This is a genomic window from Croceicoccus sp. Ery5, from assembly GCF_020985325.1.
Taxonomy (GTDB): Bacteria; Pseudomonadota; Alphaproteobacteria; order Sphingomonadales; family Sphingomonadaceae; genus Croceicoccus.
This window is the reverse complement of record NZ_CP087587.1, coordinates 2,599,321-2,654,685: the sequence shown is the minus strand read 5'-3', so window position 1 is coordinate 2,654,685 and position 55,365 is coordinate 2,599,321. Positions and strand designations below refer to the sequence as shown.

Here is a 55,365-nt window from a genome sequence, read left to right as displayed (position 1 = left end):
GCATAGGAATGTGCAACCAGGATCACGTCCGACAGATCTTCATACTTCAAGACGTTCACAATGTCGGTCACATGGACCGCATTGCCGACGTCGCGACCGATCAGATGTTCCCGTTCGCCAAATCCGGTGAAGGTGGGGGTGAACACCGTGTGCCCCTTGGACTCAAGCGCCTCACGCATGAATTTCCACGTCCAGCCGCCCATGCCGCCGCCGTGCATCAGAAGAAAAACAGCCATTATTCGGGCGCTCCGGGTTCAAGGTTGAGGACGAGTTCGGGGGGCACGTCAGGGCCCCACAGGTAAAAGCTGTCATCCGGCGAGTGCTGGGCCGCAGGCCATTCGCAGTCTGCCGGGATGAAATCGATATCGGCCGAAAATTCGGCATAGCTGCCCCACGGGTCGCGGGCGTAATAGAAGTAATTGCCGCCAAGAACGTGGCGGCCCACACCCCAGCCTTCCTTGTAACCGGCGCGCATCATCTGCGCCGATCCAAGGCCCACTTCCTGGAACGAACCGACATCCCAGCTGCTGTGGTGCATGCCGCGATGCGTTGATCCGACCAGCGCAAGCAGGTGATGATCGCTGCCATGCGGGCCGTGCAGGAACGCGACAACCGGGCCGCTGCCGTCGGACAGGCGCAGGCCGAGATTTTCCTCGTACCATTGGGTCGCCGCCATCACGTCGGTGGTGAAGATCGCAAAATGGGAGAGATTGCGCGGCTTGGTCTTGGGCGCTTTGGAATTGAAGATGGCACCCGACTCGCCAGCGGCAGACGAAATCGTCTGAAACTGCGTCTTGGCATCGGGCGAACATTTTTCGGCGACCGCGAGGTGAATTGGCATGTCGTCGAAGCCAAGGATCCAAGTACCGCAGTTAGGCGCCTTTGCGGGCGCTTCGATGCGCTTCACGCCGTTCTCATCCAACCGGGCGAGCAGCGGCGCTTCGTCTTCTTCGTACACCCCGAAGCTGATGTAGCGCAGCTGCTTCACTGGACCTTCCACGATCCGCGCCCAGCACTGGTCGTGGCCAAAGGTATAGAGTTCCAACCCGGCATCGGTCTCGCGCACGTCAAGCCCGAATGCGGTGTAGAAGTCCTTTGCCTCAGCCAGATCGGGCACCTGGAGGCCGAAATGGTCGATCGAATGCACGCCAAGCGCGCCTGCACGTTTATGTGCCATGTTTCTCTCCCATAACAGTCGAGCTTCAGCTCATTCTGCGACGACAGGATTACTCAGCAATCCGATGCCCTCAATTTCCACTTCGCAAATGTCTCCGTCCTTCATCCAGACCTTTGGATTGCGTGCCACTCCAACACCGCCGGGGGTGCCCATCACAAGCACATCGCCTGCTTCGAGGGTCATGAATGTGGAAAGCAATTCGATCGTGCTGGCAACGGTGAAGATCAGATTGCCGGTGTTGGACGATTGCATGACATTGCCATTCAACCGGCATTCGATCTTCAGTCCCGAAGCGCCTGCCGGGACTTCATCGGGCGTGACCAGCCACGGGCCAAAAGCGCCGGTGTCGTCAAAGTTCTTGCCCGCGGTCCATTGCGGCGTTCGCAGCTGGTAATCACGTAAGGAGGCATCGTTGAAAACCGAGTATCCGGCCACGTGATCGAGGGCATTTGCCTCGGAAATGTTTTTTCCTCCCTTGGCCAGGACAACCGCCAGTTCGGCCTCCCAGTCAAGCTGGCTGGAGATTTTCGGTAGGATAATGGGCGCGCCATGACCTATAAGGCTGGATGGGAAGCGGCTAAACAGGACGGGAAAATCAGGAATGTCAAAGCCAGATTCTTCCGCGTGGTCGCGATAGTTCAGGCCCATGCAGACGATCTTCGAAGGTCGTGTGACCGGGGGAAGGAAGGTCAGCGAAGCCTCATCGACGACCTCGCCACCTGCCGCGACCTTGCCGGCAGATGCCAGTGCTCCCTCGAAGATCTTTGCGTCAAGGTCGGCTAGGCCACTGTCCCAGACAACTCTGATTTCACCATTAATGCTCGCGGCGAGGCCGATCTGGCCTCCCTTGGTTACCCGTGCAATGCGCATTTCAATCTCCTATCGTGAATTTAGTTGCTGGCTCTCTGGCCGGTTCCGCCACCCGTGGCAGGCATAAGGTTATTGCTCATTCCGCCATCGACCAGAATATCGATGCCGGAGATGTGACTGGCTTGCGGTCCCAGCAGGAAGATGATCGCATTCGCCACGTCGTCGGCCATCCCCAGCTTGCCAAGCGGGATCATCGATTCGCGCTGGGCCCTGCGCTGCGGGTCGTCATAACCGGCCTGCGTCATCGGCGTGTAGGTAGGACCCGGCGAAACGGTGTTGCAGCGAATGCCATCCGGCCCCCATTCAAGCGCGCATTGCCGCATCAGCATCAGCAGCGCCGCCTTGCTCGACGAATAAAAGCCGAGTCCCGGGGTCGGCTGCGTCGCCGACATGGAGGCGGTGGCGACAAAGGCCCCGCGGGAACGGGCGAGATAGGGATAAGCCGCCTGGCCCAGCAGCCATGTGGCGCGCGTGTTGATCGCGAACACGCGATCGAACTGCTCGATCGTCTGATCGACCAGCGGCGCGCCGGAGATAATGCCCGCATTGCTGACGACCCCGTCGATTCCGCCCATGAAAGCGGCGGCAGCGGCGATGATGTCCTTTCCACAGTCGGGAGAAGAGAGATCGGAGGCAAAAGCGCGTGCCGCAGGTCCAATGGTGGCGGCCACGGCCTTGACGCCGTCGCCGTCCCTGTCGGTCAGCAGCATCTGGTGCGCTTCATCCTGCCTCGCCAGCAGTTCCGCAACGGCCTTGCCAATGCCGCTGGCTGCCCCAGTAATCACGACTTGCATCACAAATTCCTCATTCGCTGATCCCGAGTTCTTCCATCAGCCTCTGCCGCAGCTTGAACTTTTGGATCTTGGATGCCGACATGGGCCATTCGTCTACATAGCGGATGTGGCGGGGAACCTTGAAGGATGCGATCCTTTCCTTGGCAAAGGCGATCAGCTCGGCTTCGCTTGGCCGGAAACCGTTCGCCAGCTTGACGAAGGCGGCAGGCACCTCGGCCAGTCTCTGGTCGGGGATGCCGATGACCTGCGAAAGTTCCACAGCCTCGTGCGATTCCAGAACGGTCTCGACTTCGGCGGCTGCGACGTTTTCCCCGCCCACCTTCAGCATGTCCTTGAACCGGCCATGGAAACGCATGTGGCGGTTGCAGTCGAGCGAACCGATATCCCCGCTGTGATACCAGCCATCGGCATCAATGGCCTCGGCCGTCTTGACCGGATCGCGGTGATAGCCGTCAAGCATGTTGTAGCCCTTGATAAGGACTTCGCCCCGCTCTCCCGAGGGCAGATCCTTGCCGGTTTCGGTGTCGACGATGCGAACGGAAATCCCCTTGAGTGGATAGCCCAAAGTCTCAAAGCCCAGTTCGGGATCCATGTCATAGCCGCCTGTGCTGACAATCCCGCTGGCCTCTGACATGCCGAACGTGCCGACCTGAAGCGCATTCGGCATTTTTTCGCGATAGGCATCGCCGATCGCCTTGGGCATCTGGCTGAAACAGCTGTTCATCAGGCGCACGCTGCCCATGTCGGTCCTGTCCCAATCGGGATGTGCGATCATCGACTGGTGAAATGTGACGAACGGCAGGAAGATCATCGTCGCCTTTTCAGCCTCGATCTGGCGCAGGCTTTCGCCCGGATCGAAATGGGGCTGGCCGATGAATGTGCCGCCCACCTCTATCGCGCCCAGCATCGCCAGCATGGCCGCGATATGGAACAGGGGCATGGGCGACCAGACACGCTCGTCATCCTGAAAAGCCCACCGGTTACGCGCAAGATTGCTGGCTTCGCGGCAGATCGCTTCATTCGATAGCAGGCAGCCCTTCGGGTTTGCGGAGGTCCCTGAGGTATAAAGGACCATGCATGTATCGCGCAGCCGGACCGAAAGCCGTGCTTCGTGAACGGCTTCCTCCTCAACGGTGGCTGCTGCGGCATCGAAGGCGGACTGGTCAACAAAGCCTGCTGCCTGCTTCCCTCCGTTCAGGATAAGGCGGCGCAATCGCGGGGCTTGCGCAATGTCGAGCGCCATGGGGTCGGCACATTGGCCAATTTCCGGAAAAGCCTCTGTCAGGCGGGTCGTGAAATCGACGAAATCATCGGCCTCGCTATTCGTTATGACAGCGCACAGTTCGGCATTCTCGACGACATAGGCGATTTCGGGAGCGCGATAGCGAGCATTCATGAGGACCGATACGCCGCCCACCATGGAGACGGCGAACAGGGTTTCTACGAAGTCTATACCGGATGGCAGCAGGATGCCGACATGGTCGCCCTGCTTGATGCCAAGGCCAAGCAGCCCGCGGGCCCGATGCAGTACCGATTGCACGACATCGTCATAGCTGCGCCGTCCCGACGGGAAGACGAGCGCTTCCTTGTCGGGATGTGCGTCCCATGACTTTAGCAACATGTCGGCAAGCGGACTTACACTGACCCGAATACTGGACGCATCTTCGCCGTTAGCGGACACGCAGGCCTCCTCCATTTTCTGGCTTACTTCGCGCATCTCTGTTCCGCCTCATGGCACTCTCGTGCCCTTCCCAAGGATAGGCCTCCACGCATTGCGCGACCTAACCGCAACCGGCGACGCCGCCGTCGACAGGCAGGGCGACACCGGTGATATAGGCGCCCGCACGCGACGCCAGGAACACGACCGATCCGGCAATCTCGTCCGGCCGTCCCAGTCGGGCCATCGGAATTTGCGACAACACCGCAGGGTCCACTTCGTCATCGTCGCGCAGATGTGCCGTCATTTTCGTGGGGAAGAAGCCGGGAACGAGCGCGTTGACGTTGATGTTGCGAGACGCCAGATCGCCGGCCAGATCGCGGCTCAACATATGAATGGCCGCCTTGCTGGCCGAATAGGAATAGGCGCTGAGGCGTGCCGTCTTCAGCCCCGCGATGGAGCCTATGTTTATTACCCTTGCCGGATCGTCGGGAGTCCCGGCGGCTTCCAGCGCACCAAGCAATTCGCGGACCAGCGTAAAGGGCGCCTGCACATTGACCATCATCACGCCCGGCCATGCCTGGTCGGGATAATCGTCGATCGGGCCGCCCCACGTCTTGCCGGCATTATTGACAAGAATATGGAGCTTGTCGCCGCAAGCGGTGCGCAGCCGCGCGGCAAGGTCTACCGCAGCTTCGGGGCTGGAAAGATCGCAGGGCAGGGGGATGCAGTTCCCGAGCGACGACATTTCCATTGCTGCCGCGTTGCAGACGTCTTCCTTCCGCGACGTGATCGCGACCGTGGCGCCTGCCTTCAGCAGACCCTCGGCAATCATGCGTCCAAGGCCTTGCGCGCCGCCGGTGACCAACGCGACTTTTCCGCTCAGATCGAAAAGCCCGGTCATACGGTAATCGCCACCTTGCCGAACTTGTGATCTTTTTCGAGGTAGGCCAAAGCCTTGTCAGCTTCGGCCAACGAAAACGTCTTCTCGATCACGGGCCGGATGTTATGCTTGTCGATGAATTCCAGCATGTTGCGGAAGTCTTCGGGATCGCCGACCTGGCTGCCGACAATGCTGGCGCTCTTCAGGAAAACGCCGGTTGCAGTAATCTCGAACTTGTCGCCTGCCGTCGATCCATAGATGACGATGCGGGCGCCCGGTTTTATGGCGCGGATGTAATTGGCATAGCTTGGTCCGGGCGCGCCATCGAGCACGACGTCGATGCCGCCGGTCATCGGGCCGACCTTCTTGCGCCATTCGGGATCGGTGTAGAGCAGGCCGTCGGTCGCGCCCATGCTCTTGGCGCGTTCGATGACTTCTTCGCTTTCGCCCGTGACATAGACCTTGCAGCCAAGCGCCACCGCATAGGCGAGACCAAAGGTCGCTACGCCGCCGCCGACGCCGCTGATCAGGACGGTGTCGGTCGGCTGGAGCTGCCCCTTGAACATCAGCGCGCGCCATGCCGTCAGGCCGGTCAGAATCGATGCGGCGGCCTCTTCCCAGCTCATGCCCGCGGGCTTGGGGGCCAGATTTTCGGCCGGAACGCAGACATATTCAGCGATGGTGCCGGGGAGCGGCATGCCCAGAAGTCCGAATTCGGCCTGCGGGGCATGACGGTTTGGTCCCCAATCGCGGCCGGGATACAACACGACTTCGTCGCCAATTTCTACGCCAGTGACGCCTTCGCCGATCATATCGACGACGCCGGCTCCATCGCAGCCCATCGTGCAAGGTGTGACCATCCCGGGGTACAGCCCGCGCGAGATCCACATTTCCCGGTGGTTCATCGACGCCGCCTTGATCGCGACTCGCACTTGTCCGGCAGCAGGTTCCGGCGTGTCGACATCCGCTACGCGAACGGCTTCTGGACCATCCGTGGATTCGAGCAATAGAGCTTTCATAGGTCGGAAATCCTCTTTCTATAATCAATTATTGGCGCGGATGGCCAAAGAGCGGCAGCGCCATTTCTGACCGTTACGGTGGTAATGGATGCGACCGGGCGGATGCGTGTGTCATGCGCGGATTCTTGCATTCGTCCGCTGCCGGACGAATCCCCGCGAGGAATGGCGCACTCGCGGCGATTTGAAATTCATGCCCCCACTCCCCCTGGCTGCAAGATCATCGTCCTGCGCGCCGATAGCTTTATCGGATTGTGGGGTTATCGTCGCGCAAGCTCGTCACAACCTATCTGCGGATAGGAAATCGGGCTTGCCATGACGGATGCGCTGCACGATAACAGCCGCATCGTCGGCATACGACCGGCAGGGAGAGGTGAAGAGGTTAGCCACATGGGCTTAGTGCAAACCACGATCGTGCCGCCGCGTTCGGCGCACGCGTATGTGAAACGGGCCAGGATCGAAGGCCTGGCGGAAAAGATCGCAGGCTATCGCGCAGTCACGGTTATCGCTCCGGCCGGTTTCGGGAAGACAACCGCCATGCTGCGATGGGCCGATCTGCTGGCCGAACGAGGGCGTTCCGTTCTTTGGATCGCGGCGCGCGCCGGTGTCGACAGTCTCGACACCTTTCTCGAGGCGCTATCACAGGCCTGTGTCGTGTCGGGTCTTGGCATCGCTTCCAGCGACCCGCGTGCATGGTTCGTCGAGCTTGCCAAGCGATCGGGCGCAGCGCCGATCCTGTTCATAGACGATGCCCAGTTGCTACCCCGCGAGGTGCATGATTTCGTCGAGCAGCTGATTTTCAGTTCACGCGACGGATTGACGAGCGTCATGGCCTCGCGCGGTGAAAATGACATCAATCTCGCTCGCCTGCGATCGCTGGGATACCTGATGGAAGTCAGGATGGCGGACCTGTGTTTCGATGCAGAGGAAGCAAGCAGCCTGCTGCGGCAGGAAATCGGGGCAGAGCCCACTGCGGCGCAGATCCAGCGCATGATATTGGATACACAGGGCTGGGCCGCCGGCCTGATTCTGGCTTCCCAGACGTGGCACAAGGATAGTTTGCACGCGGAAATGCCTGAGCGGGCGGCCAGTCGGCTGCGTTACGAATATGCCAGCTATTTTCACGAGGAAGTGATCGAGGGCCTTCCGCAGGAATTGCGGAACTTCATCATCGACACCTCGATCCTGAAAGAACTGTCACCGTCTGCCTGCGCTGCGGTGATCGGCCAGAGCGAAGCGCGCAAATATCTCGACGAGGCTTTCGAGCGCGGCCTCTTCCTGATCGAACTGGACCGCGAGCAGGGCGAATATCGCCACTACAAGCTGTTCCGCGATATGGTTCTGGGGCGGCTCATGAAGCTGGCACCTGAACGCGCAGCCGAATTGCATCGGCGCGCCAGCCGCTTCTACGCTGAGGCCGGCAATTACCACCTTGCGCTGGAGCATGCCGAGCAAAGTACCGACCAGGAATTCCTTGCGTCGCAGATCGAAACCCTTGCCGAACAGATGATCTACGCGGGACTGATGCAGCGGCTTGACGAACTGGCTAGCCGGTTGCCGTGGCAGGTGGTCGAGGACAAGCCAGCGATCCTGCTGGCCATGTCATGGCGACGCAGCAGGCGACTGGCATTCACGTCCGCCGAACGCCTGATCGAATCGGCTGAAAAAGCCATCGAAAGTAAGATGGATGCCGGCGAGCTGGATGACTACGCAGCGCGCCAGCTGGATTTCCATGTGCGCCACCGCAAGGTTATGCTGCATGCCGCACGCGACGACATGGTCGCGGTTGAGGAGGAATGCGGCCCGCTGCTGGCCGATCTGGGTGACGATCACCCATATCTCAGCTGCACCCTGCTGGCCCAGCTGCTTTCCGCCCGCCGCGAACTTTTTCACTTCCACGACATGCTTCGGCTGGAAGGTGAATTGCGCAAGGCATTGGCGCGACCGGGTTCGGCCTTCGCATCGATTGCGCTCAAGTCGTCGGTCGCGCCAACGCTGGTCGCACAGGGCAAGACGGAAACCGCAAAGCAGTTCCTGCATGAAGCCCAGGAAATCGCGCGCCAGCGTGAAAGCGAGGTTGCGGGGCTGGGCGCGCTGCCGGCACTTCCGCTGGCCGAGATATTATACGAATGCGGCGAACTGGACGAGGCAGCCAGGTTGGTCGACCAGTATATGCCTTCTATTCGCCAATGGGGCTTCGTCGATCAGGTCGCGTCGGGATATCTCGTGCGCGCCCGGCTGGCGGCCGCCGATGGCGACCTCGCCTCGGCGCTTTCGGTGCTGGAAGAAGCGCATCTTGTCGCGATCGAATGCGGGCTTGACCGTTTGCGGGCCATGGTCGTGTCGGAACAGGTGCGCATTTTGATCAAGAACGGGCAGCTGGAACAGGCCGAAACGCTGTTCTATTCCTGCGACCTGGTGGGCGAAGGAGAACCTGTCCCCACGCTCAATCCGTCGCGGCTCAACGAATGGCTGGCGATTGCCTGGCTGCGGATCGAGATGCACCGGTTCCGGCTGGTGCGCTCGCGCAAGGTGGCGAAGCGCTGGCTGGAACTGGTACGCCGCCGCGGCGCCATCCGTTCCGCCCTGTCGTTCGAACTGCTTCTGGCCGAAATTGCGGTGCTGGCCGGCAACCGGTCCGAGGCGCGCCGCTCGGTGCGCGCTGCCGTGGAACTGGCCGAGACAGGTGGCTGGCTTCGTCCGTTTCTCGACGAAGGGGAAGCGATCGCAGCGCTGATCGTCGACGCCTATGGGAAGGGGCCGATCCTCGACGATCCGGTCGACAGGTTTGCCCATGGTTTGGTGAAGCTGCTCAAGGGAAATCCGCAGATTGATCAGGACGAAGAGGACGATGACGAGTTCGGCCCCAGCGGCGGCCTGTCGCTGCGCGAGATCGAGATTCTCACCCAGGTGAGCGGCGGCTTGCGCAACAGGGAAATCGGCGACCGCCTCGGCCTGACGGAAGGCACCGTCAAATGGTACATGCAGCAGATATACGACAAGCTGGGCGTTCGCCGCCGTCCGCAAGCCGTCTTGCGGGCAAGGCAGCTGGGAGTTTTGTCGTGACACCCTATCGAAGGTTAGATTGCGCCTGGTGCCGGAGGTTCTAGCGAAGGAGAAACTATAGCATTCGTGGCGGGAGAATATTGTGGCCAAGGGCAAGGTAATCATCAGCTGCGCGGTGACCGGCGCGATCCATACGCCGAGCATGTCGCCGCATTTGCCGGTGACCGCTGACGAGATTGCGGAAGCGGCCATCGGCGCGGCGGAAGCGGGCGCGGCCATCATTCATTTGCACGCCCGCAATCCCAAGAACGGGCGACCGGACCAGAATCCCGATCTCTACGAACCCTTCCTCAAGGTCATCAAGCAGCGGACCGATGCGGTGCTGAACATCACCACCGGCGGCCATCCCTCAATGACGCTGGAGGAAAGGTTGAGACCGGCAACGCGTTTCGCACCGGAAGTCGCCAGCCTCAACATGGGTTCGATGGGGTTCGGCCTGTTCCCGATGCTGAACCGCTACAAGGACTGGAAATACGACTGGGAGCCGGCCACGCTTGAGGCATCGCGCGACCTTGTATTCAAGAACACCTACAAGGATATCGAAGGGCTGCTGGAACTGCTTTCCCCGCTGGGCACGCGGTTCGAGTTCGAATGCTATGATACCAGCCATCTGTACAATCTGGCGCATTTCCTCGATCGCGGGCTGGTGAAGGCTCCGCTGTTCGTTCAGACCTGCTTCGGCATCCTTGGGGGCATCGGCAGCCACCCTGATGATATCCAGCACATGAAGCGCACGGCGGACAGGCTCTTCGGCGACCAGTATGAATGGTCGGTGCTGGGGGCCGGCGCACGCCAGATGAGCATTGTCGCCATGGCGGCATCGATGGGCGGCAATGTTCGTGTGGGTCTTGAAGATTCGCTTTGGGCCGGACCGGGCCGTCTGGCCGAAACGAATGCCGAACAGGTCGCAACCGCCAAGGCCATCGTGGAAGGCATGGGCCTGTCCGTGGCAACGCCTGACGAAGCGCGCCAGATCCTTGATCTCAAGGGCGGCGACCGGACCAGTATCTGAGCAGGAAATGATCCACGCAAGACCAGGACGCTACTGGGGACGCGGCGATAGTCAGCGCAATCACCTTGCGGCGCCGTTCCGTTGCGTTTGCTGGGAACGCGATCGATGAAGCTGGGTATTTGTTCGATGTGGGGAACCTCGCTGGACTTGTTCCGCAGCGAGGTGAGGCTGGCGGCAGAGCTGGACTATGATCTGGTCACGGTCGGGGATTCGCCGTCCGGCTGGCATGAAATGGTCACCTCCATGACATTGGCGGCACTGGAAGCGCCCAAGGCGCTGATCGGCTCGCTTGTGACATCTCCGTTCATGCGCCACCCGCTCGTCGCGGCCAGTGCCTTTGCCACCATCAACGATTTGACGGGCGGGCGGGCGGTCATGGGATTTGCGACAGGGGGCAGCACGGTCCTGGCCGTGGGGCGCGCACCGGCCACGCAAAAGGAAGTGCGCGCCGAACTGGTCGCCCTGCGCCAGCTTTTCGCCGGCGAAGAGATCGAGTGGGAAGGGCGGCCCGTCAAATCGCTTCGCTTCGCGCGCAAGGTTCCGATCTATTATTCCGCTTTCGGCCCTAAGGCGCTCGCGCTTGCAGGAGAGCTTGCCGATGGAGCGATCCTGTTTGCAGGCGATCAGAGCCTCGATGCGCTGGAGCATAGGATTGACGCGCTGCGCGATGCCGCCACCAGGGCGGGCCGCGATGCCGATGCGCTCGACATCTGGGTGACCAGCTATATTTCGGTGCGCGAGCAGCGGCAGCAGGCCATCGACGACCTGAAGGCTTTTATTGCCGTCAATGCGATGGCCTTTCGTACGCCCGAGACGTTGGCGATGCTGCCCGATAATGTCCGCCCGCTCGTCCAGGCTTTTCAGGCACGTTATGATCCATCGGAACATGTCGTGGTCGGCGGACGCAACGTTCGGCTGATGGACGAGATGGGGCTCACCGAATTCCTGCAGGATTTCGATACGATCGCGGGACCTGAAGACCACGTGGCAGGGGTCATGGCCAGGATGGAAGCGATGGGTGTTTCCACGCTTATCGCCGCACTTCCCGGGCATGCCGATCCGCTCACGACGATCCGCGGCCTCGCAGCCGCAAGAAAGAGAATGTAACGCGATATGGCACAATGGTGGAACAGGACCGAAGCGCGCGATTGGCTGGACAGGCTGGAGCGTTTCTCGCTGGACGAACTGGCCGCAGAGGCCGAGGCCAAGACGATTGCGGCGCATGGCGCGGTGGTCACCTATTCGCGCAAGGTTTTCATACCGCTGACGAAATTGTGCCGCGATGTTTGCCATTACTGCACGTTCGCTCACCGCCCGTCGCAACTGACGGCGCCGTTCCTCGAACCGGAAGAAGTGCTTGAGATCGCCCGCGCAGGCGAACAGCGCGGTTGCCGCGAAGCATTGTTCACTCTGGGCGACCAGCCCGAGGCCCGCTATTCCGCCGCCCGCCGGTGGCTGGACGAGCGCGGCTTCGCCAGCACGCTGGACTATCTGGCGCATGTCGCCGCGCTTGTCCTCGAAGAAACGAGCCTTCTGCCGCATCTCAACCCCGGGATCATGACGGCTGCCGATTACGAAAAGCTGCGCCCAGTTTCGGCTTCGATGGGATTGATGCTGGAAAGCACGTCGGACCGGTTGTGCGCCAAGGGCATGCCGCATTACGGGTCGCCCGACAAGATACCGGAAGTCCGCCTGAAATCCCTGCGCGATGCTGGCGAGGCAAAGGTGCCCTTTACCACCGGCCTGCTGATCGGGATCGGCGAAACGCGGCTGGAACGGGTGGAGGCACTGCTTGCAATCCGCGATCTGCATGCGCGCCATGGCCATATCCAGGAAGTCATCATCCAGAACTTCCGCGCCAAGACCGGGACGCTGATGGCAGCAACGCCCGATATCGGGCTCGACGAACATCTCTGGACGACCGCCGCTGCCCGCTTGATCCTTCAGGCGGAAATGGTGGTGCAGGCACCGCCCAACCTGCAGCCGGGACAGCTGGGCAAGCTTATCCGTGCGGGCGTCAACGACTGGGGCGGGGTTTCGCCGGTCACGCTCGACCATGTGAACCCCGAAGCGCCCTGGCCACATCTTGAGCAGCTGGAGACCCAGACCGAGGAGGCCGGTCGGCACCTGCGCCAGCGGCTTGCCATCGGCCCGGCATTCGCTCGTGCACCCGGATTGTGGACGGACGAGGCGCTTCAGCCGCGCATTCGAAGGGCCATCGATGCGCGCGGACTACCGCGAGACAGCGACTGGCATCCCGGCACCGGCGGGGCGATACCTGAAGGGCCGATGTCCATCGGTATCGGAGGGGACAAGGAAATCCGCATAGCCCTGGGCCGGGTTGAGCACGGCGAGGAGCTTGGCGCGTTCCACATCGAAAGAATGTTCGGGGCCGAAGGCCGCGATTTCGAGCGGATCTGCCGCGTTGCCGACGAATTGCGGCATGACAGGGTGGGCGATACCGTCACCCATGTGATCAATCGCAACATCAACTATACCAATATCTGCCTCTATCGCTGCGGATTCTGTGCCTTTTCCAAGGGCAGCACCAAGAGCGAGCGCGGCCCGGCGTACAATATCGACCATGCCGAAATCGCCCGCCGCACGGTCGAAGCGCGCGAACGCGGCGCGAGCGAGGTGTGCCTGCAAGGGGGCATCCACCCCAGCTATGACGGCAACACTTATCGCGGGATCGTGCAAGCGGTGAAAGATGCGGTGCCGGACATGCATGTCCACGCGTTCTCGCCGCTGGAGGTGCATCACGGCGCCACCACGCTGGGGCTGGATTACGAAGATTACCTCGCTTCGCTGAAGGAATGCGGGCTGGCGACATTGCCGGGAACCGCGGCGGAAATCCTGTCGGACGATATCCGCGACATCATTTGCCCCGACAAGCTCTCGACCGGCGAATGGCTAGCGGTGATGCAGGCTGCGCACAAGGTGGGGCTGAAGACCACATCCACCATCATGTTCGGCCATGTCGAAACCTATGCTCACTGGGCCACGCATCTGCTGCGCCTGCGCGAATTGCAGATGGAAACGGGTGGATTCACCGAATTCGTGCCCTTGCCGTTCGTCCATATGGAGGCGCCGAACTGGCGGCGCGGGCAGACCCGCTCTGGCCCGACATGGCGCGAAACAGTACTGATGCATGCCGTTTCCCGTATTGCGCTCGACGGTGCCATTCCGAATATTCAGGTCAGTTGGGTAAAGCTGGGTCCGGAGGGCGCGGCCCGCATCCTTCAGGCAGGGGCAAATGATCTGGGCGGGACGCTGATGGACGAATCGATCACGCGCGCTGCGGGCGGCGTCAACGGACAGGAATTCGGTGTTCCCGAAATGCGCGCGCTGGCCCATGGCATCGGTCGCCGTCTGCAGGAACGCACCACGGTTTACGGTCTGGCTACAGGCGAGACCGTCGCATAATTTGACAGGATTGGAATAGTTTATGAGCCAGACGATCGCAGTAGTCGGCGGCACGGGCAATCTGGGCAGTGCGATAGCATGGCGGATTGCCAAGGCAGGGCATCAGGTGATCATCGGATCGCGCTCTGCCGAAGCGGCCATTGCCCGGGCAGAGGAACTCGGCCACGGGCTGACCGGCATGGCCAATGCCGATGCGGCGCGAGCGGGTGACATCGTGCTAGTCACCGTGCCCTTTTCCGCCCAAGCGGCGACGCTGGCCGATATCAAGCCGCATGTCGCCGGCAAAATCGTCGTCGATACGACGGTCCCGCTCGTTCCGCCCAAGGTGATGCGCGTCCAATTGCCCGACGAAGGTTCGGCGGCAGTCTGCGCTAGCAATCTGCTGGGCGACGATGTCCGGTTGGTCGCGGCGTTCCACAATGTCGCGGCGCATCGCCTGGCAGAGGATGGCTTCGTCGATTGCGACATTCTGGTGTTCGGTGACGACAAGGCGGCACGTGCCGAAATCGTCGCACTGGCAGAAGCCATCGGGCAACGCGGAATCCATGCCGGCCCGCTGGTCAACGCGGCGGCTGCCGAGGCGATGACCTCGCTGCTCATCTTCATCAACAAGAACTACAAGGTGGACGGCGCCGGAATTCGCATCACGGGCGAATTGAACGCCCCCGATTGACGATGTTCAGCGTACATCCCGTCGGCGATTTGCCCGAATTCCTTGGTGGCGATGACCTGCCTTCCATTTTGGCGGATCGACTCGCCCAAGGCGATCCCGGCCTTGCGCCCGGCGATATCCTTGTCGTCACGCAGAAAATCGTATCGAAGTCGGAAGGCAGGATGGTCGCGCTCTCGTCGGTCGAATTTAGCGACAGCGCGCGCGATCTTGCCCGCCAGACCTGTAAAGACCCCGCGCTGGTCGAGCTGGTGCTGCGCGAATCCAGCGACCTGGTGAGAGCGGTGCCCAATGTGCTGATAACGCGGCACAGGCTGGGCCATGTGATGGCGAATGCCGGCATCGATGCCTCCAATCTGGGTACCAGTGGCGAGGAAAAGGTGCTTTTACTGCCCGAAGATCCCGATGCTAGCGCGGCCCGCATCGCCCATGCATGCCACGCCCGAACCGGCATCAGGCCCGGTGTTATCATCTCCGACAGCTTTGGCCGTCCATGGCGGATCGGGACGACCAATGTGGCGATCGGCGTGGCTGGTCCTCCCGCCGTGATCGATGAGCGTGGCAAGCCCGACAGGGACGGGCGGATCATGCAGGTGACGCAAATCGCCTTCGCCGATGCCGCAGCGGGAGCGGCCGGGCTTGTGATGGGCGAGGGCCCCGAGGGCTTGCCGGCCTGCGTGCTGCGCGGCCTGCCATGGCAGCACGGCGACCAGACCAGCCGGAACCTGCTGCGTCCGGCGGGCGAGGATTTGTTCCGATGAGCGCACGAGTCACTGTCCTGACCGGAGGCGTGGGCGGCGCCAAGCTGGTCGAGGGCTTGCAGCAGATCGTGCCCGGCACTCACCTGACGGCGATCGTGAACACTGGCGATGATTTCGAGCATTTCGGCCTGCCGATTTCGCCCGATATCGACACCTTGCTCTACACGCTGGCCGGGCTGTCCAATGCCCGTCTCGGCTGGGGCCGCGAAGGTGAAACATGGTCATTCATGGATGCGGTAAAGAGCCTTGGCGGCGAGGACTGGTTCAACCTCGGCGATGGCGACCTCGCGCTGCATGTCTTGCGCCGCATGGCCAGGGACGCGGGCCAGCCTCTGTCTGAAATCGTGCGGGGTTTTGCCCTCCAATGGGGTCTAGGCCTGACCATCCTGCCGATGAGCGACGATCCCGTCGCGACTTGGCTGCAAACGGACGAGGGATTGTTGCCCTTCCAGCGCTATTTCGTGGCGCGGCGGTGCGAACCGCGCGTCAATGCGATCCGCTTCGAAGGTGCCGATGCCGCCTTGCCGGCACCGGGCGTGGTGGCGGCCATCGAAGCCGCCGATATGATCCTGATCGCGCCATCCAACCCGTGGCTCAGCATCGATCCCATATTGGCGGTTCCCGGCCTGCGCCAGGCGCTGGAACGCAGGAATGCGCCGCTGGTCGCGGTGTCGCCGCTGGTGGGCGGAAAAGCGGTCAAGGGGCCGACGGCCAAGCTGATGGACGAAATGGGCCTTTCGGTGACGAACCAGACGATTGCCGAACATTACGGCGATTTGCTGGATGCGATGCTTGTGCACCAGGGCGACCCTCACCCTTCCGACCCTCCTTGTGCCGAAACCGACACGCTCATGAACTCGGCGCAGGACAGGCACCTTGTCGCGGTTGCCGCTATGGATCTGGCCGAACGATCGTCGCGCTGATGGCATGGACGGCGCTAGTCCCGATCCGCACCGGCCCTGCGGGCAAGTCCCGGCTGAAAGGAGTGCTGGATGCCGACGCACGCGGGCGTCTGGCATTAGACATGGCATGGCACGTGATCGACGTTCTGGCGCAATGTCCGGCGATCGACCGGAGAGTCGTGCTTTCGAATGAGGCCTTCGACCATCCGGCGACCGATTGGGCCAAAGACGGCGGGCTGGGGCTTAATGCCGAGATTTCGGCGTTTCGGCACGGGTTCGGTGCGTCGCCGCTGCTTGTGATCCACGCAGACCTGCCCTTGTTGGCGCGGGACGATGTCGACGCTCTACTTGACGCGGCAGCTCTCCATGGCGCGGCCCTTGCGACGGATCGATTGGGGCAGGGCACCAATGCATTGGCACTGGCTGACGGTCGGTCGTTCTCGTTCCAATTCGGGCAGGGCAGTCGCATTCTTCACTGCGCCTTGGATGTTGCCATGCCCGTATTTCAGCGGACGGGCCTGTCGGCCGATCTCGATACACCTGCCGACTTGGAGTTCCTGCAGGAACGCGGACTGCGTGTCTAAACCGCCTTTCTTCCGGCAGGTAGTTTGACCGCGCCGGACTGTTATCCGCCCGGCACACCAGCGCAGGAGAGGCAGTCATGAAACTGAGTATCGGTATCCCCAAGAGTATGAAGGTTGCCGCCATGGTCCAGCCATGGGAGGATCCGCTGACCGGAGCCGATGTCGGGGAACTGATGGCGGTCGCGGACCAGCTCGGCTTCTACAAATGCATGCTGGGTGAACATTTCGTCATTCCGAAGGAACATATCGAGCTGTCGGGCGACTGGTATTTCCACACTGCCGTGGCGCTCGGGTTTTATGGAGGGCAGACGAAAAACCTGCGCCTTGCGTCCTCGATCTCCATCCTGCCGCTGCAAAGCCCCATCGTGCAGGCCAAGGCATGGTCGACGCTCGACTGGCTGACGGGTGGTCGGGCAGAGCCGATATTCGGCGTCGGCTGGCTGAAGGAAGAATTCGACATGCTGGGCGTGCCGTTCGAAAAACGCGGCGCGATGGCGGATGAATATATTGCGGCGATGATTGAACTCTGGACGAAGCACGATCCGGAATTCGAGGGCGAATTCGTCAGCTTCAAAAATTGCGGTTTCGCGCCCAAGCCGCTTCAGAAACCGCACATGCCGATCTGGTTTGGCGGCGATGCGCCTGCAGTTCAGCGGCGGGTGGCGAAGTTCGGCAATGGCTGGTCCCCGTTCCGCACACCGCCCGAAAGCTTTCCCGACTGCATCGACTACATCAAGTCACAACCGGAATATGACGGTAGGCGGCTGGAGATGTTCTTTGCCCTCGAAATGCTGAACGTCGGTGCGCATCACGAAATCCTGGATGATGCCCGCGCGCCGGGGACAGAGGACAAGCAGAAGATCATCGACCAGATCGGCTGGCTGAAGGAATTGGGCATTACCGAAACCATCGTGCCCTTGCCGCCGGGCCTGTCGGGAAAGCAGGCATGGATTGACCGCCAGCACTGGGTCGCCGAGGAAATCATGCCGGCTATCTGACCGATAAGGTTTCTTCCCGTTACCCCGGCATTGCTGCGAACATGTCCAGCATGTCGGCGTAATGGGGCTGGTGGTGAGCGATGCCGCCGTCGGCCGAGATGATCTGGCCGGTGACAAAGCCCGAAAGATCCGACGCCAGCCACAGCACGGCGCCCGCGATATCATCCGCGACGCTTTCGCGGGGCAGAAGCACGTGGCGCTGGATCATGGCGAGTTGATGGTCGGTCATTTGCGCGCGCGCCACGGGGCTGAGTACGAGGCCGGGCAGCACGGCATTGCAGCGGATATTGGCCCGCCCGAACTGCGTGGCCGTATTGCGCGTCAGCGCATTCACCGCGGCCTTGGACGCGCTATAGGCAGGATTGAGCACGTCGCCGAGCAGCGAAACGCCCGAGCTGGTATTGATGATAGAACCGCCGCCCGCTGCGATCATGTGCGGAACGACATGCTTGGTCACGAACATCGTGCCGCGCACATTGATGTCGAAGGCCGCGTCCCACACTTCGGACTCCATTTCGGCCAGCGAGCGGTCACGTGTCATCTGCTGGGCGCCGGTATTGGCCGCATTGTTGTGGAGGACGTCGATTCTGCCGAATTCGTCGACCGCCGCGGCCACCATTGCAGCGACGCTGGCTTCGTCGCCCAGGTCGACCTTCAGGGCGATGGCATTGCCGCCGGTCGCAACAATCGCGGATGCCACCCGCCGGGCGCCTTCGTCGTCGATATCGGCAATTGCGACCGACGCGCCGTTCGCGGCCAGCATGCGGGCGCAGGCTTCCCCGATATTGGCGGCGCCGCCGGTAACGATGGCGATCTTGCCCTCGACCAGACCCATTCCTATTCCCCCAGAAGCTGCCATGTGCCGTAATCCTCGGCGGCCGTGAAAAAGCGTTCGTTCATGGGAAGGCCGTTCTGTCCCCACTCATCGAGATTGGCGACCCAGGCTTGCAATCCGTACATCACGAAAAGCCGCGTCTGTTCCCATGCCTCATCAAAATCGGGAACGCCCTGCGCACCGGTCGCGATCAGATATTCGCGATATTGCTTCACTATGTCCTTGTGATGCTTGCGACGCTCCTCGATACTGAGCGCGCCGATCACGAAATAGGTCAGGTCGCGCCATGGGCGGCCGCGACGGACCAGCTGCCAGTCCAGCCAGAGCCGGTCGCCGTCGGGCAGGATATAGGTATTGCCCTGATGGCAGTCGCCCAGCACGATGCAATGCGGCGCATCATAGGCCCGCTCAAGTTCGCCCAGACGGTCGAATGCGCGCTCCACCTTGCGCGGATCGTCAAGGTAATGCTGCGGCGCGATGGCGCGAAAAGCGGGATCCTCCAGATTGGCTTCGATCCATTGCCACATGATCCGCACCTGATCGCTGTCGACAGGCGTGTCCATCTGGGTCTGGAGCCATGGGGCATTGGCGGTGCTGATTTTCTCGCTCCCCCAAAGGCTGCCATGCAGCCTGGCGAGGCCTTCGAGGTTGTCGATGATCATATCGACGCCATTGGCATCGGTGCTGTGGCCGAACTTGCCGCCGCGCTGCACCAGGTCTTCCAGCACCACGAAGCCGTGCGCACTGCCGTCATCGTCCCAATCGGCGTAATAGCATTTGGCCGTCGGCACTTTCATCTCGCCGATCAGGAAGTGGTAAAAGCGCGCTTCGACGGCGTGAATATCGACATTGTCGAACGATCCCGACCAGTTCGCCTTCATGCAGACATGCTCGGGCAGTCCCGCGGCCTTGCCCGCATCGTTCCAGTCGACTTTCACGCGCCATTTGGTCGTGTGGCTGTTAAGCAGTTGGACGGTTTCCATGCTGCGCGCCGCGACGCCCGGATATTTATAGCTCATCATCCGGCCCAGCCACTCGGCGTCGACATCCTCCAGCCTTGTCGGCAGCTTGTCGGTGCGCGCGGGATAGGGACGCGGCACGCAATTCGTGTCGACGACGGCGCTTTTATATTGGGCGGGGGCGTGCGGATCCAACGGTCAGCTCCTTGCGATCTGTCTGTTTTCGAACCGGCGTCGCGATGTGCGGCATGGTCCTCTCTTGTCGCCATGCTTCGCAGAGTGCCTGATGGAGCAACCTGTCCAAGGAAAGGGGCGGGACGGGACGGGCAGGGGGATGAAGCGGCGACGGGGAGAGACCGAAATGACTCAGAACGAACAGAACAAGGATATCGTGCGCCGCTTCCTCGGCGCGGTCGAAACCGGCGAGCTTGAAGTAATCGAGCAATTGCAGGCGCCAGAATGCACGTGGTGGATGATCGGATCGGGCGAAATATCGCGGGAAGCCTATACCGACGCGGTCAAGGGCATGCTGCTGACCGCTTCGTACCGCAAGGTTCGCATCGTGGGCATGGTCGCGGAAGGCGACACGGTTGCGGCAGAGGTGCGGTCGGAAATGCATTTCGGCGACCGAGTCTATGCCAATGAATATCACGATCTATTCGTGATCAAGGATGGTTTGATCGTCCACGGACGCGAGTATTTCGATACCGGCAAGGTCGCCGCCTTTTTCGGCGCGCAGGAAGGTGCAGCATGAACGCCGAAACCGTCGTCCGGCAATTCCTGTCCTTGTTCCACACCCGCAAGCTGGATGTGGGGGCAGTACGCTCGATGCTGGCTGACGATGCCCGGTATCAGCCGGTCGTGCCGATCGCTCCGCTAAGGCATGGCGCGGACGCCATTTGCGAAGAGCTGGAGCGACAATACGAACTGTATGACGAATGCGCCTGCGATATTCGCAATGTCGCCGCTGCGGGATCGACCGTTTTTACGGAACGGGTCGACACGTGCCGGCAGCTGAAGGACGGACGGGAAACCACAACCCATGTCGTCGGCGTGTTCGATCTGGATGATGCCGGCCGGATCGTCTGGTGGCGGGAATATTGGGACGGGCTCGATTGCGCGGGCCAGTTGGGGATCGACGACAAGGCCATGCGATCGATCATGTGTGCGTGAAGGGAAATTCGATGCAGTACGACGTCGTGGTGATGGGTTCCGGCGGTGCGGGGCTGACGGCAGCGCTGGTCGCCGCAAAAGCGGGTTGCAAGGTGGCCGTGCTGGAAAAGGCGCCGCATTTCGGCGGGACAACGGCCATTTCCGGTGGCGGGGTCTGGATACCCGAAAGCCCGCAGGCCGTTGCGGCGGGGGTGGACGACAGCAGGCAGAAGGCGCTGGATTACTCGCTTGCCGTCGTCGGCAACCGGGCAGAGCGCGAGCTGATCGAGGCCTATATCGAAACCGGTCCGGAAATGGTGAAATGGCTTGAGGCCAATAGTTCGGTCCATTTCCTCCTCTCGCCCCCGTCAAGCGACTGGTACCCCGAGGTCGAGGGCGCGATGCACGAGGGGCGGTTGCTCGCTCCGGCCGAATATGATGCCAAGCAGCTCGGCTCAGATTTCGACAATCTGTCTAAGCCGCGCGAGGAATTCAACGCGCCCGGCGGGATGATGATCGATTTGTTCGACCTGCCCTATATCGCCAAACTGCCGCAACCCGGTGCGTTGTGGTACATGGCCAAGATCGCCGTTCGTTTTGCTTTCGACAAGAAGAAGCTGGGACGCGGCTCACGCTTGACGATGGGCAATGCGCTGATGGGCAGGCTTTACCGTTCGGTGCTGGACGCGGGGGTGGACCTCTACGCCAGCGCACCGGTCGAAAGACTGCTTACCGATCGCGGCAGGGTCACGGGCGTCGTCGCGACCATAGACGGCAAGCAAGCCGAGATTTCGGCCGACAAGGGCGTCGTTCTGGCGGCTGGCGGTTTTTCCGCCAACGAACAGATGCGCAAGGCATATCTGCCCTATGCCGAGCAGCATGTTTCCATCCTGCCGTATCATAATACCGGAGACGGCATAAATGCGGCGACTGCTTCGGGAGCCGTTCTGGGCACCGACAACCATGCCAATGCGGTCTGGGCCGTGGTATCAAAGCGGACGCGCGATGATGGCTATGTCGAACGCTACGCGCATCTGATCGACATGTCGAAGCCCGGCTGCGTCGCCGTGGGCAAGGACGGCAAACGCTTTGGCAACGAAGCCGGGGTCCATTTTGTCGAGGACATGCACGCGACCGGCAATGTGCCCGCCTGGATCATCTCGAACGCGAAGAACGTCAAGAAATACGGCATGGGCCTGTCACTTCCGGGGGGCAGCAAGATGAAGGAACTCGTTGCGTCCGGCTATATGAAAAAGGGCAATACACTGGCCGAACTGGCCGCCCGGATTGGGGTCGATCCCAAGGCGCTGGAAGCAACCGCCGCGCGGGTCGATGCCGATGCGAAAACCGGGCGCGACAGCGAATTCGGCAAGGGCGACACGCTGATCGACCAGGAAATCGGCGATCCCGCTCACAAGCCCAATCCATGCTTTGGGCCGATCGGCGCGGGGCCATATTACGCGGTCCAGATCTTCCCCGGTGACGGATCGACGACCGTTGGCGTGAAGATCGACGCGCAATGCCGCGTCAAGGATGAGAGCGGTCAGCCGATCCCGGGCCTCTGGGCCGCCGGGCTGGATGCCAATTCGATCTGGCAGGGCAAGTCTCCGGCGCATGGATGCAATGTCGGTCCGGCACTGGTGACCGGCTTTATCGCAGGCAGGAGTATCACGGCATCAAAACAGCAGTCGTAACCGGAGCAAGCTCGGGCATTGGCCTGGTCGTCGCGCGTGAACTGGCGCGCGACGGCTGGCGTGTGATCGCGCAAGGCCGTCATCCCGCGCGCTGTGAAGCCGCGCTTGCGGAAATCCGCTCTGCCGCGCCCGGGGCGCAGGTCAACATGCTGAGAGCCGACTTGTCGATCATGGACAAAGTGGACGCGTTCGCATCGCAGGTCGCAGCATCGACCGACCGCATCGACCTGTTGGTGAACAATGCAGGCGCCACGCCGTCGAGGCGGGTGGAAACCGCCGACGGATTTGAACAGACCTTTGCCGCCAATCACCTTGCCGTTTTCCTGCTGACCGACCGCCTGCTGCTCTTACTGAAGGCGGCGGCACCCGGATCACATGTGGTCACGACCGCATCGGTCGCGTTCAAATTCATCAAGGACATGAAGTGGGACGATCTGCAGCAGGTGCAGTCATTCAGCGCCAGCGATGCCTATACTCAGTCCAAGCTCGCCAATATCTTGTTCACGCGGGAAATGGCGAAGCGGGTCAAGCATGCGTGCATCCCGGCGTCGTGCAAGCCAACTTCGACAGTCACGGCAATCTTGCGTCAAGCTGATGTATTTCTTCGCAAAACCGTTCTCGCTGACGCCTGAACAGGGCGCGGATACAATACTCTGGCTTGCAAGGGGCGGGGCGCCAGATGCGACCGGCCAGTATTTCTCCAAGCGCAAGCCCGCCGGATTGTCGGTCGCTGCGCAGAGCGAGCAAGGCGCCGCACGCTTGTGGGACATCAGCACGGAGCTGGCCGCCAAAGCCGGCCAGGCTGTCGGCTAAAGCCGGGAAAGGCGGGGTGGGGCTTTGCCGCCCCGCCTGCCGGTTCTACTTTTCGCGGCGTTTCGCCTCGGCCACCATCGCGAACAGGCCCTCATTATACTTGGTCAGCTGTTCCATGGTGAGATTGCGATAGGGCGTCATCGGGCAGAGCGAATCCACCACGCCCCAGAAGGGTTCCAGTTCTTCGAGCACTTCGTCGACCGGCCCGCATTTCACGAAGGCCTGCACCATTTCGTCGCTGACCTTGTCGATCACGCCCGAAACGTCGCCATGTTCGCCAGCGGCCAGCTGGCAATCGCGTGCGAGATCGCCAAAACCGATGGAATTGAAAAAGTCTTCGTATTCCTTGTAACCGGCATAACCCGCCACGGTGGCACGGCTGTCGTCGATCGCCTGCTGCTTGTCGTCATTGATGGCGACCCATGGCCATGCATTGATTTCGACATCCGCGCGTTTGCGGCCGAAGCGGGCCAGTTCCGAATGGATGAAATCGTTCTTCTGAACCGTATAGTCGACGGTCCAAAGCGCATGGACCATCAACCCGTCGGCGATTTCCAGCGACATGCTGGTCAGCTTGTCCTTGAGCGCGGCGATCCAGATCGGAATATTCTCGCGCACCGGGGGCGCGGTCATCATTTTTTCCGTCCATTCCAGATCGTAATACTCGCCGTGCAGCGGTTCCATGTCCTTGTGGCTGTTCGCGTTCACATAGCGCACGATCTTCACCACTTCGCGCAGGTGGGTCAGCAGCTTGCGGTGCGGCTCGCCATAGATCCCCTCAAGCGCGCTGTGCAGCGAGGTGCCCAGACCAAGGACGAAACGACCCTGGCTGATCGTGTCGCATTCGATCGCGCAATAGGCGGTTTCAACCGGACTGCGGGTTCCCGCAACCGCAATGCCGGTCGAAACCTTCAGCGTATCGGTCATCGCCGCGACGGCGGCCATGGGCACAAAGGGCGCGCCATAGATCTGAAGCGAAAAGACCCCTTCGAATCCCACCTGCTCCATCTGTTTTGCCATGCCGCCCATCACCGGAGCGGGCAAAACGGGCATCACGCCCCACCACTTGCGCTCACCCCCCGTCGCATTGGTCAGTGTGGTCATGCTTTTTCATATCCTATAATGTCGCTGCAATCAGAGCTGACATTATCGCGATAGGTAAAATCGCCGCGCGCCTGTCTTTCGGCCAGTGCCAGCATCAGCACGCGATATTTCTGGCCCGCTTCGTCCAGCGGCGAATGCAAATCCTTGCGCTTTTCTGGCCGCATGTAACGTGGGCTCTGCGGCGAGGTCATGGAACTGTCCTGCCGCGAAACCTTGTAGCTCGCCTTGGGCATCATATAGCGGAAAAGATTGGTCTTTTTCACGTTCGACGTGTTCATTGCATAATCCAGCCGGGTCCGGTCGCGCGTTTCCGGAACGCAGGGGTGGAACAACTGGACATTGTCGCCCGGGCTGAAACGGCCATAGGCGATCGCGGCATGGCTGCGAAGGTAGATGCGGATAACCTGCCGTACCTGCTGCACATCGTCGCGCACGCCGCCAAAGATTTTCATGATCGGCGCGACGGACTTGTTCACGCAGGTCCGCACCATGGTGATGGTCTCGCTGTCGTGGAACACCTCGACCGTTTCCTTGTCCATCTTCTCGTCGCCCACGACGTCGGCGTGGATGAAGTCGGCATGGGTAAGGTCGATCAGGTTTTCGAGGCTGAGTGGCGCGCAGCAATCGAACCGCACGGTGCCCAGCATGTGCAGCGGCAGGCCGCCGTCCTCTGGCAGATAGGGAATGCTGGGAATATGTTCGGGCGCGGCATTTTCCGGCTTGCCGAGCCAGCCCCAGACATAGCCGTACTTCTCGATCACCGGATAGTGACCGGCCTCGTCGGTATATTCGCTCTTCCTCGCGGCAAGCTGGTCATTCGGGTGCGTTTCCGCGGCCACGACGCTGCCGTCGGGCTTTCGCCAGATGAAATAGGCGTGCGAATAGACCGCGCGCCGAATGGGTTTCTTGGCGACAGCGAAGCTGTGGGCCAGCGGAAACCATGCATCGGTCAGCATGATATCGTGCGGCAGCCAGGAATTGACCTTGGCCGCGAACTGGCGCGGATCGGCCGCGATCGGATCGTCATAAACCTCGGGAGCCGGATTGTCTTGAACGTCGAGCATGATCTGTTCCTTGTTCTCAGTTGGGCTGCGGTCAGGCAGCGGCTTCCTGCGTGGAGGGCGATCCGGATTGGCGCCCGGCAATGCTTTCGCGCAGGTCCGAGGCGTGGATGGACGCCGACGGCTTGAGGACGCGCAGCGCCGCTCCGTCGACATGGTCGAAAACCCTGAACGGCGTGCCGATGCCCATGGCCTTTGCCATCAGATGGTGGCGTCCGGAGGACAGGGAGGCGCGCCAACGCACCTGCGTAACGCCGCGCGCGGCCTGAACGGGCGCCAGAACCGCGCGGAACAGGGCCGTGAACTCGTCGTCAAGCAGGGTCAGGTCCGTCTCGCCGGTTACCGGATCGGTGGCGATGCGCAGGCTGATCGGGAAATCGGACGTGAAGGGCGCGGGCCAGTGCGGCGATGCCCATTGGCATGATCGTTCCAGCACCAGCTTGCCTTGCTGTTCGGACAACTCGGTCAGCAGATAGGGTGAAAAGCGCACCCCCTTGATCGACAGCACCAGCGAAGGATCGTCGAACAACGCGGCGATCCAGTGTTCGTGATCCAGCGCCACGATCGATGTGCCCGAAAGCGGCAAGACGCGATCGTCAGGTGCGGGGGCAGCGGCCTTGGCGTCCAGACAGACCCGTACAAAGCCCGCATCCTCGTGAACGGCGAATGGCCTTGCCTTGTATACAGGAGGGAATTTGCGATCGCTTTTCAGATTGGGAATGTCGATCAGTCGCCCGCTTGCCCCGTCATAAGTCCAGCCGTGGTATCCGCACTGGATCGCGCCATTGCCAAGGATGCAACCCAGCGACAGGGGCGCCCGGCGATGCGGGCAGCGATCTTCAAGCGCGCGCACGACCTTCTTGTCGTCGCGCCAAAGGACGACCGGTTGGTCGCCGATATCGACGTTGTGCGGTTTGTCCGCGCTGATCTCTTCGGAGCGGGCAACGGCCCACCAGACTGCCTCGGTCATACTCGACTCGCATCTCCCAGTACGCGTTATGCAATTAAATTGACGCATGACAATTTAATTGTCAATCTATGCCGATGGATGCAGCCAATGTAAATTCAACCGCGACCTCTCGAGATGGCAGGGCAGCGGAACGGGGAACGGGCCAAATGAAAGGCCATCTTACCCGCAGGGGTGAGAGGAGCCGGGGGCGTCCACGCGCAGATGCCGGTGAATCGGTTGACGAGGCATCGCTGCTACGGACCGCCTTCGCCATGTTCGCCACGCATGGCTATGGAGCCGCGACAATGCGCGCGATGGCCCGCGAACTGGGCGTCAGCCACAATTTGCTCAATGTGCGATTTGGCAAGAAGTCGCAGTTATGGAAGGCTTCGGTCGACTGGCGGCTCAAGGAAGCCGCCCGCGAGGTTGAACTGGCCTTCGACCCGTCGCACCCTCCGGAAGAACAGTTGCGGGACCTGATTCATCGGTTTTGCCGCTGGGCGATCATCAATTCGGACATTGTGGCCATGAGCCACCTTGAAGGGCGCGAGCCGAGCTGGCGGCTCGACTATATGACGGAAAGCTTCACCCTGCCGTTCCAGCGCCGCCTTCAGGACCTTCTGGAACAGGTAGGATCGGGCACGGCGCTGCGCCCGATCGATTCCGGTGCATTATTGGCGCTGCTCGTTCACGGGGTCGGATCCTATTTCGCGCTTGCCCCGATGCATGACCGGCTTCTGCCCGATTCGCCTGGTGATGGCGCCGCCAATCCGTCGCCCGAGGACCGGGCCGATGCGATGGCGCGGTTTTTTCTGGCAGGTTTGTTCAGCGCCTAAGACTCGATAATCCGCGCGGGATCAGCTTGGCGCCGGGAAGAAGAGATCGGCGATGCGGTCCCGATAAATGGCGGCCTTGGCTTCATCCATCCCGAATTGCGGCACGACGGGCGTGATCGAATCGGCAAAGCATGCCCGTTCGATCACCTGCGCCTTCACCTCTTCCGCCGAACCCAGAATCGTGATGGCGCTGACCATTTCGTCGGGGCAGGCCGCCTCCATCGCGGCAAAGTCCTGCCGGGCAAACGCATCCTGAATCGCCGCTGCTTCCTTCTCGAATCCGATAGCCTTGAAATAGCGCAGGTACTGGGGCGACTGCGTATAAAACGCGATATTCGCGCGGGCATCCGCAATGGCCGCATCGCGATCGTCGTTGATGACGGTAAATATCATCAGGTTCAGATCGAAAGCCGACCGCTCCCGTCCGGCCCTGTCGAGACCTGCCTGCAAGTGCGGGGCGACCTTTTCCTCGATCCAGCGGGTCGTCCACAACGGATGGCCCAGCAGTCCTTCGGCGATCTCTCCGGCCTGCTCGCACGCCTTTTCGAAAATTGCGGGCAGATAGACGGGGATGTCAGGGCGCCGTGCTGGCGCCGTCAGCCGGAAATGCGACAGGTCAAGCGTTGCATATTCGCCGGGAAGCACCTTTAATTCGCCGGTGTGGCCCCTGGCGATGACCGCCCGCACCTGTTCCACAATTTCGCGCATATGCGCCAACGGCTTGCCATAAGGCATGCCGAAGCTGCCTTCGATCTGGCTTTGCGCGCTTGAACCCAATCCCAGTACCGCACGGCCACCACTGATGTGGTCCAGATCGATGACGCTGCATGCCGTCTCCAGCGGACTACGCGTGAAGGCCAGCGCGATGCCGCTGCCTAGCTTTATCCTGCTGGTGACGGCCGCGGCTGCCGCAAGGGTGACGAAAGGGAGACCGAAGATCTGCGGGACCCAGACCCCCTCAATGCCAGCCGCTTCCCATTGGCGGACCAGCGGCACGAGTTCGTCTGCCGGAAGGACCGGCAATTGCGTCCAGATCTTTTTGCCGGCGAACACTAACCGAATCCCTTGACCGTATCGAAGTAATCCCGCCACGAAACGATCTTGTCGCCGTTCATTTCGATAATTCCCATCAGCTTTATTGAGATGAGCAGGTTGCCGTCCTTGTCCCGAAAATTATCGGTCCGTTCGGTCAGAACGATGTTCTCGTTTGACGCAATGTGGTGAACGATCACCTCGCCGGTTTCGATCGGATACATCTGCGCAAAGCCGTCCATGAAGGCCTTTGCTTCGGCAAAGCCGGTTGTTTTCGATATGCCGACATTTTCCCAGACTGTCCGATCGGTGAAGCGACGCTCCATCGACGCGACCATATGGCCCAGCGTCGGCTTCCACTCTTCGAAGAAGGCCAGCACTTCGGATTGCGCATCGGCCATTCTCAGTCCTCCGGCGCGATGGTCACGGTCACTCCGTCGAGCGCGTCAGTCATCTCGATCTGGCATGACAGGCGAGACGTCTCGTTGCGGTGATCCGAACTGTCGAGAAGATCGCTTTCGTCTTCGCTCATCTCTGGCAGCTTGCCTGCATAGGATGGCTCCACAAAAACATGGCAGGTCGCGCAGGAGCAACAGCCCCCGCACAAGGCCAGGAGTTCATCGAAACCCTCGTCACGGATGATCTCCATCAGGGTAAGCCCGTTTTCGGCTTCGACTTCCTTGCGGCCACCCGAGCGGTCGATCACATTGATTTTCGGCATTTCTTACTCCGTTACGTAGATTATCTGACTTCGACTTCGACCGGGAAGCGGTCGAAATAAAACTGGAAATGCTGGCGGATATCCCCGGCCGTCAGGCCAAAATCGCCTTCAAGGTCGAATTTCACCTTGCCGTTGACGGTTGGATCGTGATCCCGGTGATACTGGTGCAGGGCTTGCAAGGTATCCTCGTCGAGCGGCAGGTCCGCCTTGGCATAGATCTGCCTTAGGATCGGGTCGGGGTTCTTGATCCATTCGTGGAAATAGACGTCGATCGCCTGGTCTTCCGGCAGGCAATCGCGATCGCGCACGCAGCGCGACAACAGCGTCTTGTACCGGTCGATCCAATAGCCCTTGGGCTCCTCCGGGTCGCTTTTCGTGCGGAGCACGCGCGAAGCATAAAGCGCCATCGACAGTGTCGAGCGGATCGAACCCACCGGATCGCGGTGCGTGATCACGAAGGTCGCGTCCGGAAAGGTTCTGTACAGAACGGGGAGCTGTTCCATGTGCTGAGGGCATTTGATCACCCAGCGATTCGGCCCCTTCAGGAAGGTCAGAACCTGCAGCCCCTTCTTCAGATAGGCATAGGTGCCGCTCTGGTCGTGGCTGAGGTAATAGTCGCGCCACCTTGGAACATAGGCCAGCCATTCGATCAGGTAGGATGAGAAATCGAGGGCCTGCAGTTCGATATCCTCGCTGATATGATCGGGCGAGAATTCGTGCATGTAGCGCATCATCGGCAGGACCGCGTCCTGCTGTTCCCACCCGGCCTGCGCCTTGGTCCAGCGGGGATTGGGATCGCTTTCCGTCGGTGCGTCCTCGGCGGTCGGGACGGGCGCGATGGCTTCCCACCAGGGGAGCGAGCGAAGCCGCGTGTCGGCAGAGAGCAGGCCTAGTAGATGGGTGGTGCCCGAACGCGGCGGGCCGCCGACGATAATCGGGCGGTCGATTTCGATGTCGAGGATTTCGGGGTGGCGTTTGCACAGGTCCTCTACCCGCAGGCGGGTCGCGGCGTAGCGCACAAACATCGGCCACAGACCGGCGCGGCCCACCGGCGAGAGGAATTCGTCTTCCTCCACGCATTCGCACCACAAATCCAGCCTTTCGACGAAGTCCATCTCGCCAAAGTCGCTCAGGCCGGTTTGGGCCTTCGCGGCTTCGAGGATCGCTTTCGACGAAAAGTCGAAGTTGACTTGTGCAGCGGCTTTCAGCGCAGCCTTTTGCGCCTCGTCGAGCACGGGAGCGCGCATGTCGCCAACTCTAAAAACCGGGCCGTTTTGCTTCTGCGCCATAATCGCTCTCCCTTGTGAATGCCCGCGTTTGCGCATCCGTAAAAGCGGGACGACCGGAACTTTGCCCTACCGAAAGATATGCGGCGCATCCGGCAACAGCAGTTAGGTCGGTCGCGGAGAGGATGCTGGCGACATGACGGAAAACTTGTTCGACCTGACCGGGAAAGTAGCGCTGGTTACGGGCGCCAATTCAGGCCTTGGCTTTGCCTTTGCCGAAGGGATGGCGCGTGCGGGCAGCGATCTCGTCATCTGGGGAAGGCGCAAGGATGCCAACGACAAGGCGGCAGAAAAGCTGCGAACCTTTGGCGTCAAGGTGCATTCCGCCGAAGTGGACGTCACCGACGAAGCGCAGATCGTGGCCGGCGTAGCCGATGCGCTTGAGGCGATGGGCCGGATCGACACGGTGGTCGCCAATGCGGGCATTGCCAATCCGGTCCCGTTTATCGACATGGATGCCGATAGCTATAACGCGTTGATGAACGTCAACCAGCACGGCGTGGTGTTCACCTTGCGCGAAGTGGCCAGGCACATGGTGGCCCGCGCCGAGACGGGCGATCCCGGCGGCTCCATGATCCTGTGCGGCAGCGGATCGATTTTCCAGGGCGTGCCGACGCTGGTGCATTACGGTGCGGCCAAGGGCGCTCTTGCGGGGCTGGCGAAGGGGCTGGCCGCGGAACTGGGCCCCCATGGCATTCGCTGCAACGTGATCGCGCCCGGTTTCATCATCACCGAAATGACCATGAAGGACCCCGAGATCGGCCAGATGATCGCCGATGGCGTAGCGGCCCGTGCCCCGCTCGGCCGCGCGGGAATGCCCGACGATCTGTGGGGCGCGGCGGTTTATCTCGCCAGCGATCTGTCCCGCTATCACACCGGCGATACGCTGGTGGTCGACGGCGGGAAAATGATCAACAACTAGGAGCGCAGATCATGTTTTCACGGCCCGGGGCAAGGCATAGCCAGAACGCCTATGTGACCAGCGATCTCGATCGCGGGATGGCCATCTGGCGCGACGAATTTGGCGTTTCCCGCTTTCACGTGTTCGAAAACGATGCGCCCGGACTGGTCTCCTCGCCAGAGTACCGGATGAAAATCGCGCTGGCCAATGTGGGCGGGGTCGAGATCGAACTTATCGAGCCTTTGCCCGGACAGGCGCCGCTTCATGCAGAGGTGCTACCCACGGACGGCAGCTTTGCCATGCGTTTTCATCACGCGGCCTTGCGGATCGACGGCGATCTGAGCGATTTCGAAGCCTATATGGCTTCGCTCGATCCGGCGACGCATCCCGTGGTGTGGCGCGGAGAGCTGGGCGATGTGATGCGCTATGCCTATACCGACGAACGGGCGACACTGGGCCATTATCTGGAACATGTCTGGTTCGACCCGGCCATGTATGAACAGATGGCTGCGGCCATTCCGGTCTATCCGGCGCCGTGACGATGGATCTGGCTAATCTCAATTTCCGCGACCTGGGCGGTATACGCACGGATGGCGGTGCCGTTCGCGGCGGGGCACTCTTTCGCGCCGAAGGTCCGGCCAATCTGTTGCCGCAACATCATGCACAGCTCAAATCGCTGGGGATCGGATATATCTTCGACCTGCGCTCTAGGCAGGAGCGAGAGACGCATCCGCATGATTGGCAGGACGCGAACTGCCGCTGGCTGGGACTGGACGTGAATGCCGACCTGCGCGTTTTCGGAAACGATGGACGCGAAAGGCTGAGCCTTGGCGGTGATGAGCGGCTGGCCATCGACATCATGAGCGAGACATACCGGGAAATTCCCGATGCACTTGCGCCGCATTGGAAAACCGTGGGCGATTGCCTGCTGGAGGGCAAGCCGGCAATAGTGAACTGCACTGCGGGCAAGGATCGCACGGGCGTCGCGGTCGCCATCCTGCTGGAAATGCTGGGGGCATCGCGGGACGAAATCATGCGGGACTATCATCGGTCCGTTGTGTTCGGCCAGAATCTTCGGCGCGGCGGGACGCTGGAAAGCGATATCCGGGCCAGCTTCGGTTTCATGCCAAGCGCCGAACAGGTGGATGCGCTGATAGGCGTCCGAAACGAATATCTGCAGGCTGCGTGGGAGCGGATCGAGAACAGTCACAAGACTGTACCGCACTATCTGGCGGATGCGGGGCTGGAAGAAGCAACACAATCTGAGCTGCGGCGCCTTTTCGTGATCCGCGACCACGCCGAGACAATTCAAGGAGAACAATGATGAAGAGCGGTGGTGTAATCGGCCTTGGCGGCATTGGCGGCGGGGTTGCGCAATGCCTCCAGCGATCCGGCCAGCTTTCCGCTATCTATGACGTGGTTGCCAAAGCAGCAGAAAAAATTCCCGGAGCGCCCCCGATGTCGGCGACACCGAGGGACCTGGCGGCAGCGTCGGATTGCGTGCTGATCGCCGTTCTGAATGGCGCACAGACGATCGCCGTGCTGTCGGGGCCCGACGGCGTGCTCGCGGCCAAAAAGGCCGGGCAGACGGTGATCCTGTTGTCCACCATTTCGATGATGGAACTGGAAACCGCGCAAAAGCTGTGCGCCGAAGCGGGCGTGACCCTGATCGACTGCGGGGTGACTAACGGCCCGAAATCGGGTGAAAATGGCCTTATCTGTCTTGCGGGTGGTTCTGACGAGGACATGGCGAAGGCAAAGCCCATTTTCGACGGATTTGCCGGACAGGTCATTCACATGGGCGGCCCGGGCGCCGGCATGGCCGCAAAGATCGCCCGCAACGCCACCTATTTCGGCTGCATGCGTGCCGGTTACGAAGGCGCTGTGATCGCGCGGAACTATGGCGTCGATCTGGACCAGCTGCGCATGGCCCTGTCGGGCGATCCGAATTCGGGAGGCGGATTGGAAGGCGCGCTTGCCATGATGGTGCGCCCTGATCCTGCAGGAAACGAACAGGAATACGGTCTGCGCAATTACTTCAAGGGACTGATGATCAAGGATCTTGAAGTCGCCATCGAAGAGGCGGCGAGATTTGGCGTGCGGCTGCCGATGATCGAGCTGATCCGCGATAACGCCGATTCCACCTCTGGCCTGGAATACCCCAAAGGCCAGCCGATCGCCTGAGCGACGCCACCAGACAAACGAGGAATGACAATGAGCGACAATGCCTGGGAAAATGGACTGAAAGTCTTCGACGCCGTCTATGGCGAGGGCTTTTCAGCGATGATGAAGGGGCGGGAGAACGACCGCTTCAACCGCGAGATCGTCGAGAACCAGTTCGGCAATCTGTGGGCCGATGATGCCCTCTCCATCAGGGAAAAACGCCTCATGGTGCTTGGCGCCACGACCATGCTGGGCAGACAGGACCTGATCGAGATCCAGATGATGGGTGCACTGGCGAACGATGAATTTACCGAGGAGGAGCTGGCGCTGATCCCCCATTTCCTGCTTTTCTATGCCGGTGCCGGGAATTGCACCGCGCTGATCCGCGGGATCGAGGCCGCCAAGGCCCGCTTCGCCGAAATGAACGGGGGCTGAGACGCCATGCGCGACCTTCCGCAACGTCCGATCGACAAAACCGCCTTCCTCGAACGCTACGGCCCTTGGGCCGTTATTGCAGGGGCATCCGAAGGAACCGGGGAATGCTATGCGCGGCAACTGGCCGCCATGGGCATGAATCTTGTGCTGGTCTCCCGCAGGCAGGAAGCGCTTGAAGGGCTAGGCAGGGACCTGGCAGCGGAATTCGGGATCGGATACCGGGCCTGCGCGCAGGACCTGACCGAAGACCAGGCGGGATCGAAGATTGTCGAGGCCGCGTCGGACCTGGACATCGGGCTGTATATTTCAAACGCCGGTGCGGACGGTTTTTCGGCCTTTTTCGAAGACAGTACCGAAGCAGCACATCGTCTGGTCCGGATGAACATCACGACTCTGATCGATGCCGCCAACGGTTTCGGCAAGCGCTTCCTGAAGCGGGGCAAGGGCGGCATTATCGTAATGGCGTCGGGCGCGGGGCTGGGCGGTCAGCCCAATCTGGTGATGTATGCTGCCACCAAGGCGTTTGAGATCAATTTCGCAGAGTCGCTCTGGGCAGAATATCACGAACGGGGCATCGACGTGATCGGCATTGCCGCCCCGATCATGCGCACTCCGACATTGCTGCGAATTGTTCCTGCAGATTTCGACACATCACGTGCATTCGATCCTGCCGACGTGACCAATAACGCGCTGGCCGGATTGCTGGCCGGGGAACCGGTGCAGATCATCCCCGACGGTCCCGGCGCCGAAAAGCTTCCGCAGGTAGAGGCCGACCGCAGGCAGCGGCTGATCGGATTCGTCGAATTCAATAAAAGCTTTACGAGAGGATAGCGGGATGCGCAGGCTTGAGGGCAAGGTCGCCATCGTCACGGGCGGCGGCGGCGGTATCGGTTCGGCTGTCGCCCGGCGGATCGTGGATGAAGGCGGGCGGGTCGTCATCGCCGACCTGTTCGAGGATAGCGCAAGGGCGGCCGCGCAGCCGCTGGGCAATGCCGCGCTTGCAGTGCAGTTCGACGCATCCGATCCGGCATCCATCGAAGCGATGGTGACCGCTGGGGCCGATCATTTCGGCGGGATCGATATCCTTCACAACAATGCCGCCATGACCGATCCGGCGAAGCATCCGCTGGACACCACGCCGGTCGATATTCCGATCGAGATCTGGGACGAGATCATCGACATCAACCTGCGCGGCTATCTGCTGGGCTGCAAATATACGATCCCGCACATGATCGCGCGCGGCGGCGGATCGATCGTCAATACCGCGTCCAACAGCGGTATCGCGGGCGACCTTGCCCGGGTCGCCTATGGCGCGTCGAAAGGCGGCATCATCACGCTGTCGAAATATGTCGCCACCCAATACGGCAAGCAGAACATCCGCTGCAATTCGATCTCGCCCGGCGTTGTCCTGACGCCAGCGCTTGAGGCCACGGTCCCGGGCCTTAAGGAAGTGATCCAGCGCCACATACTGACGCCGGAATTCGGCACGTCGGACGATATCGCCGCGCTGGTCGCCTTTCTCGCTTCGGACGAAAGTCGCTATATCACCGGCGAGAACATCTCGATTTCGGGAGGGGGCCTGTCCCATCAGCCGCATTACGCCGACCTGCTGGCCATGATGGAACAGCAATTGTCATGACCGAACCGCTGAGCGTAGCCGGACTGGAAACCGCCGCTCGCGATGCCACGGGGCTGACCGACTTCGGGCCGGATACGGGGTGGCGCGAAGGGTTCGAAAGACTGGTCGCGGCGGTGGAGGCGATGGGCCCGAACGACCAGCTGCGCCGTCTGGCGACCCATAATATCGTAGGCCAGCTTTCCACGCGGCTTCGGTTTGTTGAGGATGATCGCAACCATCCGGAAATCGCGCAGCAGGATGTCGGCGATCCGCTGATCGTGATCGGCCTTCCGCGCACCGGAACCACTATCACCTATGACCTCTTGTGCCTTGACCCAGAAGCCCGGGCACCGCGCGAATGGGAATGGTATTTACCATGGCCGCCGACCGAGGCAGCGACGTTCGACAGCGATCCGCGCATTGCGCAGGTCACCGCCATGTACGACAAATGGCTTAAGCATGCGCCGCAACTGCTCGACATTCAGCGGTTCGATTGCACCCAGCCGGGCGAATGCAATCACGGGATGCAATATCACTTTGCCAGCACCAATTTCCCCGCGGAACTGGGCGTGCCCGACTATGCCGACTGGCTGCGCACGAATGAGGTGCCCGGCCAGTATGTATCGCACAAGCGGCTGCTGCAGAACTTCCAGTGGAAGGGGCCGCAAGGGCGCTGGACGCTGAAATCGCCGCAGCATCTGTTCGACCTGCCTGCGCTGCTGGAGGCCTATCCGGGCGCGATGCTGGTATGGACGCACCGGGATCCTGCGCTGACATTCTCATCGCTCTCAAGCTTCATTGCCGGGTTCCTCGCGGCGTTCGGCGGCGACAAGGACAAGGCCGCCATCGGGCGCGACGTGGTGGAAACGTGGATCGCGGGCATGAACCGCGCCCTGTCCGCGCGTGCGGACCCCAAGATCGACGAGCGGATCATCGATCTGGCGCACAAGGATGTGGTGGCCGACCCGAAAGGGACGATCCGGCGCATCTACGACCGTTTCGGCCTGCGCTTTTCCGACGAACATGCCGCCCGGATCGACCGGTTCCTGGCCGACAATCCTGCCGCCAAGCGCATGGGCAAGCACAAGCATACGCCCGAACAATACGAAATAGACGTGGCGGAAGTGCGCGCCCGCATGACGGAATATTACGACCGCTTCGGCCATCTTCTGGAGAGACCATCATGAGCGTACTCGATCGCTTTCGCCTCGACGGAAAAACCGCCATCCTGACCGGCGTCGGCCCCGGCGTGGGCGAGCATGTTGCGAAGGCCTACGCCGAACTTGGCGCCAATGTCGTCATCTCCGCACGTTCGCAGGACAGGCTGGACCGGATCGCGGCAGAGATCAACGCGGCGGACGGCGGACGGGCACTGGCCGTGGCCACCGATGCGGGCAAGCGCGAAGACCTCGTCAATCTGGTCGCAAAGGCGCGCGATGCGTTCGGACCGATCTACATCATCTTCAATAATGCGGCGGCAGGCGTGGTCTATGCCCAAGACGGCGGCCTCTGGGCGAATACCGACGAGGTGTGGAAGACCGCGATTGACGTGAACGTCATGGCCACCTGGCGCCTTGCGGAGATGACCACCGCCGAGATGGAGGCCCACGGCAAGGGCGCAATCATCTCAGTCCAGAGTTGCGGGGGCTTCACGCCAATTCCACCGGCAGTCGCCTATGGCGTCAGCAAGGCGGCGCTGTCCTTCCTGACCAGATCACTGGCCAAGGCGCTGGCGCCGCACACGCGCGTCAACGCGCTGTGCGTCGGTTCGATGAGCCCGGACGGGCAGGAGGCCGATATCCACAAGGGGCTGGGCCTTGCAGAGCGTAACGCCATCAAGCGGTTCGGCGCGGCGGACGAGGCGGTTGGCGCCGCTATCCTGCTGGCCAGCGATGCATCGAGCTATACCACCGGCAGCACCGTGTTCGTCGAAGGCGGCCGCGTGGGCACCATCTCATGACTAATCCGCTCTACACCCAAGAGCAGGAGCGCGCGGAAATTCTGGCGCTCCGCCTGATCGAACGCCCTGACGTCAGGGCGGCGCGCGAAGCGGCGCGGCGCGACATGCTGAACGATCCTGCCGCCCGCTCGACGGACGGCAATCTGGGTCTGGACCGGGCGCTGGATCAATGGGTTCTGGCGCTGGCCATGCGCGAAGCGAATGGCGATACGGCGTCGCCGGTCGTTACCTGGAACGTGTCCAATCCCCCGAGGCGATGGTTCGGCCATGTCTATCACGGTGCGGCGGTCGCGGTGGACAATCCCGATAATTTCAATCGCGAAATCCCGATCGACGGGGAAGGGAGCTATCGCATCGACCTGCGCTTTTCCGCCGACCCACCGCAATTCAGCGTAGTGATCGAGATGGAGCCGGAACATCACGCCGGGCTGGGCGATAATATCGGTGCACTGACGTTGCAGGACCTGCTGCCGCATTGCGATCGCGACCGCCGCGTCTCGGTAACCGTGGGGCCGCAAGCGGGCGGGCCGCTTCACCTGCAATCCCGTCCCGGCCGCATCCAGATCTACACGCGCGACAGCCAGTGCGACTGGAACCAGTTGCCTGCAGAAGTCTCTGTCACCCGTCTCGACCTGCCGCCCGACTGGTCGCCGCGCAGCGAGGACGAGATCGCCGCCGCAATCGTCGCCGCCATGCCCGCATGGGTGCGCTTCTGGCGCGGTTTCAAGGACAGCTTCCTCGGCTTTCCCGCGCCCAACGGGCTGGTCGGCCCTAACGGGCGCGACGGCAATTGGGGTTATCTAGCAGGCGGACGGTTCGCGCTGAAGGATGACGAAGCGCTGCTGGTCACGCTCGACCCAGCGGGCAGCTATTACACCGGCTTCCAGATCACCGATCCGTGGACCATCGCGCCCGATCCGATGCTGCGGCTTGCCAGCCTCAACAAGGGGCAGGTGGTGCCCAATGCCGATGGGACGGTGACCTATGCGATTGCGCTGGCCGATCCCGGCGTCGCGAACTGGATCGATACCTGCGGGCTGCATGAAGGCTGGATGCTGACACGGTGGCAGGGCGTGCCGGCAGATGTCGATCTGGGGCAGATGATCCGCGAGGTGCGGCTGACGACGGTCGGGAATATTCCGGCCAGGGTGCCCACGATCGACCTTGCCGGTCGCAGGGCGCAGATCGCTACGCGCGCGCATGATTTTGCACGGCGCACCAGCATGGAGGGATGGAGCGATGCAGCCTGAAGGATCGATCGTCGAATTGTGCCATGTCGTCAGGGACATCGATGCCGCGCTGGAGCACTGGACACGCGACCTGGGTGCGGGGCCATTCTTCGTAATCGACGTGCCGGTCATGCCCGGCCAGCAATATTACGGAGAACCGACCGAGGTTTCGATGCGGGTGGGGTTCGGATTTTCCGGCGGCGTCCTGATCGAACTGCTCCAGCAGACCAACGATGGCGCCTCACCCTTCCGCGATTTCCTGCAGGCACGGGGCGAAGGATTGCATCACATCATGCCGCGCGCCGACTATGACACCGCCCATGCGCGCCTGTCGGCAGCAGGCTTCAAGGTCGCCTATAGCGGCACGATGCTATCGGGAGAGCGTTTCTGCCTGTTCGATACTTTTGCATCGCACGGCTATTATACCGAGCTGATGGAAATGTCCGAAGCCATGCTGGGCAGTCTGGCGCTGATGGAAAAGGCCCATGCCGGATGGGATGGGCAGACGGACCCCGTGCGCGGCATGGACCGGCTGGCCGAACTGGCCGGTTAAAGCTTGCCGCCACCCATTTCCGCGAACATCTTCTGAAAGTCGGCATAGCTTGGCTGATGCGCGGTGACGCCGCCATCGACCGGAATTGCGGCACCGGTAATGAATTCGCTCTCGTCGCTGGCTAAAAATGCCACGAGATTGGCCACATCCTCGGGCTGGCCAAGCCGCGGGGTAAGATGGTGTGAAAGCAGGATGTCCTTCACCATCGGCGGCGTCGATTCCTGCGCAAGCGGTGTCAGGACAAAGCCGATCACCATGCAGTTCGAACGCACGCCCAGCTTGCCATACTGGGTCGCGATCATGCGATTGAGCTGGATCAGCGCGGCCTTGGACGAGCCATAGGCAGTCAGCGTCGCCTCGCCCTGCACGCCAAAGCCCGATGCGCTGTGAATGATCGATCCACGTCCATGCTCGATCATGCCGGGCAGGACATATTTGCTCATCAGCATCGCGCCCCGCACATTGACCGCCATCGCGCGGTCCCAAGCGACCACGTCGAGGTTCAGGACATCGAGATCGGCCTGCCGCTGTGCATCATTCTGAATGGCGGCATTGTTGTGCAAAATATCGATACGGCCAAGATCCGCGGTAACCTGTTCGGCGAATGCGCGAATTGAATTCTCGTCGGTCAGGTCCAGCGGCAGAGATGTTGCGCCTGGAATATCCTGCGCTGCGACCGCCGCCGCTTCGACATCGATATCGCCAAGCACCACTTTTGCGCCTTCTTGCGCGAGCCGCCTTGCGGACGCCGCACCGATACCGCCTGCGGCACCCGTCACGATTGCAATCCTGTTTTCCAGCCGTCCAGCCATGGGTTCTCCTTTTCAGCCAGCATAAGCAATGGAAGTGCGGGTTTCACAACCTGTCGCAGGACAGGTTGCGAGAGTTTTTCGCGCCGACATCCTGTTTGCACAAGGCGGGAGAGGCTTTTCATGGAATCGACGATTACACCCATGCCGGTGATGCCGGCCCCTGAACCGGCGGGTGCCATATTTCTGATCGGCACCTGTGTCATCCTTGCCGCGATCCTGGCGTGGTGGGCGCTCGGCTCCGAACGGCCCAAACGGGGCTGGGTCCTGCCCCTTGTTTTCGCCGGAACCGCGCTTTCGGCCGTGATGATCGAGCCGATCTACGATAACACGCTGCTCTATTGGTATCCTGCGGAAAACCCGCTGGCATTCTTCCGCGGCTATGAACGGACCATCCCCTGGTATGTACCGCTAGGCTATGCATGGTTCTTCGGAGGATCGGCCTATCTGGTATGGCGCGTAATCGAACGCGGGGCGCCCGTCGCCAGTGTCTGGAAGCTTTTCTTCGCGACCGCGGCGGTCGACTGGCTCGCCGTATCGATATGCGAGTGGATGGAATTGAGTGCATTCTACGGAAACCAGCCGTTCCATCTCTTCGGCTCGCCCATCTGGTTCTCGTTCTGCGATGCCACGGGCGGGTTCGTTCTGGGTGCCGCACTGGCAAAGCTGGTGCCGTACCTTGGCGGCATCAAGCGGCTGTGGCTGCTGATCCTGCCCAGTTTTACCTATGCCGCGACGCTCGGCTCCACTACCGCTCCTGTATCGCTGGCGCTCAATTCCGCCTGGTCGCCGGTCATGATTTGGATCGCTGGTGCCGCCACGATGGCAATGTGCATGGTGGCCATCCATGTCATCGCCCAGATGGCCCGGTTGCGACAGGAAGCGGTGCTGTGAGACGTTTCTCAGGTCGGGACTGGTGGTTTATCGGCCTTCTGGCCACGATCTACGCCTTCAACTTCATCGACCGTATGATCATTGCCGTGGTCGGAGAGCCGATCCGGCAGGAATTCGGGCTCAGCGATTTCCAACTCGGCATCATGGGCGGCGCGGCCTTTGCGCTGTTCTATGGCGGCATTGGCATTCCGATCGCGCGCCTTGCCGAGCGGGTCAATCGCATCGGCATCGTCGCGGCCGCGACTGCACTCTGGTCGTTGATGACGATGCTATCCGGCGCGGCCACAGGCTATGTCCAATTGTTGCTGGCGCGCATGGGTGTGGGTATCGGTGAGGCAGGGTTCACTCCGCCGGTCGTCTCCTTGATTGCAGACCGCTTTCCCCCTGAACGCCGCGCGACGGTTTTCTCGACGATTGCGGTGGGCGTGTCCGTCGGCGGCGCGATCGGCGTTCTTGGCGGGGGCTGGATCGCGCAAACCTATGGCTGGCGGTGGGCATTCGTCGCAGCGGGCGCCCCGGGCCTGTTGCTGGCACTGCTTCTCTGGCTGACGATCCGGGAGCCGGTCAGGCTCAACGCCGGGCAGGGCGCGCCGCCATTTGGGGCGGTCATTCGCCGCGTGGGCCGATCACGCGCATTCGTGGCATTCACCCTGGGCAGCGGCATGGTCGCCCTGGTAGGGTTCGGCCTAAATCTTTTCCTCATCCCGCTCCTCGTGCGCCGCTTCGGTTTCAACCTTGCAGAGGCGGCCTTGACGTTCGCATTCACCTTCAGCGCCGCCACCGCTTTGGGCGGAGTGACGGGCGGGCTGATTGCCGACCGGTTCGCGGCAGGGGCCCATCGGCGGTATGGATATCTGCCGATGCTGGCGACGATGCTGGCCATGCCGCTTTTCCTTGCTGCGATCTATCAGGACGAGTGGCGCATCATGGCGGTGCTACTGTTCGGCTCGACCTTCTGCCTCTATGCCTTTCTGCCCACGATCATGACCGTGACGCAAAGACTGGTAGAGCCGCGGATGCGGGCCACTGCCGCTGCCATCCATGCATTCGGGCAGACCGTCTTCGGGTTAGGCCTCGGCTCGGCGTTTCTGGGCTATATGAGCGATTTATTGGCAACCGCCCGATATGGCACGCGATATGCGCAGGAGTGTCTTGGCGGCGGCGCAAGCGCGTCGACAATCTGCGAAGAGGCGGCGGGTACGGGCTTGCAACAGGCACTTCTTTTGCTGGGCCTTTTCCTTTTGCTGGCGATCCTCTGCTATTGGCTGGCAGCGCGATCGATTGCCGGGGAAATCGCGATGATCGAGGGTGATGGAAGGTGAGTACCATCCCTGTAACGTCGGTGCGGGTGAGGTTCGACAGCTCACGGCAGGCTGGGGCCCGCACCACGATTTTCTCGTACGCCCGCGCTGATGCGGGCTGTGACGGAAAACATTGATCGCCCGCTGGAAGGCGGAGCCCTGCTCGCGAAGTTTTAGAACAAGGAAACCAAACCATGAAAGCGCTAGTGCCCGTAAAGCGGGTGATTGATTACAATGTGAAGCCGCGCGTGAAGGCGGATGGGTCGGGTGTTGATCTTGCGAATGTGAAGATGAGCATGAACCCGTTCGACGAGATCGCGGTGGAAGAGGCGATCCGTCTGAAGGAAGCGGGCAAGGTCGAAGAGATTATCGCGGTCAGCATCGGCCCTGCCAAGGCGCAGGAAACGCTGCGCACGGCGCTGGCGATGGGCGCGGATAGCGCGGTGCTGGTCGAGACGGATGAGGAGGTCGAGCCGCTGGCGGCGGCCAAGATCCTCAAGGCCGTGGCGGCAGAGGTCGAGCCCGGCCTGATCATCCTGGGCAAGCAGGCGATCGACGACGACAGCAACCAGACCGGCCAGATGCTGGCCGCGCTGATGGACCTGCCGCAGGGCACGTTCGCATCGAAGGTCGAGATGGACGGCGACCACGTGAAGGTAACGCGCGAAGTCGACGGCGGGCTCGAGACGGTGCGGCTGTCCACGCCTGCGATCATCACGACGGATCTGCGTTTGAACGAGCCGCGCTATGCGAGCCTGCCCAACATCATGAAGGCGAAGAAGAAGCCGCTCGAGACCAAGACTCCGGCTGATTACGGCGTCGATATCGCGCCGCGCCTCAAGACGCTGAACGTGTCCGAACCGCCGGTGCGTCAGGCTGGCGTGAAGGTCGCCGATGTCGACGAGCTGGTCGCCAAACTCAAAGCAATGGGCGTCGCCTGAGCGGATGCGAAGGCGAAGCCACAAAGGAATCGTAAGATGAAGACGCTTGTTTATGTCGATCACGACAATAGCCATCTGGGCGATGCGACGCTGGCCACGGTGACCGCGGCCTCGAAGCTGGGCGAAGTGCACCTGCTGGTCGCGGGCGCTGCCTGCGGCGCTGTTGCCGAAGCCGCCGCCAAGATCGCAGGCGTGGGCAAGGTCCATGTCGCTGACGATGCTGCCTATGAACACCAGCTGGCCGAGAATGTCGCGCCGCTGATCCAAGGGCTGATGGAAACCCATGACGCGGTGCTGTTCCCCGCCACCACCACCGGCAAGAACATCGCGCCGCGCGTCGCGGCCCTGCTCGATGTGATGCAGATCAGCGATATCGTGTCGGTCGAGAGCGAGAAGAGCTTCACCCGCCCGATCTATGCGGGCAACGCCATTGCCACCGTCGAGAGCACTGACGCAAAGCTGGTCATCACCGTGCGCGGCACCGCCTTCGACAAGGCGGAACCCACCGGCGGCAACGCCGCGTTCGAAGCCGTCGCCTCCACCGGCGATGCGGGCAAGTCCAGCTTCGTTTCTGCCGAACTGGCCAAGTCCGAGCGTCCCGAACTGACCAGCGCGAAGATCATCGTCTCGGGCGGCCGCGCATTGAAGGATGCGGAGACCTTCGAGAGCGTCATCATGCCGCTCGCCGACAAGCTCGGCGCAGGCGTGGGCGCGAGCCGGGCCGCAGTCGACGCGGGCTATGTCCCCAACGACTACCAGGTCGGGCAGACCGGCAAGATCGTCGCGCCCGAAGTCTATATCGCCATCGGCATATCGGGCGCGATCCAGCACCTTGCGGGCATGAAGGACTCCAAGACCATCATCGCCATCAACAAGGACGAGGACGCCCCCATATTCCAGGTCGCAGACATCGGGCTGGTTGCTGATTTGTATAAAGCGGTGCCGGAGCTGATCGGGAAAGTTTGAATCGCGTTCAAAGACTTGTCGGAGTTAAGTGTGAAGCAAGCAGACGTCATCATCGTGGGCGCAGGTCATGGCGGAGCCGCCGCCGCTCTCGCTCTTAGGCAGGCCGGTTTTGAGGGTTCGATCGCCATGATCGGGCGCGAGAAAGAGCCGCCCTATGAGCGTCCGCCCCTGTCCAAGGAGTATCTGGCCCGCGACAAGGAATTCGAGCGGCTTTACATCCGCCCGCCGCAGTTCTGGGGCGAAAAGGACATCGACCTCCAGCTCGGCACCAGCGTGACCGAGATCGATGCGCGGGCCAAGACGGTAAAGCTCAGCAATGGCGAGGAAATGGCATATGGCCACCTGATTTGGGCAGCAGGCGGCGATGCGCGGCGGCTGTCCTGTTCGGGTGCCGAACTCGCTGGCGTCCACTCGGTGCGAACCCGCGCAGATGTGGACCGGATGATGGCGGAGATCGACGCGGGCGCGAAACGCTGCGTGGTGATCGGCGGCGGCTATATTGGGCTGGAAGCGGCAGCCGTGCTACGCAAGCTGGACATCGAGGTTGTGCTGGTCGAAATGCTCGACCGCGTGCTGGCGCGCGTTGCGGGTGAGACCTTGTCGCGCTTTTACGAGAAGGAACACCGCGACCACGGCGTGAACATCATGCTGGAAACCGGCGTCGACTGCATTCTGGGCGATGGCGAGAAAGTCACCGGCGTCCGCCTGTCCGACGGCAGCGAGATCGAGGCCGATATGGTGATCGTGGGCATCGGCATCGTTCCCTGCATCGGCCCGCTGATCGTGGCGGGCGCGACCGGCGCGAATGGCGTGGACGTCGATGAATATTGCCGCACCTCGCTGGACGACGTCTATGCCATCGGCGACTGCGCTGCGCATGCCAATGATTACGCCGACGGGGCCGTTATCCGGCTGGAATCGGTGCAGAACGCGAACGACATGGCCAAGACGGCGGCCATGGCGATCTGCGGCGACAAGCAGCGCTACAAGGCGACGCCGTGGTTCTGGTCGAACCAGTATGATCTGAAGCTGCAGACGGTGGGGCTGTCGACGGGTTTCGACCAGATCGTCGTGCGCGGCGAGCCCGAGAGCCGCAGCTTTTCCATCGTCTATCTGCGCGACGGCAAAATCGTGGCGCTCGACTGCGTGAACAAGGTCAAGGATTACGTGCAGGGCAAGAAGCTGGTCGAGCGCCATGCGGTGATCGACCCCACGCTACTGGGCGACAATGATGTGGCGCTCAAGGAAATGGGCGAGGGCTAGGCGCAAGGCGGGGTTAGAACAGCGTAGGAAGCCAGTCCCCGCACAATCAGTTGCGGTCGATCCAGTCGTTCAGATCGGCCCAGTGGCTGCGCCGTGAACCGGCGAAATTCTGGCAGTGCGCCGCATTGTCCACGATCTGCAGTTCGGTTGAAGCCGCTGCCTTGAAATAGGCGGTCTCTCGCGAGGGATCGGGGCTGGTGTCGATCGCGCTTTGTACCACGAGCACAGGTACGGTAATCGCCGCAGCCTCTTCGTGTACGACGCCAGGCGTAAGCGCGGCGCGGCCCAGTGTTGCGGGTGTGGAAGAAGCGTGCGCTTCATCCGCCTCCACCTGCGCATGCGGTACATCCGGCCAGTAAAACAGCTTGCGCATGGGTTCACGCGGCGTGGCGAGGTAGCCGCTGGGAATAAGGCCAGCACGAAGCTTTCCCATGTCGGTATCGCCTAGCACCATCGGTTCATTGGCCCAGCCCAGGACGGCAACCCGGTCGAAAACGGGATGCATGGCGGCCTGCGATATGATCATCATGCCGCCCATCGAATGGCCCATGCCAGTTACGCTGATGTCTGGCCCCAGCTCATCCACGACCAAGGCCAGCGCAGCGGCATGGGCATTCGCGATAATCGCGCGGCTCAGCTTGCTTTCGGGTTCCGGTTTCGTGCTGTCACCCATGCCCAACATGTCGATGGCGAGCACAGCCTTGCTGCGATCGGTGAACCAGCGCGCGAAGCTATAGCTTTCGTCGGCAAAAGGCGGATTCCAGTAGATACGCGAATAGCCTCCGCCATGAATGGCGAAAATCAGGTGCTTGCCGCTCTTGGCCCAATTGTCGGGCAGATGCAGGCTGGCCGCGATCTCTGTCTTCTCGCCAATCGCCGCCGCGCTGGAAACGTCCAGCATCATGTCCTTCGATTTCATCGCAGACCCTCCTTGTCGGTGATGTTCGCCGCACCGGCCATAGAAGCACCTGCCGTGAGAGAGGTTCAATCTCATATCGAACCGAGAGACTTGACGAGAAAACGGAAGAGAGGAGTTGGGCATGAGTGCAGACGGTCTGTCGTGGGAAAAGCTGGTCGATGAATTGCGACCGCTGGGCGATGCGATGCGGACGCGCGTGCCGGAACGGCTGCGCAGCGATCCGCAGATCTTGGCGGAATCGATGCGCCTGTTGCTGGCGGGCCTTGCGCGGGCGAGTTCAGATGCGCTTGTTGGTGATCGCCGCCATCCGATATTCGTGCCCGAACTGAACATTGCGCAGAACATCTTCCAGCCCAATGCCGACACGATCTACAAATCGGCGATCATCGAGAAGGGCGGCAGCTATCTGTTGCGGGGCGATCGCGGTACGGTGCGAATGATCATCCTTGCCCAAATGGGACCCGACACGCTGCGGACCGGTCAGCACAGCCCGCTGTTGGGGCAGACCGATTTCGACGATCTGACCGTCGGCGAAGACGGATCGTTCGAACTTGTCATCTCGCCGGAGCGTCCTGCCAGTTACACCGGGAACTGGGCCGCGCTGGACCCGCAATGCGAAAAGTTCATGGTGCGTATCGTGTCATGCGACTGGGGCGCTGAGCGAGAGCCCCGGTTCGGAATTGCGCGGCTTGACGTCGATGATGCCAAGGGCCGCCCAAGCGCTGACGACTTGCACGCCGCTTTCGATGAAATGCCCTTCATCACCCGCGTCTGTGCATTGGCTTTCCCAACCCATGTCGAGGAATTGCGGGACGAGGGATATCTCAACAAGCTCAAGATTTTCGATGTCTCGCAAATGTCCGGACTCAAGGGGCAATTCTATTACGAGGGCGCCTATGAGCTGGCCGACGACGAGGCACTCATTAGCGAAGTTCGCGTCCCGCAAAGCTACCGCTATTGGTCGATCATCCTGACCAATGAACTGTACGAGACGACCGACTGGTACAACAACCAGGCAAGCCTGAACGACGTGCAGGGCGTGGTCGATCCCGATGGTGTGTTCCGCACGGTGATTTCTTCGCGGGATCCCGGCGTGCACAACTGGCTCGATACGTCGGGTTATCCCGCAGGGGCCATTCAGGGACGGTGGTTCGAGGCCAGCGAAAAGCCGATGCCTACCATAAGAAAGGTCAAGATAGACGATGTCCTGTCGCATCTGCCCGAAGCAACAAGGCGCGTGAGTCCGCAGGAACGCAGCGAAGCATTGCGCGACCGCCGACTCGCAGCGCAGATGCGCATCATCTGGTGATTCCAGAGAATTGACGGAGAATGACAATGGCTTCCGCCCCGACTCGTGAAATCCCGGCGCATGTTCCTGCCGACAAGGTGGTCACGCTCGACTTCTTCAAGCGTGAGAATGTCGATGTTTGCCCGCAGGAGGTCATGCTGCCAGAAATTCAGCGGACGCTTCCGCCTGTCACCTGGTGTACGAATATCTTTCCCGGCGATCAGGGCGGATGGCTGCTGACAAAGGTGGAGGATATGCACGAAGTCCTTCGCGACGCGGACAATTATACCAAGAATGGCATGGGCAAGTTCGCCCAGTCGATCGGCGAAGACTGGCTGGTCATCCCCACCGAGACCGACCCGCCCGAGCATGGTGAGTATCGCAAGGCGTTGAACCCGTTCTTCGCGCCCCAGAAGATCGCACGGATGCGCGACGAACTTCACGAGCGTGCGGTCGCCTTGATCGACAATTTCAAAGACCAGGGACATTGCGAATTCGTCGAGGAGTTCTCGGCGAAATTCCCCATTTTCATCGTCCTCGACCTGCTCGGTTTGCCGCAGGACAGAATGCCCGAATTCCTGGAGTGGGAGAAAAACATCTTCCATACCAACGACTTCGAACTGCGGACACGCGCGGTCCAGAAGGTCGTCGATTATTTGAACGAGGTGATTGCCGAGCGTCGGGCCAACCCGGGTGATGACTACATCAGCGGCATTTTCGATTATGAGATCAATGGCCGCAAATGGAACGACAAGGAAGTTTTCGGCCACTGCTTCAACCTTTTCATCGGCGGGCTCGACACCGTGACGTCGCTGATGGGCAACATCTTCACCTTTCTGGCAAGATATCCCGATAAACAGCAGGAATTACGCGATAATCCCAAACAGATCGTTCTGGCGGTCGAGGAATTCCTGCGCGCATTCGCCCCGGTCAGCGTGTTTCGTATCGCAGCCAAGGAGGTCGAAATCCGGGGGCAGAAAATCATGCCCGGCGATTACGTGGGTATCTCGACCGCGGTCGCCGGGTATGATCCGGACTATTACGAGAATCCGCAGGAAGTGCGGTTCGACCGCAAGGCGCCGCATATCTCGCTGGGTTTCGGCATCCACAAATGCCTCGGCATGCATCTTGCCCGCATGGAGTTGCAGACCGCGCTTGAACACTGGTTGAAACTGGTGCCGCCCTTCCGCGTCGCTGATGGGTTCGACATCAAATATCATGCCGGCAACATCACCCATGTGCCGAAACTGGAACTGGCCTGGGAGGTCTAGTCCGGCTCTGGGCGCCGGGGTGAATTTTCATGCCCCATGCATGTCTACATGAAAACGCGACAGGCGAAGCGAAGTGATTTTCCATTCGCCGTCCACCCGCCGGTAGACTTCGTGGTACTGGCCATAACCGGTAATCGATTGCACGCCTTCGATAGGCGACTGGCCCGGTTGCCAGACGACCCGGTCCTGCATCGCCCATTTCACATGGGCGGTGTCCCCGCCGGCTAGGTCGATCTCCGGCGAATGAACCTGGTGGCTGGTGGCGGCGTGATCGACGGCAAAGCGGACTTGCGCAACGATGGCATCCACGCCGAACACGGGCTCCCGCCCGGTGTCCTCGTGAACGTCCATCATCGCGTCGGCTGTGAACAGCGCCGCAAATGCCGGCCAGTCCTTGGTATCGAGAAAGCGGCAATAGCGCGCTTTCACATTCTTGATCGCTTCAAAAGCGACAAGCCGGGCCAAGGGTTCTGATATGGTGTCCATGAAAATCTCCCAATGCTGCACCCTGTCACCGGATTGAATACGGTCTGCCTGCCTTTGGAGAGGTTGTCCCTCGACATTGTCAGTGAAAGCTTGGCGCAAATTTTTGATTGGAGAGTGAAAATGACGGAACCAGGTGCGCGGGCCCTGTTCGATAAGTTCGGAACCTATATCCTCCCCGGACGCGTCGACGATCCTCGTCGCGGTATCGAGGAGGCCCAAGAGGCAGAGCGGATTGGCCTTGGCGCCATCTGGATTTCCGAACGCTTCGCTCTGAAGGAACCGGCCGTCCTTGCGGGCGCTGTGGCGGAAGCGACGGACAAGATCCGGATCAACGGCACATTCTATGCCACGATGCGGCATCCGCTGGTCACGGCCAGCATCGCCAACATGATGCAGGCGATGAGCGACAACCGCTTTGGCATCATGTTCGCCCGGGCCGTGCCGGCCTATATGAAGATGATGGGCGCGCCCGCGATCACGATGGAGCGGCTTGCCGATTATATCTCCATCTATCGACGCTTGTGGGATGGCGAGACGGTTTCCTACGAAGGGATCCTCGGCAAGTTCCCCACTCTCAAGCTTACGGACCTGCATAAAGGACCAAAGCCGCCGATCATCTTTACCGCCATGGGACCGAAAAGCCTTGCTTTTGCGGGCGAGCATTGTGACGGCGTGTTGCTGCACCCGTTCGTTTCGCCAACCGGTGTGGCGAACAGCACAAAGATCGTGCGCGATGCCGCCGAAAAGGCCGGCCGCGACCCCATGTCCGTGCGCATCTACCACAATATCATCGTAGCTCCCGACCTGCCGAAGGACGAGGAGGACGCAGTGGTCCGCGGGCGGGCCATTACATATTTCGAATTGCCCGGATTTGGCGATCTGATCGTCGAGATCAACGAGTGGGACAAGGCGGTGCTCGACAAGGTGCGTGCCCATCCCAAGATCGCGTCCCTGAACGGCAAGCCGGCCGATCAGGCCTATACAAGGCAGGAACTGGTCGATGTGGGCCAATTGCTGCCGCAGCAATGGATCGACGAGGGCGCCGCCGTCGGCACCGCGTCGCGCTGCGCCGACCAGTTGATGCAATATCTGGATGCCGGGGCGGACGAGATCCTTTTGCATGGCGCTGCGCCGAAAGACATGGGCCCCCTTGCCAGTGAATTGAAACGCGCACTTGCCGGGAAGGGCCTGTGATGACGCCGTCGCAGGTTCGGGAGCGGCTGCGAGACTGGCTTGAGGCCAATGTCGATGGCTGGCGCGACGTGCGGATCGAACCGCTGGAAGTGACCACCGGATCGGGTTTTTCCGCCCAGATCTTCTTTGTCGATGTCGAATACACCAGCCCGAACGGGCCGCAATCGAAGACCCTGGTGGTTCGCCGTCAGCCCCAGGATCACGAGGTCGTGTTCGGTTCCAGTCTGGAGTTGCAGGGGCAGATGATCGCGGCCCTCGACGCATTGGGGTCGATCCCGGTTCCGGAATGGATCGGGATGGAACTGGACCCCGCAGTGCTGGAAATGCCCTTTATCGTCATGGGACGGGTGGACGGCCACGCAGCGACCCAGAATCCCAACTATAACAAGGCGGGCTGGCTGTACGATATGTCGCCCGACCAGCGCGCCGCGACATGGCGCAATGCGGTCGAAGCCTATGCGGGAATGGCGCAGATCGACTGGCAGGAAAATGGCTTTGGCTTCATGGCCCGTCCCGATTGGGGCGCGCCGGGGCTGGACCAGTATCTCGGCTATATCGAGGCCTGGTACAACGCATGCCGCAAGAACCGCGATATGCCCTATGTCGATGCCGCAATGGACTATATCCGCAAGCATCAGCCGACGGATACGCCCGTGAACGTGCTGTGGGGCGACAGCACGCCATCGAATGTGATGTTTGCGCAGGACGGCCGCGTCAACGCCTTGATCGACTGGGAGCTGGCAGCGCTTGGGCCTGCGGAGCTGGACCTTGCGTGGTGGCTGTATTTCGACGATCTGTTCAGCCGCCGCTTTGGCGTCGAACGGCTGGAAGGGCTTCCCACGCGGGATGAAACCGTGGCGATCTGGGAGGCGGCCAACGGACGCAAGGCGGACCACCTGGAGTATTACGATGTCGTGGTGGCCCTGCGCATGGCGCTGGTCGTGGTAGGGGCGTTCGACAGGCAGGTCGCGATGGGCAATATCCCGTCAACCAACAAATCGTTGAATGCCAACTTCATGACGCTGTATCTCGCCGAACGCCTTGGGATGGACCTGCCGGAACTTGGACCGGATTTCTATGCCTTCATGAGCAATATGACCCCCGTCGACCAGAAAGAGTAAATTTAGCGGCGCGGCGAAGGTCGTGTACCATCCGGGAGAGGTCAAGATCCGCGCAAGCTGAAACCCCGAACGGGATCGATGAAGTATTTGCCGGTGTCTTTGGGGAGAAGATGATGGCGAAAACGCCGCGCGAGATAGTGGACGAGGGCAGGCTGGGCGGCTGGCAGATCGCCGCGCTGGGCATGACGATATTGCTGAACGCGCTCGACGGCTTCGACGTCATGTCGATCAGCTTTGCGGCACCGGGTATCGCCGAGGAGTGGCAGGTTCCGCAGGATGTGCTGGGCTGGGTTCTGTCGATGGAACTTATCGGCATGGCGGTGGGATCGATCCTGCTTGGCGGCATGGCCGACAGATTCGGACGGCGTCCCACGATATTGGGCTGCCTGACGGTGATGGGGGCGGGCATGCTTCTGGTCCCCACCGCAACGGGCGTTGCGCAATTGTCGCTGTGGCGCCTGCTGACCGGTCTGGGCATCGGTGGCATGCTGGCTGCCCTGAATGCCACGGTCGCCGAATTTTCCAACGCCCGCTATCGCAGCCTTGTCCTGCCGCTGATGGTGACAGGCTATCCGCTGGGGGCATTCCTTGGCGGGATGATGGCGGCAAATGTTCTTGATGCCGGTGACTGGCGCGGCGTGTTCTATCTGGGGGCAGGGCTGACCATCGCGGCCATACCGCTGTCTTTCTTCCTGATCCCGGAAACACCCGACTGGCTGGTCGATCGCCGCCCCGCCAATGCCCTGCAACGGATCAACACGATCCTTCGGCGCTTTCGCCTGCCCGAAGCGACCGAACTGCCCGAACCGTCCGCTGGCCCAAGAAGGTCGTCGATTGCCGATATTCTAAGGCCGCCGTTGCTGTCGCGCACCTTGCTGCTGACGCTCGCCTATCTGACCCATGTCACGGCCTATTATTATTTCGTGAAATGGATACCCAAGCTGGTGGTGGACATGGGTTTCGATGCCAGCGCGGGTGGCGGCGTGCTGACCAAGGCCATGCTGGGCGGCGCGATCGGCGGCGGCCTGCTGGGGGTGGTGGCGCTCAGGATCGGGATCAAGAAGGCAACGGTGATCGCCCTTGCCGGCGCCTTTGTCATGCTCAACATATTCGGACAAGCGCCCGAGGATATCGCCATGCTGGGCTGGATCGCGGGCGTCACCGCGTTTTTTTCGAACGCAGCGGCGGTCGGCTTCTATGCCTTGCTGGCGATGGCCTTTCCGCCGCATGTGCGGGCAACCGGCACCGGTTTCGGAATCGGCTTTGGCAGGGCAGGGGCGGCCATGGGGCCCGCCCTTGCCGGAATATTGTTTGCCCGCGGTCTCGATGTCGAGGCGGTATCGCTGATCATATCGATCGGTTCGGCGGTATCGATCTGCGCCATCCTGCTGGTACGCATTACCGCCGGACCGCGCGCGACGACAGATCGCCACGGCGCGTAGTCATCCCATGCCGTAAGTGACGGATCGCGTCACGCAGCGGCGTGGACGATCCGCGCGAACCCGTTGTCGATCACGCGCTCCTGCGTTCCGTTGCGGAAAGCGCGGAAATGCAGTGTGTCGCCATCCTGCCAGATATGGGTGTGGATGTCGTCGCCGGGATAGACCGGCGCGGTGAAGCGCACGTTCATTTCGCGCAGGCTTGCCGCCACGCCGCCGCAGGCGCCATGGATTAGCGCGCGCGCGACGATTCCCATCGTGCCCAGCCCGTGCATGATGGGCCGGTCGAAACCGACCGACGCCGCTGTTTCCGGATCGATATGCAGCGGATTTCTGTCTCCCGAAAGGCGATAGATCGCCGCTTGGGCAAGGCAGGTGGGCAGCACGACCTCAAGGTCGGGATCTCGGTCGGGTATCGGGAACTGGGGCTCCGCAGGCAGGCTGCGCTCTCCGCCAAAGCCTCCGGCACCCTGAATGAACCATATCTCGGACGTTTCTGCGACAAGAAGCCCGCTTAGGGTGCGAACCTCCTTCTTTGCCCGGATCAGTGCGGGCTTGCCGGGTCCCTTGTCGGCGACATCCGTCACCTTGGTGGTCCCGATCAACGTGCCAGCCGATTCCAGCGGCACATGAATCTTCAGGCGCTGTTCCCCGTGCAGGATCGACAGCCAGTCCAGCCCCGTGGCCGGGTCCATCGCCCAGAAGCCGGGCGTACCGAGTACCAGAGCCATTGTCGGTAAAACCTGCAGATTGCGCTCAAATACCAGGCTCGTCTCGTCAATTTCGCTTGTCAGACCAGCTCCCACGCCCAGAGCGTAGATGATCGCGTCGCGAGGATCATAGTCATCATGCGTTTCCGGGATGGCATAGGAAAGCAGCTTTTCGGTATCGAGCGGAGCGGTCATGCGGCTAGGGCCTCTTCAATATGGCAATGCGGTCGCGGCGTAATCCGCCTAGCAGATTTACGCTTGGTCTAGCGCCAGGTGTCAGGTGAAATCTGTATCGGCGATACGACGATCTTGGGTGGAGAAAATGCCCTATCTGCCCAATGCGAACGGCTTCCCCTTTCGGACGATAGGTCTATGATCAGTTGCGAGCTTCGCCCGGGGTAAAAGGTTTCGATCGTAAGTTGGCGCGCCCTATCGAAGGGCAGGGGTCGTGAATCGGCTCGAGGTTAGGGCCGGAGGCAACCAACACCTGACGGGATTGCGCGCTGCCCATGCGCCGATCACCTCACCTAGGAATACGAGGGCCCCCAATGCCGCACGGACCGCTAGCCGGTATTCGAATAGTCGAAATGGACGCGATCGGACCTGTGCCGCTGTGCGGGATGATCCTCTCGGGCCTCGGCGCCGAAGTCGTGCGCGTCACCCGGCCGGGAGGGCATTCGGCGTGGGGCGATATCGGTGATGCGGTGGTCCTGCGCGGTCGCACTGAAGTGCAGCTCGACCTGAAATCCGATAAGGGGAAACAGGCGCTTCTGGAACTGGCCGATCATGCTGATGCGCTTATTGAAGGCGCGCGTCCCGGCGTGATGGAGCGTTTGGGGCTTGGGCCAGACAATTGCCTCGCGCGCAATCCGCGTCTTGTCTTCGGACGCATGACGGGTTGGGGGCAGGAAGGCAGCCTTAGCAAGGCCGCGGGCCATGACATCAACTATATCGCGATGACAGGCGCCTTGCATGCCATCGGGAAAAAGGGTGAACCGCCGACAGTGCCGCTCAACCTTTTGGGCGATTATGCCGGCGGCACAATGTTTATGGCGCTGGGGATCGTTTCCGCAGTCCTGTCTGCGCGCCAGACCGGTAGGGGCCAGGTCGTCGATGCAGCCATGGTCGATGGCGTGGCAAACCTGCTGGGCCTTTATCATGCATTCGTGGCCAACGGGCTTTGGCAGGACGAACCCGAATCCAACCTCCTCGACGGGGGTGCGCCGTTCTATCAATGCTACCTGTGCCATTGTGGCGGATCGGTCGCGGTTGGCGCGTTGGAGCCGCAATTCTTCGCTGCGCTGCTGGACGGGCTGAATGTGCCGCAGGACCGGTATGACCAGAATGACCGGTCGCAGTGGCCCGCCATGCAGGCAGAGTTCAAGCGGATCTTCGCATCGGCATCCCGCGACGATTGGGAGCAGCGATTTGCGGGCACCGACGCCTGCGTTTCACCGGTCCTCTCCCTTAGCGAAGCCACCCGGCACCCGGTCAACGCCGAACGCAGCGTGTTCATCGATCATAATGGGGTGATGCAGGCCGCACCAGCGCCGCGCTTCTCGGCGACGCCCGGGCAGGTGACGCCCAGCCGGTCGGCTACTGTCGAAGACATCGTCGATGCATGGACTACAGCCGGATGACGCGCT

The 55,365-nt window shown here is 61.4% G+C and carries 58 protein-coding genes (2 of these 58 cut by a window edge); 37 read left to right on the top strand and 21 right to left on the bottom strand.

All coding sequences use genetic code 11. From position 1 onward, the window contains the following. The 7 genes from LOZ74_RS12535 to LOZ74_RS12505 all read right to left on the bottom strand — a co-directional run. Window positions 1–236 carry the start of an alpha/beta fold hydrolase gene (locus tag LOZ74_RS12535; protein ID WP_230280553.1) on the bottom strand. The gene continues 490 nt to the left of window position 1, outside the view, so 236 of the gene's 726 nt are visible here — the first part of the coding sequence; the start codon lies at window positions 234–236; its stop codon lies beyond the left edge, outside the window. Continuing rightward, window positions 236–1,177, bottom strand: a complete 942-nt coding sequence (locus tag LOZ74_RS12530) for a VOC family protein (protein ID WP_230291478.1) — start codon at window positions 1,175–1,177, stop codon at window positions 236–238. The genes LOZ74_RS12535 and LOZ74_RS12530 overlap by 1 nt, the downstream gene beginning before the upstream one ends. 30 nt (window positions 1,178–1,207) lie before the next feature. Then, window positions 1,208–2,047 (bottom strand): fumarylacetoacetate hydrolase family protein, encoded by an 840-nt coding sequence (locus tag LOZ74_RS12525; RefSeq protein WP_230280555.1) that lies wholly within the window; start codon window positions 2,045–2,047, stop codon window positions 1,208–1,210. Between the two features lie 20 nt (window positions 2,048–2,067). Next, on the bottom strand, window positions 2,068–2,841 hold the full coding sequence (locus LOZ74_RS12520; RefSeq protein ID WP_230280556.1) for an SDR family NAD(P)-dependent oxidoreductase: 774 nt from the start codon (window positions 2,839–2,841) through the stop codon (window positions 2,068–2,070). A gap of 10 nt (window positions 2,842–2,851) precedes the next feature. Then, window positions 2,852–4,522, bottom strand: coding sequence for a class I adenylate-forming enzyme family protein (locus LOZ74_RS12515; protein WP_230291477.1), 1,671 nt, complete (start codon window positions 4,520–4,522; stop codon window positions 2,852–2,854). A gap of 100 nt (window positions 4,523–4,622) precedes the next feature. Further along, window positions 4,623–5,402 carry an SDR family oxidoreductase gene (locus tag LOZ74_RS12510; RefSeq protein WP_230291476.1) on the bottom strand — a complete coding sequence of 260 codons (780 nt, stop codon included), beginning with the start codon at window positions 5,400–5,402 and terminating at the stop codon, window positions 4,623–4,625. After that, a complete protein-coding gene (locus tag LOZ74_RS12505; RefSeq protein WP_230291475.1) occupies window positions 5,399–6,286 on the bottom strand; it encodes a zinc-binding dehydrogenase in 888 nt (295 codons plus the stop codon). Before LOZ74_RS12505 ends, LOZ74_RS12510 begins: the two co-directional genes overlap by 4 nt. A gap of 426 nt (window positions 6,287–6,712) precedes the next feature. Between LOZ74_RS12505 and LOZ74_RS12500 the strand changes: the two genes are divergently transcribed. From LOZ74_RS12500 to LOZ74_RS12460, 9 genes are all read left to right on the top strand, one after another. Further along, entirely contained in the window at window positions 6,713–9,463 is a 2,751-nt protein-coding gene (locus LOZ74_RS12500) for a LuxR C-terminal-related transcriptional regulator (protein WP_230280560.1), read from the top strand. Between the two features lie 82 nt (window positions 9,464–9,545). Further along, window positions 9,546–10,475 (top strand): 3-keto-5-aminohexanoate cleavage protein, encoded by a 930-nt coding sequence (locus tag LOZ74_RS12495; protein ID WP_230291474.1) that lies wholly within the window; start codon window positions 9,546–9,548, stop codon window positions 10,473–10,475. Window positions 10,476–10,580: 105 nt separating this feature from the next. Further along, entirely contained in the window at window positions 10,581–11,582 is a 1,002-nt protein-coding gene (locus LOZ74_RS12490) for an LLM class flavin-dependent oxidoreductase (protein WP_230280562.1), read from the top strand. Window positions 11,583–11,588: 6 nt separating this feature from the next. Beyond that, window positions 11,589–13,901 carry a 5-amino-6-(D-ribitylamino)uracil--L-tyrosine 4-hydroxyphenyl transferase CofH gene (gene cofH / locus LOZ74_RS12485; RefSeq protein ID WP_230291473.1) on the top strand — a complete coding sequence of 771 codons (2,313 nt, stop codon included), beginning with the start codon at window positions 11,589–11,591 and terminating at the stop codon, window positions 13,899–13,901. 22 nt (window positions 13,902–13,923) lie between these two features. After that, window positions 13,924–14,574, top strand: coding sequence for an NADPH-dependent F420 reductase (npdG, locus tag LOZ74_RS12480; protein WP_230280564.1), 651 nt, complete (start codon window positions 13,924–13,926; stop codon window positions 14,572–14,574). 2 nt (window positions 14,575–14,576) lie between these two features. After that, entirely contained in the window at window positions 14,577–15,332 is a 756-nt protein-coding gene (gene cofE / locus LOZ74_RS12475) for a coenzyme F420-0:L-glutamate ligase (RefSeq protein WP_230280565.1), read from the top strand. Continuing rightward, window positions 15,329–16,255 carry a 2-phospho-L-lactate transferase gene (gene cofD / locus LOZ74_RS12470; RefSeq protein ID WP_230291472.1) on the top strand — a complete coding sequence of 309 codons (927 nt, stop codon included), beginning with the start codon at window positions 15,329–15,331 and terminating at the stop codon, window positions 16,253–16,255. The genes cofE and cofD overlap by 4 nt, the downstream gene beginning before the upstream one ends. Next, on the top strand, window positions 16,255–16,818 hold the full coding sequence (gene cofC / locus LOZ74_RS12465) for a 2-phospho-L-lactate guanylyltransferase (protein WP_230280567.1): 564 nt from the start codon (window positions 16,255–16,257) through the stop codon (window positions 16,816–16,818). Before cofD ends, cofC begins: the two co-directional genes overlap by 1 nt. A gap of 77 nt (window positions 16,819–16,895) precedes the next feature. Further along, entirely contained in the window at window positions 16,896–17,816 is a 921-nt protein-coding gene (locus LOZ74_RS12460) for a TIGR03619 family F420-dependent LLM class oxidoreductase (protein WP_230280568.1), read from the top strand. A gap of 19 nt (window positions 17,817–17,835) precedes the next feature. On the opposite strand, the gene LOZ74_RS12455 is transcribed toward LOZ74_RS12460, so the two are convergent. Then, on the bottom strand, window positions 17,836–18,651 hold the full coding sequence (locus LOZ74_RS12455) for an SDR family NAD(P)-dependent oxidoreductase (protein WP_230291471.1): 816 nt from the start codon (window positions 18,649–18,651) through the stop codon (window positions 17,836–17,838). 2 nt (window positions 18,652–18,653) lie between these two features. Continuing rightward, window positions 18,654–19,805: an ecdysteroid 22-kinase family protein gene (locus tag LOZ74_RS12450; RefSeq protein ID WP_230291470.1), complete on the bottom strand. Its 1,152-nt coding sequence runs from the start codon at window positions 19,803–19,805 to the stop codon at window positions 18,654–18,656. Window positions 19,806–19,971: 166 nt separating this feature from the next. Between LOZ74_RS12450 and LOZ74_RS12445 the strand changes: the two genes are divergently transcribed. From LOZ74_RS12445 to LOZ74_RS12425, 5 genes are read left to right on the top strand one after another with little or no spacing between them, the layout of a single operon-like run. Continuing rightward, complete coding sequence (locus tag LOZ74_RS12445; RefSeq protein WP_230291469.1) at window positions 19,972–20,364, top strand: nuclear transport factor 2 family protein; 393 nt, start codon at window positions 19,972–19,974, stop codon at window positions 20,362–20,364. Next, complete coding sequence (locus LOZ74_RS12440; protein WP_230291468.1) at window positions 20,361–20,783, top strand: limonene-1,2-epoxide hydrolase family protein; 423 nt, start codon at window positions 20,361–20,363, stop codon at window positions 20,781–20,783. Before LOZ74_RS12445 ends, LOZ74_RS12440 begins: the two co-directional genes overlap by 4 nt. 11 nt (window positions 20,784–20,794) lie before the next feature. Further along, window positions 20,795–22,456, top strand: a complete 1,662-nt coding sequence (locus tag LOZ74_RS12435; RefSeq protein ID WP_230280572.1) for an FAD-dependent oxidoreductase — start codon at window positions 20,795–20,797, stop codon at window positions 22,454–22,456. Further along, complete coding sequence (locus LOZ74_RS12430) at window positions 22,381–23,088, top strand: SDR family NAD(P)-dependent oxidoreductase (RefSeq protein ID WP_230291467.1); 708 nt, start codon at window positions 22,381–22,383, stop codon at window positions 23,086–23,088. Before LOZ74_RS12435 ends, LOZ74_RS12430 begins: the two co-directional genes overlap by 76 nt. Further along, entirely contained in the window at window positions 23,051–23,269 is a 219-nt protein-coding gene (locus LOZ74_RS12425) for a hypothetical protein (RefSeq protein ID WP_230280574.1), read from the top strand. The genes LOZ74_RS12430 and LOZ74_RS12425 overlap by 38 nt, the downstream gene beginning before the upstream one ends. 45 nt (window positions 23,270–23,314) lie before the next feature. On the opposite strand, the gene LOZ74_RS12420 is transcribed toward LOZ74_RS12425, so the two are convergent. From LOZ74_RS12420 to LOZ74_RS12410, 3 genes are read right to left on the bottom strand one after another with little or no spacing between them, the layout of a single operon-like run. Beyond that, window positions 23,315–24,373, bottom strand: coding sequence for an LLM class flavin-dependent oxidoreductase (locus tag LOZ74_RS12420; protein WP_230280575.1), 1,059 nt, complete (start codon window positions 24,371–24,373; stop codon window positions 23,315–23,317). Beyond that, complete coding sequence (locus LOZ74_RS12415) at window positions 24,370–25,437, bottom strand: oxygenase (RefSeq protein WP_230280576.1); 1,068 nt, start codon at window positions 25,435–25,437, stop codon at window positions 24,370–24,372. Before LOZ74_RS12415 ends, LOZ74_RS12420 begins: the two co-directional genes overlap by 4 nt. A 31-nt stretch (window positions 25,438–25,468) precedes the next feature. Further along, entirely contained in the window at window positions 25,469–26,404 is a 936-nt protein-coding gene (locus tag LOZ74_RS12410) for a Rieske (2Fe-2S) protein (protein WP_230280577.1), read from the bottom strand. A 146-nt stretch (window positions 26,405–26,550) separates the two neighbouring features. On the opposite strand from LOZ74_RS12410, the gene LOZ74_RS12405 reads away from it, so the two are divergent. Then, the gene (locus tag LOZ74_RS12405; protein ID WP_230291466.1) at window positions 26,551–27,219 is read left to right on the top strand and encodes a TetR/AcrR family transcriptional regulator; all 669 of its coding nucleotides are present in this window, start codon (window positions 26,551–26,553) and stop codon (window positions 27,217–27,219) included. 21 nt (window positions 27,220–27,240) lie between these two features. On the opposite strand, the gene LOZ74_RS12400 is transcribed toward LOZ74_RS12405, so the two are convergent. Genes LOZ74_RS12400 through LOZ74_RS12385 form a run of 4 tightly spaced genes read right to left on the bottom strand, consistent with a single transcriptional unit; the run spans window position 27,241 to window position 30,219 of the window. Then, a complete protein-coding gene (locus LOZ74_RS12400) occupies window positions 27,241–28,272 on the bottom strand; it encodes an LLM class flavin-dependent oxidoreductase (protein ID WP_230280579.1) in 1,032 nt (343 codons plus the stop codon). After that, on the bottom strand, window positions 28,272–28,652 hold the full coding sequence (locus LOZ74_RS12395) for a limonene-1,2-epoxide hydrolase family protein (protein ID WP_230280580.1): 381 nt from the start codon (window positions 28,650–28,652) through the stop codon (window positions 28,272–28,274). Before LOZ74_RS12395 ends, LOZ74_RS12400 begins: the two co-directional genes overlap by 1 nt. Before the next feature lie 2 nt (window positions 28,653–28,654). After that, the gene (locus LOZ74_RS12390; RefSeq protein ID WP_230280581.1) at window positions 28,655–28,972 is read right to left on the bottom strand and encodes a 2Fe-2S iron-sulfur cluster-binding protein; all 318 of its coding nucleotides are present in this window, start codon (window positions 28,970–28,972) and stop codon (window positions 28,655–28,657) included. Window positions 28,973–28,992: 20 nt separating this feature from the next. Then, window positions 28,993–30,219 (bottom strand): sulfotransferase, encoded by a 1,227-nt coding sequence (locus LOZ74_RS12385; RefSeq protein WP_230291465.1) that lies wholly within the window; start codon window positions 30,217–30,219, stop codon window positions 28,993–28,995. A gap of 175 nt (window positions 30,220–30,394) precedes the next feature. Here LOZ74_RS12385 and LOZ74_RS12380 point away from each other — a divergent pair, with 175 nt between their 5' ends. From LOZ74_RS12380 to LOZ74_RS12330, 11 genes are read left to right on the top strand one after another with little or no spacing between them, the layout of a single operon-like run. Continuing rightward, entirely contained in the window at window positions 30,395–31,180 is a 786-nt protein-coding gene (locus tag LOZ74_RS12380) for an SDR family NAD(P)-dependent oxidoreductase (RefSeq protein WP_230291464.1), read from the top strand. A gap of 11 nt (window positions 31,181–31,191) precedes the next feature. Then, window positions 31,192–31,698, top strand: a complete 507-nt coding sequence (locus tag LOZ74_RS12375; protein ID WP_230280584.1) for a VOC family protein — start codon at window positions 31,192–31,194, stop codon at window positions 31,696–31,698. Window positions 31,699–31,700: 2 nt separating this feature from the next. After that, the gene (locus LOZ74_RS12370; RefSeq protein ID WP_230280585.1) at window positions 31,701–32,483 is read left to right on the top strand and encodes a tyrosine-protein phosphatase; all 783 of its coding nucleotides are present in this window, start codon (window positions 31,701–31,703) and stop codon (window positions 32,481–32,483) included. Further along, the gene (locus tag LOZ74_RS12365; RefSeq protein WP_230291463.1) at window positions 32,480–33,343 is read left to right on the top strand and encodes an NAD(P)-dependent oxidoreductase; all 864 of its coding nucleotides are present in this window, start codon (window positions 32,480–32,482) and stop codon (window positions 33,341–33,343) included. Before LOZ74_RS12370 ends, LOZ74_RS12365 begins: the two co-directional genes overlap by 4 nt. A 30-nt stretch (window positions 33,344–33,373) precedes the next feature. After that, window positions 33,374–33,757 carry a carboxymuconolactone decarboxylase family protein gene (locus LOZ74_RS12360; RefSeq protein WP_230280587.1) on the top strand — a complete coding sequence of 128 codons (384 nt, stop codon included), beginning with the start codon at window positions 33,374–33,376 and terminating at the stop codon, window positions 33,755–33,757. Between the two features lie 6 nt (window positions 33,758–33,763). Then, window positions 33,764–34,588, top strand: coding sequence for an SDR family oxidoreductase (locus LOZ74_RS12355; RefSeq protein ID WP_230280588.1), 825 nt, complete (start codon window positions 33,764–33,766; stop codon window positions 34,586–34,588). A gap of 4 nt (window positions 34,589–34,592) precedes the next feature. Next, on the top strand, window positions 34,593–35,396 hold the full coding sequence (locus LOZ74_RS12350; RefSeq protein WP_230280589.1) for an SDR family NAD(P)-dependent oxidoreductase: 804 nt from the start codon (window positions 34,593–34,595) through the stop codon (window positions 35,394–35,396). Beyond that, window positions 35,393–36,562 carry a sulfotransferase gene (locus LOZ74_RS12345; RefSeq protein WP_230280590.1) on the top strand — a complete coding sequence of 390 codons (1,170 nt, stop codon included), beginning with the start codon at window positions 35,393–35,395 and terminating at the stop codon, window positions 36,560–36,562. The genes LOZ74_RS12350 and LOZ74_RS12345 overlap by 4 nt, the downstream gene beginning before the upstream one ends. Continuing rightward, complete coding sequence (locus LOZ74_RS12340; protein ID WP_230280591.1) at window positions 36,559–37,335, top strand: SDR family NAD(P)-dependent oxidoreductase; 777 nt, start codon at window positions 36,559–36,561, stop codon at window positions 37,333–37,335. The genes LOZ74_RS12345 and LOZ74_RS12340 overlap by 4 nt, the downstream gene beginning before the upstream one ends. Continuing rightward, window positions 37,332–38,585, top strand: a complete 1,254-nt coding sequence (locus LOZ74_RS12335) for a hypothetical protein (RefSeq protein WP_230280592.1) — start codon at window positions 37,332–37,334, stop codon at window positions 38,583–38,585. The genes LOZ74_RS12340 and LOZ74_RS12335 overlap by 4 nt, the downstream gene beginning before the upstream one ends. Next, complete coding sequence (locus LOZ74_RS12330) at window positions 38,575–39,117, top strand: VOC family protein (protein WP_230280593.1); 543 nt, start codon at window positions 38,575–38,577, stop codon at window positions 39,115–39,117. Before LOZ74_RS12335 ends, LOZ74_RS12330 begins: the two co-directional genes overlap by 11 nt. On the opposite strand, the gene LOZ74_RS12325 is transcribed toward LOZ74_RS12330, so the two are convergent. Beyond that, on the bottom strand, window positions 39,114–39,929 hold the full coding sequence (locus tag LOZ74_RS12325) for an SDR family NAD(P)-dependent oxidoreductase (protein ID WP_230280594.1): 816 nt from the start codon (window positions 39,927–39,929) through the stop codon (window positions 39,114–39,116). The genes LOZ74_RS12330 and LOZ74_RS12325 overlap by 4 nt on opposite strands. A 120-nt stretch (window positions 39,930–40,049) precedes the next feature. Between LOZ74_RS12325 and LOZ74_RS12320 the strand changes: the two genes are divergently transcribed. From LOZ74_RS12320 to LOZ74_RS12300, 5 genes are all read left to right on the top strand, one after another. Further along, window positions 40,050–40,820 (top strand): hypothetical protein, encoded by a 771-nt coding sequence (locus tag LOZ74_RS12320; protein ID WP_230280595.1) that lies wholly within the window; start codon window positions 40,050–40,052, stop codon window positions 40,818–40,820. Further along, window positions 40,817–42,142, top strand: a complete 1,326-nt coding sequence (locus LOZ74_RS12315) for an MFS transporter (protein ID WP_230280596.1) — start codon at window positions 40,817–40,819, stop codon at window positions 42,140–42,142. The genes LOZ74_RS12320 and LOZ74_RS12315 overlap by 4 nt, the downstream gene beginning before the upstream one ends. 173 nt (window positions 42,143–42,315) lie before the next feature. Further along, entirely contained in the window at window positions 42,316–43,062 is a 747-nt protein-coding gene (locus LOZ74_RS12310; RefSeq protein ID WP_230291462.1) for an electron transfer flavoprotein subunit beta/FixA family protein, read from the top strand. Window positions 43,063–43,098: 36 nt separating this feature from the next. Further along, window positions 43,099–44,028 carry an electron transfer flavoprotein subunit alpha/FixB family protein gene (locus tag LOZ74_RS12305; protein WP_230291461.1) on the top strand — a complete coding sequence of 310 codons (930 nt, stop codon included), beginning with the start codon at window positions 43,099–43,101 and terminating at the stop codon, window positions 44,026–44,028. A 30-nt stretch (window positions 44,029–44,058) separates the two neighbouring features. Then, the gene (locus LOZ74_RS12300; protein ID WP_230280599.1) at window positions 44,059–45,291 is read left to right on the top strand and encodes an NAD(P)/FAD-dependent oxidoreductase; all 1,233 of its coding nucleotides are present in this window, start codon (window positions 44,059–44,061) and stop codon (window positions 45,289–45,291) included. 46 nt (window positions 45,292–45,337) lie between these two features. Here the strand turns inward: LOZ74_RS12300 and LOZ74_RS12295 are convergent, their stop codons facing one another. Next, complete coding sequence (locus LOZ74_RS12295; protein ID WP_230291460.1) at window positions 45,338–46,210, bottom strand: alpha/beta hydrolase; 873 nt, start codon at window positions 46,208–46,210, stop codon at window positions 45,338–45,340. 121 nt (window positions 46,211–46,331) lie between these two features. On the opposite strand from LOZ74_RS12295, the gene LOZ74_RS12290 reads away from it, so the two are divergent. Both LOZ74_RS12290 and LOZ74_RS12285 read left to right on the top strand, forming a co-directional pair. Further along, window positions 46,332–47,519 (top strand): DUF1214 domain-containing protein, encoded by a 1,188-nt coding sequence (locus LOZ74_RS12290; protein WP_230280601.1) that lies wholly within the window; start codon window positions 46,332–46,334, stop codon window positions 47,517–47,519. Between the two features lie 26 nt (window positions 47,520–47,545). Continuing rightward, window positions 47,546–48,769 (top strand): cytochrome P450, encoded by a 1,224-nt coding sequence (locus LOZ74_RS12285; RefSeq protein WP_230291459.1) that lies wholly within the window; start codon window positions 47,546–47,548, stop codon window positions 48,767–48,769. A 27-nt stretch (window positions 48,770–48,796) separates the two neighbouring features. Here the strand turns inward: LOZ74_RS12285 and LOZ74_RS12280 are convergent, their stop codons facing one another. After that, a complete protein-coding gene (locus tag LOZ74_RS12280) occupies window positions 48,797–49,354 on the bottom strand; it encodes a nuclear transport factor 2 family protein (protein WP_370638829.1) in 558 nt (185 codons plus the stop codon). A 21-nt stretch (window positions 49,355–49,375) separates the two neighbouring features. Between LOZ74_RS12280 and LOZ74_RS12275 the strand changes: the two genes are divergently transcribed. The 3 genes from LOZ74_RS12275 (at window position 49,376) to LOZ74_RS12265 (ending at window position 53,012) form a co-directional block, all read left to right on the top strand. Further along, window positions 49,376–50,449: a TIGR03857 family LLM class F420-dependent oxidoreductase gene (locus LOZ74_RS12275; protein WP_230280604.1), complete on the top strand. Its 1,074-nt coding sequence runs from the start codon at window positions 49,376–49,378 to the stop codon at window positions 50,447–50,449. After that, window positions 50,449–51,570 carry a phosphotransferase family protein gene (locus LOZ74_RS12270; protein WP_230280605.1) on the top strand — a complete coding sequence of 374 codons (1,122 nt, stop codon included), beginning with the start codon at window positions 50,449–50,451 and terminating at the stop codon, window positions 51,568–51,570. The genes LOZ74_RS12275 and LOZ74_RS12270 overlap by 1 nt, the downstream gene beginning before the upstream one ends. 110 nt (window positions 51,571–51,680) lie before the next feature. Then, window positions 51,681–53,012 carry an MFS transporter gene (locus tag LOZ74_RS12265; RefSeq protein ID WP_230291458.1) on the top strand — a complete coding sequence of 444 codons (1,332 nt, stop codon included), beginning with the start codon at window positions 51,681–51,683 and terminating at the stop codon, window positions 53,010–53,012. A gap of 29 nt (window positions 53,013–53,041) precedes the next feature. Here the strand turns inward: LOZ74_RS12265 and LOZ74_RS12260 are convergent, their stop codons facing one another. Next, window positions 53,042–53,914 (bottom strand): MaoC/PaaZ C-terminal domain-containing protein, encoded by an 873-nt coding sequence (locus tag LOZ74_RS12260; RefSeq protein WP_230291457.1) that lies wholly within the window; start codon window positions 53,912–53,914, stop codon window positions 53,042–53,044. Between the two features lie 314 nt (window positions 53,915–54,228). Between LOZ74_RS12260 and LOZ74_RS12255 the strand changes: the two genes are divergently transcribed. Then, complete coding sequence (locus LOZ74_RS12255) at window positions 54,229–55,359, top strand: CaiB/BaiF CoA transferase family protein (RefSeq protein ID WP_370638828.1); 1,131 nt, start codon at window positions 54,229–54,231, stop codon at window positions 55,357–55,359. Here the strand turns inward: LOZ74_RS12255 and LOZ74_RS12250 are convergent. Then, on the bottom strand, window positions 55,346–55,365 hold the 3' portion of the coding sequence (locus tag LOZ74_RS12250; RefSeq protein ID WP_230291455.1) for an NADP-dependent oxidoreductase. 913 nt of this gene lie beyond the right edge of the window; the window shows 20 of its 933 coding nt (coding positions 914–933); its start codon lies off the right edge, out of view; its stop codon occupies window positions 55,346–55,348. The genes LOZ74_RS12255 and LOZ74_RS12250 overlap by 14 nt on opposite strands.

Excerpts from the sequence above, each read along its gene's own strand:
- LOZ74_RS12380 (WP_230291464.1), top strand. The coding sequence starts at position 30,395 with ATGACGGAAAACTTGTTCGACCTGACCGGGAAAGTAGCGCTGGTTACG.
- LOZ74_RS12410 (WP_230280577.1), bottom strand. The coding sequence starts at position 26,404 with ATGACCGAGGCAGTCTGGTGGGCCGTTGCCCGCTCCGAAGAGATCAGC.
- cofD (WP_230291472.1), top strand. The coding sequence starts at position 15,329 with ATGAGCGCACGAGTCACTGTCCTGACCGGAGGCGTGGGCGGCGCCAAG.
- npdG (WP_230280564.1), top strand. The coding sequence starts at position 13,924 with ATGAGCCAGACGATCGCAGTAGTCGGCGGCACGGGCAATCTGGGCAGT.
- LOZ74_RS12350 (WP_230280589.1), top strand. The coding sequence starts at position 34,593 with ATGCGCAGGCTTGAGGGCAAGGTCGCCATCGTCACGGGCGGCGGCGGC.
- LOZ74_RS12435 (WP_230280572.1), top strand. The coding sequence starts at position 20,795 with ATGCAGTACGACGTCGTGGTGATGGGTTCCGGCGGTGCGGGGCTGACG.
- LOZ74_RS12305 (WP_230291461.1), top strand. The coding sequence starts at position 43,099 with ATGAAGACGCTTGTTTATGTCGATCACGACAATAGCCATCTGGGCGAT.
- LOZ74_RS12430 (WP_230291467.1), top strand. The coding sequence starts at position 22,381 with ATGCAATGTCGGTCCGGCACTGGTGACCGGCTTTATCGCAGGCAGGAG.
- LOZ74_RS12310 (WP_230291462.1), top strand. The coding sequence starts at position 42,316 with ATGAAAGCGCTAGTGCCCGTAAAGCGGGTGATTGATTACAATGTGAAG.
- LOZ74_RS12275 (WP_230280604.1), top strand. The coding sequence starts at position 49,376 with ATGACGGAACCAGGTGCGCGGGCCCTGTTCGATAAGTTCGGAACCTAT.
- LOZ74_RS12500 (WP_230280560.1), top strand. The coding sequence starts at position 6,713 with ATGACGGATGCGCTGCACGATAACAGCCGCATCGTCGGCATACGACCG.
- LOZ74_RS12335 (WP_230280592.1), top strand. The coding sequence starts at position 37,332 with ATGACTAATCCGCTCTACACCCAAGAGCAGGAGCGCGCGGAAATTCTG.
- LOZ74_RS12370 (WP_230280585.1), top strand. The coding sequence starts at position 31,701 with ATGGATCTGGCTAATCTCAATTTCCGCGACCTGGGCGGTATACGCACG.
- LOZ74_RS12440 (WP_230291468.1), top strand. The coding sequence starts at position 20,361 with ATGAACGCCGAAACCGTCGTCCGGCAATTCCTGTCCTTGTTCCACACC.
- LOZ74_RS12365 (WP_230291463.1), top strand. The coding sequence starts at position 32,480 with ATGATGAAGAGCGGTGGTGTAATCGGCCTTGGCGGCATTGGCGGCGGG.
- LOZ74_RS12395 (WP_230280580.1), bottom strand. The coding sequence starts at position 28,652 with ATGGCCGATGCGCAATCCGAAGTGCTGGCCTTCTTCGAAGAGTGGAAG.
- LOZ74_RS12295 (WP_230291460.1), bottom strand. The coding sequence starts at position 46,210 with ATGAAATCGAAGGACATGATGCTGGACGTTTCCAGCGCGGCGGCGATT.
- LOZ74_RS12360 (WP_230280587.1), top strand. The coding sequence starts at position 33,374 with ATGAGCGACAATGCCTGGGAAAATGGACTGAAAGTCTTCGACGCCGTC.
- LOZ74_RS12445 (WP_230291469.1), top strand. The coding sequence starts at position 19,972 with ATGACTCAGAACGAACAGAACAAGGATATCGTGCGCCGCTTCCTCGGC.
- LOZ74_RS12330 (WP_230280593.1), top strand. The coding sequence starts at position 38,575 with ATGCAGCCTGAAGGATCGATCGTCGAATTGTGCCATGTCGTCAGGGAC.
- cofC (WP_230280567.1), top strand. The coding sequence starts at position 16,255 with ATGGCATGGACGGCGCTAGTCCCGATCCGCACCGGCCCTGCGGGCAAG.
- LOZ74_RS12270 (WP_230280605.1), top strand. The coding sequence starts at position 50,449 with ATGACGCCGTCGCAGGTTCGGGAGCGGCTGCGAGACTGGCTTGAGGCC.
- LOZ74_RS12490 (WP_230280562.1), top strand. The coding sequence starts at position 10,581 with ATGAAGCTGGGTATTTGTTCGATGTGGGGAACCTCGCTGGACTTGTTC.
- LOZ74_RS12340 (WP_230280591.1), top strand. The coding sequence starts at position 36,559 with ATGAGCGTACTCGATCGCTTTCGCCTCGACGGAAAAACCGCCATCCTG.
- LOZ74_RS12530 (WP_230291478.1), bottom strand. The coding sequence starts at position 1,177 with ATGGCACATAAACGTGCAGGCGCGCTTGGCGTGCATTCGATCGACCAT.
- LOZ74_RS12455 (WP_230291471.1), bottom strand. The coding sequence starts at position 18,651 with ATGGGTCTGGTCGAGGGCAAGATCGCCATCGTTACCGGCGGCGCCGCC.
- LOZ74_RS12385 (WP_230291465.1), bottom strand. The coding sequence starts at position 30,219 with ATGCGCGCTCCCGTGCTCGACGAGGCGCAAAAGGCTGCGCTGAAAGCC.
- cofH (WP_230291473.1), top strand. The coding sequence starts at position 11,589 with ATGGCACAATGGTGGAACAGGACCGAAGCGCGCGATTGGCTGGACAGG.
- LOZ74_RS12355 (WP_230280588.1), top strand. The coding sequence starts at position 33,764 with ATGCGCGACCTTCCGCAACGTCCGATCGACAAAACCGCCTTCCTCGAA.
- LOZ74_RS12345 (WP_230280590.1), top strand. The coding sequence starts at position 35,393 with ATGACCGAACCGCTGAGCGTAGCCGGACTGGAAACCGCCGCTCGCGAT.
- LOZ74_RS12510 (WP_230291476.1), bottom strand. The coding sequence starts at position 5,402 with ATGACCGGGCTTTTCGATCTGAGCGGAAAAGTCGCGTTGGTCACCGGC.
- LOZ74_RS12425 (WP_230280574.1), top strand. The coding sequence starts at position 23,051 with ATGTATTTCTTCGCAAAACCGTTCTCGCTGACGCCTGAACAGGGCGCG.
- LOZ74_RS12255 (WP_370638828.1), top strand. The coding sequence starts at position 54,229 with ATGCGCCGATCACCTCACCTAGGAATACGAGGGCCCCCAATGCCGCAC.
- LOZ74_RS12505 (WP_230291475.1), bottom strand. The coding sequence starts at position 6,286 with ATGAACCACCGGGAAATGTGGATCTCGCGCGGGCTGTACCCCGGGATG.
- cofE (WP_230280565.1), top strand. The coding sequence starts at position 14,577 with ATGTTCAGCGTACATCCCGTCGGCGATTTGCCCGAATTCCTTGGTGGC.
- LOZ74_RS12420 (WP_230280575.1), bottom strand. The coding sequence starts at position 24,373 with ATGACCACACTGACCAATGCGACGGGGGGTGAGCGCAAGTGGTGGGGC.
- LOZ74_RS12285 (WP_230291459.1), top strand. The coding sequence starts at position 47,546 with ATGGCTTCCGCCCCGACTCGTGAAATCCCGGCGCATGTTCCTGCCGAC.
- LOZ74_RS12290 (WP_230280601.1), top strand. The coding sequence starts at position 46,332 with ATGAGTGCAGACGGTCTGTCGTGGGAAAAGCTGGTCGATGAATTGCGA.
- LOZ74_RS12320 (WP_230280595.1), top strand. The coding sequence starts at position 40,050 with ATGGAATCGACGATTACACCCATGCCGGTGATGCCGGCCCCTGAACCG.
- LOZ74_RS12375 (WP_230280584.1), top strand. The coding sequence starts at position 31,192 with ATGTTTTCACGGCCCGGGGCAAGGCATAGCCAGAACGCCTATGTGACC.
- LOZ74_RS12460 (WP_230280568.1), top strand. The coding sequence starts at position 16,896 with ATGAAACTGAGTATCGGTATCCCCAAGAGTATGAAGGTTGCCGCCATG.
- LOZ74_RS12325 (WP_230280594.1), bottom strand. The coding sequence starts at position 39,929 with ATGGCTGGACGGCTGGAAAACAGGATTGCAATCGTGACGGGTGCCGCA.
- LOZ74_RS12260 (WP_230291457.1), bottom strand. The coding sequence starts at position 53,914 with ATGACCGCTCCGCTCGATACCGAAAAGCTGCTTTCCTATGCCATCCCG.
- LOZ74_RS12525 (WP_230280555.1), bottom strand. The coding sequence starts at position 2,047 with ATGCGCATTGCACGGGTAACCAAGGGAGGCCAGATCGGCCTCGCCGCG.
- LOZ74_RS12265 (WP_230291458.1), top strand. The coding sequence starts at position 51,681 with ATGATGGCGAAAACGCCGCGCGAGATAGTGGACGAGGGCAGGCTGGGC.
- LOZ74_RS12520 (WP_230280556.1), bottom strand. The coding sequence starts at position 2,841 with ATGCAAGTCGTGATTACTGGGGCAGCCAGCGGCATTGGCAAGGCCGTT.
- LOZ74_RS12405 (WP_230291466.1), top strand. The coding sequence starts at position 26,551 with ATGAAAGGCCATCTTACCCGCAGGGGTGAGAGGAGCCGGGGGCGTCCA.
- LOZ74_RS12415 (WP_230280576.1), bottom strand. The coding sequence starts at position 25,437 with ATGCTCGACGTTCAAGACAATCCGGCTCCCGAGGTTTATGACGATCCG.
- LOZ74_RS12390 (WP_230280581.1), bottom strand. The coding sequence starts at position 28,972 with ATGCCGAAAATCAATGTGATCGACCGCTCGGGTGGCCGCAAGGAAGTC.